Below are 54,642 nucleotides of genomic sequence, written 5' to 3'. Positions count from 1 at the left end.
GCCACCAATGAAGTCGGGGCCGCGCTTGGCATCGCCGACTTCAAGGACATTGCCACGCACAAGGATGCGCTGGGGGCTGAAATCTACGGCATCGAACCTGGCAACGACGGCAACCGCATCCTGCTGGAAATGATCGAAGGCGGACCCTTTGGTCTGGACGGCTTCGAGCTGGTCGAAAGCTCGGAACAGGGCATGCTGGCCCAGGTCGCCAAGAAGACCGACGCCGGTAAACCGATCATCTTCCTCGGCTGGGAACCCCACCCGATGAACGCCAACTTCAAGATGACCTACCTGACCGGCGGCGACGACTACTTCGGCCCGAACTTCGGCGGCGCCGTGGTCGACACCAACGTCCGCGCGGGCTATGTCGCGGAATGTCCAAACCAGGGCAAGCTCCTGCAGAACCTGACCTTCTCGCTGCCGATGGAGAACGAGATCATGGGCGCGATCCTGAACGAAGGCGAAGACCCGGAGGATGCTGCGAAGGCCTGGCTCGCGGCCAATCCCGACGCCTGGAAGCCCTGGCTCGATGGGGTGACCACCAAGGACGGCGGCGACGCCGTTGCGGCAGTCGAGGCCGCGCTCTCGTAACCACCAAGGCCCCGGGACCAAACCCGGGGCCATTTTTCTGGCCGGGGGGACAGAATGGACTGGCTGACGGATACCAAGATCCCGGTCGGCAAGGTGGCGAAGTCCATCTTCGACTGGATGAAGAACAACCTTTCACCGCTGTTTGACGCCATATCGGCGGTCATGGAGGCGATGATCGAGGGCATCCTCTGGGTGCTGCAGACCCCGCATCCGCTGGTGATCGTAGGCTTTTTCATCGCCCTGACCTGGTATCTGCAACGCAGCTGGAAGGTCTGCCTCGGCGTTCTGCTCGGCTTTCTCTTCATCCTGAACCAGGGCTACTGGGAAGAGACGACGGAAAGCCTGACTCTCATCCTCTCCGCCTGCGTCGTCTGCATGGGGATTGGCGTTCCGGTCGGCATCGCTGCGGCACATCGGCCCCGGCTTTACACGGCGATGGTCCCGATCCTTGACCTGATGCAGACGCTGCCGACCTTCGTCTACCTGATCCCGGCCATCGTATTCTTCGGTCTTGGCATGGTGCCCGGCCTGATCGCCACGGTGATCTTCGTCCTGCCCGCGCCGATCCGCCTGACGCATCTCGGCGTCTCCTCGACCCCCACGGCCCTTTTGGAGGCCGCAACCGCCTTTGGCGCCACCCCGCGCCAGCGGCTGTGGAAGGTGGAACTGCCCTGGGCCATGCCGCAGATCATGGCGGGGCTGAACCAGACCATCATGCTTTCGCTGTCGATGGTCGTGATCGCGGCGCTTGTCGGAGCGAACGGCTTGGGCGTTCCAGTGGTTCGCGCCCTGAACAGCGTGAACACCGCGCTTGGTTTTGAATCGGGCTTCATCATCGTCGTGGTGGCCATCCTACTGGACCGCATGCTGAGGGTGTCGAAATGACCAGGGCAGCCGTTGAATTCGACCAGGTGAGCATCGTCTTCGGCGACCATCCCCAGCGCGCCCTGCCCTTGATGGACGAAGGCAAGACCCGTCAAGAGGTGCAACAGGCCACCGGCCAGGTCCTTGGCGTGCATGATTGCTCGCTGACTGTGGCCGAAGGCGAAATCCTTGTTCTCATGGGGCTTTCCGGGTCCGGGAAGTCCACACTCCTGCGCGGGGTGAACGCGCTGAACCCGGTGGTCCGGGGCGAGGTCAGGGTGCTTGAGAACGACAGGATGGTCTCGGTCACCAAGGCTGACCCGAACACCCTTCGCCGCCTGCGCGCCACGCGGATCGCGATGGTTTTTCAGCAGTTCGGCCTTCTGCCCTGGCGCACGGTGCGCGAAAACGTCGGCCTGGGGCTGGAGCTTGCCGGGATGACACCGGACCAGCGCAAGCCCAAGGTCGACGCCCAGCTGGAGCTGGTGAACCTAAGCCAATGGGCCGAACGCAAGGTCGGCGACCTCTCCGGCGGGATGCAGCAGCGCGTGGGCCTGGCCCGCGCCTTCGTCACCGACGCCCCGATCCTTTTGATGGACGAACCCTTTTCGGCACTGGATCCGCTGATCCGGTCCAAGCTGCAGGACGAGCTTCTGGACCTGCAAGCCAAGCTCAAGCGCACCATCGTCTTCGTCAGCCACGACCTTGATGAGGCGTTCAAGATCGGCAACCGCATCGCGCTGATGGAGGGCGGGCGGATCGTCCAGTGCGGCACCGCGCGCGAGATCATCGCCAATCCGGTCTCGGAATATGTCGCCGATTTCGTGGCGCACATGAACCCGCTTGGCGTCCTGACCGCGCGCGATGTGATGGAGCCGGGCGAGGCTTCGGTCCATGCCCATGAGTTGCCCGCCGAGACCCCGGTCAAGCACATCATGGACCTGATGGCAAAGGGCGTGGCCGAGCTGGTGGTCACAGAGAACGGTCGCAACCTCGGCATGATCCGCACGGCGGGCCTGATGGCCAAACTGATCAACCCGCGGGGCTAGCAACACCTCCTCGAGCACTTCGTGCCCTCTTCGGGAAGCTTCGCGAGGAGTGCACGAAGTGCTCGACGAACCGCTGTTTCAGGCCGGTCCCAAAAGTTAAGACCAGGTAAACAGGAAAACCCAAGCCTTTGGATTCAAAAGGATTCCAGAAAGTGTCCACCGTGGACACTTACTCCGCCGCCGCAGCCTTCTTCTTCGCCGGGGCCTTCTTCGCCGCCGCCTTCTTCGGGGCCGCCTTCTTGGCAGCCGGGGCCTTCGCTGCCGCCGCCTTCTTCGGCGCGGCCTTCTTCTTGCCCCCCGACTTGCCCGCCTTCTCGGCGATCAGGACCAGAGCCTCCTCCAGTGTGACCGCCTCCGGCTCCACGCCCTTGGGCAGGGTCGCGTTGACCTTCTCCCACTTCACATAGGGCCCGTATTTGCCCGGCATGACCTGGACCTCGCCCCCGTCAGGATGCGCCCCGAGAACCTTCAACGGCCCGGCCTTCGCCGCCCCTCCGCGCCGCCCGGCCAGCTTCTGGGCCAGCACTTCGACAGCCCGGTTCATCCCGATGGTGAAGACCTCCTCCACGTCCGGAATGTTGGCATAGACAGACCCATGCTTCACATAGGGCCCGAACCGCCCGATCCCCGCCTCGACCAGCACGCCATCCTCGGGATGCTTGCCCACCTCGCGCGGCAGGGACAGAAGCTGCAAGGCCCGCTCCAGCGTCAGCCCGTCCGGCGTCCAGCCCTTCGGCAGGCTGGCCCGGTCTGGCTTCGGATGAGCCTCCGACGCCTCACCGCGCTGCACATACGGCCCGAACCGCCCGGCGCGCAGGCTGATCTCCACGCCATTCTCGTCCTGACCCAGGATCCGTCCATCCGAGGCGACCGACTCCGCATCCCCCGCCAAAGGACGTGTATAACGGCACTCAGGATAGTTGCCGCAGCCGATGAAGGCGCCTCCCGACCGCGCCGTCTTGAGATGCAGCCGCCCCGTCCCGCAGGTCGGGCAGACACGCGGGTCGCTGCCATCGGCCCGCGCGGGGTAGAGATGCGGGGCAAGGAACTCGTCCAGCTTCTCCAGGACCTCACCGATCCGCAGGTCCGCAGTTTCGGCCACGGCTGCCGAGAAATCGCGCCAGAAGCGGGCCAGAACATCCTTGTAATCGCGCTCGCCGGCCGAGACGTCATCAAGCTGCGCCTCCAGGTCCGCAGTGAAATCGTACTCGACATAGCGGTGGAAGAAGTTCGACAGGAAGGCCGTGACCAGCCGCCCCTTGTCCTCGGGGAAAAGGCGGTTCTTGTCCTTCCGCACGTATTCGCGATCAACGATCGTGGTCAGGATCGAGGCATAGGTCGAGGGCCGCCCGATCCCCAGCTCTTCCATCCGCTTGACCAGCGTCGCCTCGGTGTAGCGGGGCGGCGGCTGGGTAAAATGCTGCTCGGGCGTGACGCCGCCCTTGTCGAGCCTCTCGCCCTGCATGACCTGCGGCAGGCGGCCTTCCTCGTCATCCTCGTCATCGCGGCCCTGGTCGTAGACCTTGAGGTAGCCGTCGAACAGCACCACCTGCCCGTTCGCGCGGAACGCCACCTCACCATCCGGCGAGGCGACATCGACGGCCGTCCGCTCCAGCCGGGCGGCGGCCATCTGCGAAGAAATCGTCCGCTTCCAGATCAGGTCGTAAAGCTTGCGCTGGTCATCCTCGACCCGGATCTTTTCCGGCCCGAGCCCCATGTCCGTCGGCCGGATACATTCGTGGGCTTCCTGCGCGTTCTTTGCCTTGTTCTTGTACATGCGCGGGCTGTCGGGGACGTAATCCGCCCCGAAGCGCCGCTTGATCTCGTCTCGGGTGGCCATCACCGCTTCGGGGGCCATGTCGATGCCGTCGGTCCGCATGTAGGTAATGTACCCCGCCTCATACAGGCGTTGCGCGGCATTCATGCATTGCTTGGCACCCATGCCGTACTTGCGGGAGGCCTCCTGCTGAAGGGTGGAGGTCATGAAGGGCGGCCAGGGGTTGCGAGTGGCAGGCTTCGATTCGACCGCCATCACCTTGAAATCGCGGTGCTTTGCGGCCTGAACAGCCAGTTCGGCTGCCGTGGCGGTGGGGATGTCGAACTTGGTCAGCTTCTTGCCCCCAAGAGTGACCATCCCGGCCTCGAACTCCTGGCCGCGGGGGGTGCGGAAGATGGCCTTGACGGTCCAGTATTCCTGGGCCTTGAAGGCCTCGACTTCCATCTCGCGCTCGACGATCAGGCGGAGGCAGACGGATTGCACGCGACCGGCCGATTTGGCACCCGGAAGCTTGCGCCAGAGGACGGGAGAGAGGGTGAAGCCGACAAGGTAGTCCAGCGCGCGACGGGCAAGGTAAGCCTCGACAAGCGGTGTATCGATGTCGCGGGGTTCCTTCATTGCCTTGGTCACCGCGTCCTTGGTGATGGCGTTGAAGGTGACGCGGGCGACTTTTTTCCCTTTCTTCAGGCTGCTTTGCAGGGCTTCCTTCAGGTGCCAGCTGATTGCCTCCCCCTCGCGGTCGGGGTCGGTGGCGAGGATCAGGGTGTCGTCGGTCTTCAGTGCCTCGGTGATCGCACGGATGTGCTTTTTCGACTCGGGCGCGACTTCCCACAGCATCTCGAATCCCTGGTCGGGGTCGACTGAGCCGTCCTTCGCCGGCAGGTCCCGCACGTGGCCGTAGGAAGCAAGGACCACGAAGTCCGGGCCGAGATATTTGTTGATTGTCTTGGCCTTGGCGGGGGATTCGACGACGACGACTGGCATATTTCCTGAAACTCCCGCGCCCGGCAAATGGCGGGGCAACATGGGGGTGTCGGACCGGCGTTGTCAACCGGGGGGGTTGGGAAGGCTTGGAGCGGGAAGGTGGGCGGCGATGGTTTCGCAATGGTGAAGGCGGAACGGCGCAACACCGGGACGGGGAGAGGGGCGGGCGATGCAAATGCCTGGGAACGCAGGATTAAACCGGGCTTTCCTGAGAAAATCTCAGGTATGGCAGGCGTATGGTTTCCGTCTGTATTCCATACATACGCGCGTCTGGCACGGGCAGCGTTAACCAAAACTGCCGAATCGGCTTTTCGATCGGGCGGTGGGCGGATCGCCCACCCTACTCCACCCGCGCCAGAAGGCCCCCTGGTTGGCGCGCGATGCGGCCGTCAAGTTCCAGCGTCAGAAGTTCGGGCGCAAGTTGGGCCGGGGTAACATTCAGGTCGCGCATGAGCTGATCTTCGGCCAAGGGACTGGGGCCGAGGCGATCGAGGATCATCGAATGAAGAAGCGCCACCTCTTTCAGCGGACGCCGGGGCGCGGCGGGACCGGGAATCGGGGGCAGACGAATCTCGGGTTCGGGTGCGCCATCGCTGGGAGCGCCAAGGGCCTCCAGCACGTCCTGCGGGCTGCGGATCAGCAGCGCACCGTCCCGGATCAGGATATTGCAGCCCGAGGCACGGGCGTCGAAGGGATGGCCGGGGACGGACATGACCTCGCGCCCATAATCGAGCGCGGCGCGGGCGGTGATCAGACTGCCGGATTTCGCGGCGGCTTCGACGACCACGACGGCACGTGACAGGCCTGCGACGATCCTGTTGCGCATCGGGAAGTGGCGGGCCTGCGGTTCCAATCCGGGGGGGTGTTCACTGACCCGGCAGCCGGCAGCGTCAATGGCAGCCGCGAGGGCAGCATTTTCGGGCGGATAGATCACGTCGATCCCGCCAGCCATGACGGCGATGGTGCGACCCGGACCCTCCAATGCGGCTTCATGGGCTGCGGAATCGATGCCGCGGGCAAGACCGGAGACGACGGTAAAGCGCGCATCTGATAGCCCGGTTCCCAGACGGCGAGCCATGCGGACGCCGAGGGAAGAGGCGTTGCGGGCGCCGACCATTCCGATGGCGGGCCGGTTCAACAGGGAGATGTCGCCCAAGGCCCAAAGCACGGGGGGCGCATCGGGGATGTCCATGAGCGCGTGCGGATAATCGGGTTCGCCATGCACCAGAAGCGTCGCCCCAAGCGCCCGGCCCTGTTTCAGCTCGGCCTGGATGACGCCCATCGGGCAGATTTCATAGTCCTCGACACCGGCGGCCCTGGCGATGCCCGGCAGAGCCGCAAGCGCCGCGCGGGCATCCCCATATTCGGCCATGAGCCGATGAAAGGTCACGGCCCCCACGCGACGGGAGCGAACGAGGCGGAGCCGGTCCAGACGCTCATCCTTCGTTGGGGGTGTGGGGTGTGTGGGGTTCGAAAGCTGCCCGTCCGCCATCCGTTGCCTCGCCTCGTTCGCCTGGGCACTCTGCCACTGGACTGGTTAATGAAGTCTGAACGCGGTCTGACGTCGCTCAGCCTTGAAAGCGCGCCGGTTATTTGATCAAATGGCCACAACGTGACCCTGGGGCCAGACAAACGACTCGGGCGGGGTCCTTCAGGGAGCCGGAACCATGCTGAACGCCGAAGTAGCCAAGCGCCGCGACGATGCCATCTCGCGCGGGGTGGGGATGATGACGCAGATCTACGCGGATCGGGCGCTGAATTCCGAAGTCTGGGACATCGAGGGCAACCGCTACATCGACTTCGCCGCCGGGATCGCCGTGGTGAACACCGGGCATTGCCACCCGAAGGTGATGGCGGCGGTGGCGAACCAGATGACCAAGTTCACCCACACCTGCCACCAGGTCATGCCCTACGAGAACTACATCCGCCTTGCGGAACGGCTGAATGAGAAGGTGCCTGGCCCCTGGAAGAAGAAGACGATCTTCGTCACCACCGGCGCAGAAGCCTGCGAGAACGCGATCAAGATTGCCCGCATCGCCACGGGGCGCAACGCCGTCATCGCCTTCGGCGGCGGTTTCCACGGCCGGACCTTCATGGGGATGAGCCTGACCGGCAAGGTCGAGCCCTACAAGAAGGGCTTCGGCGCGATGATGCCTGATGTCTTCCACGTGCCCTTCCCGATGGACGTCCACGGGATTTCGACCAAGGACGCGATGGCGGGGATCGAAAAGCTGTTCAAGGCCGACCTCGACCCGGCCCGGGTGGCGGCGATCATCTTCGAACCCGTGCAGGGCGAAGGCGGGTTCTACCCGGCCCCGACAGACCTGGTGAAGGCGATCCGCAGCTTGTGCGACCAGCATGGTATCGTGATGATCGCCGACGAGGTGCAGACGGGCTTTGCGCGGACCGGGGCGCTGTTCGCGATGGAGGCACATGGCGTGGCAGCGGACCTGACGACGATGGCCAAGGGTCTTGCGGGGGGCCTGCCACTGGCCGCCGTCACCGGCCGCGCCGAGCTGATGGATGCCGCCAACCCGGGCGGGCTGGGCGGGACCTATGCCGGCAACCCACTGGGGATCGCGGCGGCGAACGCCGTGCTGGACGTGATCGAGGAGGAAGACCTCTGTGCCCGGGCAAACGAGCTTGGCTCCAGGCTGAAGCAAAGGCTGGAGGCGATCCGGGCGACGGCGCCGGAGATCGTCGACATCCGCGGGCCGGGCTTCATGGTGGCGGTGGAATTCGCAAATCCGGGCACCAAGGAACCGGATGCAGGCTTCACCGGCCGGGTCCGACTGGAGGCGCTGAAGCGTGGGCTTCTGCTGCTGACCTGCGGGGTATACGGCAACGTTGTTCGCTTTTTGGCGCCAATCACCATTCCTGACGCCCATTTTGCCGAAGCGATGGACATTCTGGAAGCTTCCGTCACCGCGGCACGGCAATAGAGGCCAAGGCGGAACCGTTTGGCCCGTCGCGGGTTGTAGGCACAGCAACGGATCGGTCGGTTTCCGCGCATTGCGCCAATTTCCTGGAGCAAGGCGGGGGTCAGACAGATACTGTCCGTCCGCAGACTCAGCTTTGGAGCAAAAGACCATGAAACGTTTCCTTCTGACCCTTCCCCTTCTGGCCCTGCCGATCGCGGCCTGCACGCCTGCCGAGCAGAATGCGGCGCTGGGTGCCGTGGGCGGCGCTGCCGTCGGCGCGGCGGTGTCGTCGGGTGACGACCGCGAAAAGGGCGCCATCGTCGGCGCCGTGGTCGGTGTGGCCGCCTCGCAGCTGCTTGGCCCCGTGCCGCAGCGCACCGGCAAGTGCTACTACCGCGACCAGTATGGCAATCGCTTCATCGCGGACTGCCGCTAAGACCTTCGCCCCGGCCCCCTTTTGTGGGCCGGGGCAGACCCCTTTCGGACAAGGGGTGAAGCGGCTAGAAGGCGGGTAATCCGCATCCAGGCCGCATATGTCCGACCTTTCCCCAGGCATCGAGCTTTCCTCTGTCCGCGTCACCCTTGGCGGTCGCCCGGTGCTGGACGGTCTGAGCCTGCGGCTGACGGAAGCCCGGATCGGGGTCCTTGGCCGGAACGGATCGGGCAAGACCACCCTTCTGCGCCTGATCGCCGGGCTGATCGCGCCGGATGCGGGGACTGTCCGGGTGAACGGCGCTGACCCATTCACCGACCGAAAGGCCGCATTGGCCTTGCTGGGCATCCTGTTCCAGAATCCCGATCACCAGATCCTGTTCCCCACTGTCGAGGAGGAACTTGCCTTCGGCCTGCGGCAGCAGGGCGCAAGTGCGCTCGAAGCTGACAAGCGAGTGGCCGCACTTCTGCGGACCGAGGGCCGCGCCCATTGGGCGAAGGCTCCGGTCACGAGCCTGAGCCAGGGGCAAAGGCATTACCTGTGTCTTCTGTCGGTGCTTCTGATGCAGCCCGAAACGGTCCTGCTTGACGAGCCGCTGGCGGGTCTGGACCTGCCAACGCAAGCCCGGCTGGCCCGCCGCTTTGCCGCGCTGCCGCAGCGGCTGATCACCATCACTCATGACCCGGCCAATCTGGTCGGGGCGGACCGGGTCATCTGGCTGGAAGCCGGGCGCATCGTGGCGGACGCTCCTCCGACCGAGGTTCTGCCTGCCTTCACGGCCGAAATGGCCCGTATCGGAGAGCGCGATGCTGACGCTGACCTCGCCGGTTGAGACCTGGGCGCACCGGCTGCCGGCTGGGGGAAAGCTGGCAGTTGTTGCCGTCGGGACAACGGCGCTTTTCCTGGTGGGATCACCCTGGCTGCTGGGCGGGGCCCTGGCGGGGACGGCCTTGCTTTATCTGACCGGCGGTGTTGCGTTTTCGGGATCCGCGTTACGTCAGCTTTGGCCGCTTTGGCCCTTTGTGCTGATCGTGGGCCTTTGGCATATCTGGACCGCGGAGGTCGCACAGGGTGCGGCGATCCTGTTGCGGATGGTGTCTGCGGTAGCCTTGGCGAATTTCGTCACGATGACCACCCGGCTGTCGGACATGCTGGGCGTGTTCGAGCGGATCGCGAAGCCACTGTCGCCGATCCTGCCACCACGGCGGCTGGCGCTGGCCTTCGCGCTGGTCATAAGGTTCATTCCCGTGATGCTGGACCGGATGGGCCTGATCCGGCAATCCTGGACCGCCCGTTCCCCACGCGCGCCGCGCTGGCGGATCATGGTTCCGGCAACGCTGGCCGCCTTGGACGATGCGGATCGGGTGGCGGAAGCCTTGCGGGCGCGTGGCGGAGCAGGTTAAAGGGCAGGACCTTCGGAGGACCATATGGAACGCACCCTGACGCACGTCGCCCTTTTCGCAGCCCTGATTGCAGTTCTGGGACTGGTGCCGAAGCTTGACCTTGCGGCGGGGGTCCCGATCACGGCGCAGTCTCTGGGCATCATGCTGTGCGGCACGGTGCTTGGCGCCAAGCGCGGTGCCCTGGCGGTGCTGCTGTTTCTGGCGCTGGTCGCGGCTGGCCTGCCCCTTCTGTCGGGCGGGCGCGGCGGGATCGGAGTCTTTGCCGGGCCGTCCGTCGGGTTCCTGGTCGGCTTTCCTGTCGCCGCCTTCGTCGCGGGCTGGGTGATGGAGCGGACGACGCTTTCCCCCGCCGTGGCGGCCACCGCAGCTTCGGTCATCGGCGGGATCGGGGTGCTTTATGTCTTCGGGATCACCGGCATGGCGATGATGCTGGACAAGACCCTGTCCGAAGCCGCCTTCCTGTCCTTTGCCTTCCTGCCGGGCGATGCGGTCAAGGCGGTGATCGCGGGACTGGTGACGCAAAGCCTGGCCCGGATGCGCCCCGCATCGCTTTTGTCACGCGCCTGAGGCGTCCACCAGAAGCGCCGTCCCGATCCCCCCCGCTGCCGCGATGGCGGCAAGGCCCCTGCCCTGCGTCAACCCGTGAAAGAGCCGGACCGCGAGGATCGCGCCCGACGCGCCGATGGGGTGGCCGCGCGCCAGACCGCCGCCGCCCGGGTTGACGATCTGCGGGTCGAGACCCGCCGCGTCGATCACGGCAAGGGCCTGAACGGCATAGGCTTCCATGATCTCGGCTTGCTGAAGCGCGCTTCCGTCCCAGATGCGGCGAATGGCGGCGACGGGGGCGAGACCGGGTTCCTCCGGGTTGCCGCCGACGGTCGCGCCGCCAAGAAGCGCAAGACCCCTGCCCTGCGCGATCCGGTCCGAAACGACAAGGCAGACGGCGGCGGCATCGGCGGCGACCGCGGCGGTCGCGGCGGTGATGCTGCCGGTCAGGATCGGGGCACGGGCAAGAAGCCCCGGGCCAAGCGCGCGCGGGAAGGCATCGCGGGCGACCCCGTTCAGGACCACGATTTCGGCGGCAAGATCAGCGACCAAGGCCTTGGCGTGGCTTTGCGCGGCCCACGCCTCTTGCCGATTGCGCGGGATCGACAGGCGGCGGGCAAGGGCTTCGGCGGCCTGGCCCATGTCGGGGTCGCGGTCGGGCCAGGGGGTAAAGGGGGCCTGGTCATAGGCGGCGGGCGGGCCGCCCCCCGGGTCGGTCGCAAGGCGAAGCGGACGACGGGAATAGCTTTCGACACCCCCCGCCAGGACAACGTCGGCGGCGCCGCAGTCGACAAGGGCTTTTGCCAGCAGGATCGCGTCCAGCCCCCCCGCGCATTGCCGGTCGATCGTCAGGCCCGCCACGGTTTCGGGCAATCCGGCGGCAAGCGCCACGCGCCGGGCGGGGTTGCCGCCTGCGCCCAGGGCGTTGGACAGGATGACCTCGTCAACCTGGGCCGCCCCGATGCCTGCATCGACGAGGCAGGATTGCAGAACCGGGGTGGCAAGGTCCTCGATCCGAAGACGCGAAAAGGCCCCGTTGCGCGGGACGACAGCGGTACGGCGGGCGGCGATCAGGCGCGCCACAGACTTGCCTCCAGCGCCTTGAGGTCTGTCTTGCCAGAGGGCAGCGTCGGCCAGTCCTGTCGCCAGACCAGCGCCTTGGGGCATTTCAGGGGACCAAGGTCGCGGCGCAGGCGGGTGAGGATGGTGGCCTCTTGCGCAGGGTCGCCTTGCAGGACCGCGACAAGGGCGTGTCCGCGTTTGACATCCGGGACGGGCAGAACGGCTGCACGCGCAACGCCGGGCAGGGTTTCGAGGAGCGTCTCGATCTCTTCGGGAAAGACGTTCTGGTCGGCCACGGTGACCATCCGTCCCGCGCGGCCTTTCAGAAACAGGAACCCGTCTTGCAGTTCGCCGATCTCTCCGACCGAGAGCCAGCCGTCGCGCCAGCGGGGTATGACGGGAGTTGAACGGAGCGCTGGCGCGCACGCCTGTGTCTCGCCCATTGCGCGCGAAGGGCGCGCAACAGGCTCGGTCATGCCTCCGGCGGGGATATTTGGGCAAAGATGAAAATCGCAGACGTCACGGAGGAAGAGGTAGGGGCTGCGGACCCAGACCTCTCCGCTGGGGTCCAGTTGGAGATCCACGCCGGGATAGGGGCGACCGACGGACGTGATCGGGGTCGCCTCGTCCGCCAGGGTGATGAAGCTGGTCTCGGCGGCCCCGTAGAACTCGCGGATCCGGGCGTTGGGGGCGAGGATGGCGAGGGCCGTGCGCAGGGCGGGGTCGAGCTTGGAGCCGCCGACAAGGATCAGGCGGAGATCGGGAAGCGGGCCGGGGCCAAGGATCAGGCGCAACTGGGCGGGGGTGGCGTAGAGATGGGTGATCTGGCGGTCGCGCAGGGCGACGCGCTGGCGGTCGGGGCGAAGGTCCGCGAGCAGGTGGACATCGGCGCCAAGGTGCAGACCCTCGATGGCACCGTAGAGCGAAAGGGAGTGGATCAGGCGACCCAGGACCGCAACGCGCGCGCCGGGGCCGATGCGCAGGTTGGCGTTGATGACGAAGCTTGCGATCCACGAGGCTTGGGTGCGGCGGATGCGGCGCGGCTGGTCGGTTGAGCCGGAGGTGAGGGTTTCGAGGATCGGCTGGTCATGGGCGTCTGGCGGCGGCTGATCGGGCGCGCCGATGCGGAAGGCGGCGCTGGTCATGGCCATGGCCAGCCCCGTTGGGCTGTCAGGCAGGATCGCCCCCGCCGCTGGTGCAGCGCGCGACCGCTCACCGTCCTGGGGATGCGATGGAGGAGGGGAGCCGGCCGTGGCAACCTCTGTCCCTGCACTGTCGTACAGCCGGGCCCCGGGGTGCCAGCGGAAGCGTTCGGTCATGCCTGCAGAAGCGTGGCGATCCGGCGAAGGGCCAGCAGGTAGCCCTCGGTCCCGCAGCCCGCGATCACCCCGTCGGCGCGGGCCGAGACGTAGGAATGGTGCCGGAACGCCTCGCGCTTGTGGATGTTGGAGATGTGAACCTCCAGCACCGGGCCGTCATAGGCGTTCAGCGCGTCCAGGATCGCGACCGAAGTGTGCGAATAGGCACCGGGGTTGATGATGATCGCGGCGGAGGCGCCGCGAGCCTCGTGGATCCAGTCGACAAGCTGGCCTTCGTGGTTCGATTGCCTGGCGCGGATCGTCAGGCCCAGTTCCTCGGCAAGGTCTGCGACCCGGGCGATCACATCGTCCAGCGTCTCGCGCCCGTAGATCTCGGGCTGGCGGAGGCCAAGGAGATTGAGGTTCGGGCCGTTCAACAGGGTGACAAGCTTGGGCATATCGGGGTCCGCCGGTAAGGTGGCGCGAGATTAGCCGATATGGCCGGAGCGGCAACGGGCAAAAAAGGTGGCGGCTTTCCGGGCGCTGCTGGGGACAGACCGGAAAGCCGCCCAGGGAGACGACGTTTGCCCTTGGGGGCTGATCTCAGGCCACTTTCTCCAGAACGACCTCGGGCAGGATGCCAAGGGCGCGGACGACTTCGCGGGTCAGGTGCGGGCGGTTCAGGGTGTAGAAATGCAGGTCCTCGACCCCGCCCTGGAGGAGCTTGTCGCAAAGCGCGGTGCATTGGGTCAGCGCCAGAAGCTCCTCGCGACCGTCGCGGGCGGCGGTGGCAAAGGCTTCGTCCAGCTTCTGCGGCACGCTGGTCCCGCAGCGGCGGGCGAATTTCTTGGCACCGTCCCACGAGGTGATCGGCAGGATGCCGGGGATGATCGGGGCGGTGATCCCGGCCTTGGCGCAGGCGTCGCGGAACCGAAAGAAGGTATCGGCGTCGAAGAAGAACTGGGTGATGGCACTGAAAGCCCCGGCGTCGATCTTGCGCTTCAGCCAGGTCACGTCGGCAGTGCTGTCGGCGGCATCCGGGTGCGGCTCGGGATAGGCCCCGACGCGGATCTTGAACTTGCCGGTGCGGGCCAGCTTTTCCACCAGTTCCACCGAGTTGGCGAAGCCCAACGGGTGCGGGACAAAGCGTTGCGCGCCTTTCGGGGCGTCCCCGCGCAGGGCCACGATCTCGGTCACTCCGGCGGCGGCGTAGGATTCGGCGATGGCCAGCGTCTCGGTCCGGGTCGCATCGACGCAGGTCAGATGCGCCGCGACCGGCAGGCCATAGTTGCGGTGGATGGTCGAGACCGCTTCATGCGTGAGAGTGCGGGTCGTGCCGCCCGCGCCGTAGGTGACCGACACGAAGGAGGGCTGCATCGGGGCCAGCGCCTGCACCGTTTCCCACAGGCGGAACGAGGCGTCCAGCGACTGCGGCGGGAAGAATTCAAAGCTGATGCGGGGCGTGGTCATGATGGTCTCCTTCAATGACCCTCTTGTCGCAGATCGCGGCATGTGAGACCAATTCATAATTCTCACCATCTTGATGAGGTTCATTCATGTACGTCGAGCTGCGCCACTTGCGGACGATACGCGCCATCCAGCAGGCCGGGGGCCTCGCGCGGGCTGCGGACATGCTGAACATGACGCAGTCCGCCCTGAGCCATCAGGTGAAGGGGCTGGAGGATCAGGCGGGGATGGAGCTGTTCGTGCGGCGGTCGAAACCGATGCGCCTGTCGGCGGCGGGGGTCAGGATGCTGCGAGCGGCGGAGCGTATCCTGCCCGAAATCGACGCGATGGAGGAGGAGTTCCGCGCGCTTCGGGCGGGCCGGACAGGCCGCCTGCACATCGCCATCGAATGTCACGCCTGCTTCGACTGGCTGTTTCCGGTGTTGGAAATGTTCCGCCACGCCTGGCCCGAGATCGACGTGGACATTAGGGCGGGCCTGGCCTTCGAGGCGCTGCCGGCGCTGAACCGCGAGGACGTGGATCTGGTGATCAGTTCCGACCGCGAACCGCCACCGGGGATCGTGTTCAACCCCCTTTTCGATTATCACCCGACCTTTGTCGGATCAGCCCAGAACCCCTTGGCGGCGAAGGAGTTCATCACGGCCGAGGATTTCCGCGACCAGGTGCTGATCACCTATCCGGTCAGCCGCGACAAGCTGGATGTGTTCGCCGAGGTGCTGACGCCCGCCAAGGTGGAACCCCGCGCGCAGCGGACGGCGGAACTGACGGCGGTGATCCTGATGCTGGTCGGGTCGAACCGGGGGGTGGCGGTGCTGCCGGACTGGGTGATGCGCGAGGTCAAGACCAACGCGGATTACATCACGCGGCCCCTTGGGCCGGAGGTGGTGACGAAGCGGATGTATGCGGCAACGCGGGAAGAGGATGCGGGAAAGCCCTACATGGCGCATTTCCTGCGGCTGGCGCGGAGCGAGCCGGTGAAGCTGCAGCGCGGGTAACGCTCGTCGATGACTTCGTCACTCCTCGCTGGGCGCTCTCCCGACGAGAAGCCGAAGGCGCACGAGGAGGTTTACGCGCGGATCGTGTCGGCCATCGCCTTGAAAAGCCCGTCGTTCGCCGCGATCAGTGCGCCATCCAGCGGGTCGGTGCCGGTCCGCAGGCCCTCGACCAGGCCACCGGCTTCCTTGACCAGCAGCACGCCGGCCGCAATGTCCCAGACCGACAACTCACGCTCCCAGTAGCCATCGAAGCGGCCCGCCGCGACGTAGGCGAGGTCCAGCGAGGCGGCCCCCCAGCGGCGCACACCGGCGCAAGCTGGCATCAGGCGGCCCAGGTCCTTCAGCATCGCGGGCAGGGTCGACTTGGCACCGAACGGCACGCCGGTCGCAAACACCGCCTCGTGCATCGCGCGGCGGCCCGACACCCGCAGACGGCGGTTGTCGTTCAGCCAGCAGCCGGCACCCTTTTCGGCCCAGAACATCTCGTCCTTGGCCGGGTCATAGACCACCGCCGAGACGATCTCGCCCTTGTGCTCCAGCGCGATGGACACCGCCCAGTGCGGCATGCCGTGCAGGAAGTTCGTGGTCCCGTCCAGGGGATCGACGATCCAGCGCCGGGTCGGGTCGGCCCCCGGCGTCACGCCGGTTTCCTCGCCGATCCAGCCATAGGTCGGGCGACCGCCAAGGAGTTCTTCCTTGATCAGCCGCTCGGCCTCACGATCCGCCTTCGAGACGAAATCCCCCGGCCCCTTGGTCGAGACCTGCAGATTCTCGACTTCGCGGAAGTCCTTTACCAGGCTGCGGCCCGCCTTGCGGGCAGCCTTGATCATCAGGTTGAGGTTGGCCGAGCCCTGCATTGTCCGCTCCCGCAGCATTTCAAGCCCGGCGCTATAGCGGGTCGGGGCGCGGAAAGGAAGGGGCCCGGTTTCGAGGCCCGAGCTACTGGACGATCACCACGCGCATGTTCTCCATCCCCTCGGCCTTGACCATGTTGAACAGGATCTTCGCGTTGTCGGGATGCAGGCGCACGCAACCGCGGCTGGCCGGCGCACCAAGATGCTTGATCTGGTCGGTGCCGTGGATCGCATAGTGCCCGTCATAGAAGATCGCAAAGGGCATCGGCGCGTTGTTGTAGCGGCGTGACCGATGGTTCTTTGACAGGAACTCGGGCGCGTAGGTGCCGGTCGGCGTGATCTTGCCCCGCTTCGCGGTCGAGACGGGCCAGGTAAAGAGCAGCCGACCCTCGTGGTAGACCTTCATGGTCTGCGATGCGATCGAGACATGGGCCACGACCCTTTCGGCCAGGGCGGGACCGGGCAGGAGCAGGGCCAGCAGAAGCGCGGCAAAATGGCGGCGCATGGTTACCTCCGAATTTATCGAACAATCCCGGGAAGAATTCCCGTGTGGTCTTATCAGTCAATGAAAAACTGGCGAAATTCGGGTCAGTATTTCCGCATCTGTGGCGGTTTGAAGGTCAGCCGCGGGACGGAGTGACCGAAATCTGGCCGATCATCGGTCCCTGAAGTTCGCGCAGAAGCTTGCGTCGCAGCGCGTCGGGATAGTCTGACTGGCGCGGCGCAAGTTCCACGAAGGCGCCCGGGCCACGGATCACTTCGGTCTGGTAGTATCGGACGATGTCAGCCTCGTGCTCTCCCACCGCCAGGCCATTGACGGTGATCCCGGTGAAATCCTCGCGCTCGTAGGTGCGGGCAACCGAAATGCCGTCGTTGTTGCGCCCGTCGCCCGCCACGTCGATCACCCGTCGGTCACATTCGGGCGCGTCGCCCATCAGGTCCAGCCCGTAGCTCAGCGCGTCGCCCAGTGCGGTGGCCAAGGGGGCCTTGGGGCGCGGGGTGCGGCGGACCTTCCAGATTGCTGCATCAAGGGCTTCGGGGCTGTCCAGGACGACCCAGGGCTGAACGAGATCCTGGAAGCCGCGCCCGGACCAGTAGTAGATCGCCAGCGCCACATCGCCCTCTGGCCGGAAGATCGCGGCGCGGACGTCCTTGTCCTGAAGCGCCAGGGCCAACCCCTCGGTCTGGATCGCGTAATCCTGCGAATCGATGGAGCGCGAGACATCGACCGCCAGCGCCAGGGCGAGACGGCAGTCGGCCTCGGCGGATGTGGTCAGACAGAGGCAGGCGCAGGCAAGGCGGAGCATCGGGAGACCCTCCCCGCCCGTGACCTTACGCCAGCCCGCGCGGGACGCAAAGTCTTCAGCGCTTGCGGCGGACCAGGGGAACGTTCGACCGCGCGGCGTCGAACTGCGTCTCGGGGTGCGGCGGGTGACCGGCGGTCTGCTGCCAGTAGGCCTGCGCCCCGCGCCGCAACCAGACGGGCACCGTCAGCACGAGACCCGCGCCGAAACCCCCGACATGCGCCCAATAGGCGACGCCACCCAGATCGCCGGGCGTAGAGACACCCGAGAAGATCTGGATCGCCAGCCAGATGCCCAGAACGATCCAGGCGGGAATGGCGAAGATGCGGAAGAAGATGATGAAGATGAACAGGACATCGACCTTTGCCCTGGGAAACAGAAGCAGGTAGCCCCCCATCACCCCCGCGATCGCCCCTGACGCCCCGACCATCGGCACTATGGACCCCGGATCGGGCAGCGCCTGCGCCAGACCCGCAGCCACCCCGGCGGCAAGGTAGAACAGAAGGAAGCCCATGTGCCCCATCTCTTCTTCCAGGTTGTCGCCGTAAATCCACAGGAACAGCATGTTCCCGGCCAGGTGGAACCAGCCGCCGTGCAGGAACATCGAGGTGAAGATGGTCTCCAGCCCCTCGCCCGACAGGAAGCGGGCCGGGATCAGCCCCCAGGTCCAGAAGAACTCGCCCAGTTGGTATTCGTTCATCGAGACGAAATAGCCAAGGAATACCAGTATGTTGATCGCAATCAGCGCGATGGTGACATAAGGGGTCTGGCCCGAGGGGTTGTGATCGCGGATCGGAAACATGGGCGCAGACTTTCCGATCCGCGAAGGGGCGTCAAGCGTCGGCCACGGCGGCCAGAAGCTGCGCGTTGCCGCCCGAGGCCGTGGTGTCGATGCAGAGATGCCGTTCCAGATGCGTGTGACCCATGTCCGGTGCGGCGATCAGCGGCAGGATCGGACCCGGGCGCGTTGCCAGTGCCTGAGCATAGGGACGGCCGGCCTCGGCCCCGCCCCACCAAAGCGCGCCGGAAAAGCCGGGCAGCTTTGCCAGAGCCTCGGGCGGCAGGCCCGGGGCCTCGACCGCGTGGCCGCCCAGCTTGCGGACAGCCTCGGCCTGAGCCAGCGCCGTCGCCCGTCCGGGGCCGAGGCAAAGGAGCGGCGCGCGCGGCGTCAGCGTCAGGCGGTTCGATTCGCCGGTCGGACCGGGCATGTCCTCGGCCTGTGGGGCGGATGCAGGCCAGGGGGCGGACAGGGCCTTGGCAACCTCGGCGGCTGCGGTGACGGCATCGTCGGGGGTGGCGCGCGGGGTCTCGGCCCTGGTGAACCGCGTCAGGTAGTGCGGGCCGCCCGCCTTGGGTCCGGTGCCCGAAAGCCCCTCGCCGCCGAAGGGCTGCGACCCCACAACCGCACCGATCTGGTTGCGGTTGACGTAGGTATTGCCGACCCGCATGCCGTCGACGATGTGCTGCACCCGGTCGTCGATGCGCGAGTGCAGGCCGAAGGTCAGGCCGTAGCCCGTGGCGTTGATGGCGGCGATGACCCGGTCGATCTCGGACGCCTTGAAGGTGGCGATGTGCAGGACCGGGCCGAAGATCTCGCGCGGCATGTCCTGGATGCCGTTCACCGACAGGACGGTGGGGGCGATGAAGGTGCCCTGCCCCGGCGCCATCAGTTCCTTCAGCACCCGCCCCTCGGTCCGGGCCGCATCGACATAGGCGCGGATGCCCGCCTGGGCCTCGGCGTCGATCACCGGGCCGACATCGGTGGCCAAGGCCCATGGATCGCCCAGCGCAAGGTCCTCCATCGCGCCGAACAGCATCTCGGTGACGGTTTCGGCCACGTCCTCCTGCACATAAAGGCAGCGGAGCGCCGAGCACCTTTGTCCAGCCGACTGGAAGGAAGACGCGATGATGTCGCGCACCGCCTGTTCGGGCAGCGCGGTGGAATCGACCAGCATGGCGTTGAGGCCGCCGGTTTCGGCGATGAGCGGCGCCGTGGGGTCAAGATGGTCGGCCATGCTGCGGCGGATTGCCTGCGCCGTCTCGGTCGAGCCGGTGAAGGCCACGCCGTTGACCCTTGGGTCACGGGTCAGAGCCGCACCGACAGAGCCGTCGCCGGGAAGAAGTTGCAGCGCCGTCGCGGGCACCCCGGCCGCCAGAAGGTGATCGACGGCGATGCAGGCGATCAGCGGGGTCTGTTCGGCGGGCTTGGCCAGGACCGCGTTCCCGGCGGCAAGCGCCGCGCCGATCTGGCCGCAGAAGATCGCCAGCGGAAAGTTCCACGGGCTGATGCAGGCAAAGACGCCCCGCGCGGGGTGGGACTGCTGCGCCTGGCTGCCGTAGTAGCGAAGGAAATCCACCGCCTCGCGCAGTTCGGCCACGGCGTCGGAAAGGGTCTTTCCCGCCTCGCGCGCAAGAACCGCGAAGATGCGCCCCATATCCGCCTCCATCCGGTCGGCGGCGCGGTTCAGGACCGTCGCGCGTTCCTGCGGTGCGGCGGACCAGGGTTCGGCCAGGCGAAGGGCCGTGTCCACGTCCGGCAGGCCCGCCGTGGTGACATGGCCGACCAGCGCGCCCGTGGCCGGGTTCAGGACCGCAAGCTGCGGGCCGCCGACCACGCGACCGGCAAGGCGCGGCGCGGCGTCGATGCGGGCGTCGGCAAAGGGCGCGCGGGCGGCTTCGATGGCCGCAAGGTCGGCGGCATCCGTCAGGTCCCAGCCCTGGGAGTTCTTCCGCGCGCCGAACAGCGCCGGGCCGGTCGCCAGCGCGGGGCTGGGAATGGCAGACAGCGCCTCGATCGCCGTCAGCGGGCAGGCCGCGACGGTTTCCGGGGGCACGTCCTCGTCGACGATCTGGTTGACGAAGCTGGAGTTCGCGCCGTTTTCCAGCAGGCGACGGACGAGATAGGCCAGAAGATCGCGGTGCGCGCCGACCGGGGCGTAGATGCGGCAGCGGGTGGCGTTGTCCGTGAGGACGATGTCGTGCAGCCGCTCGCCCATGCCGTGCAGGCGCTGGAATTCGTAGTCCATCGGCGTCAGCCCCTGCTGACCTGCAATATGCAGGATCGCGGCGACGGTATGGGCGTTGTGGGTGGCGAATTGCGGATAGATGCGGTCGGTCAGAGACAAAAGCTTGCGGGCATTGGCGACGTAGCTGACGTCGGTCGATTGCTTGCGGGTGAAGACCGGGAAGCTTTCCAGCCCCAGGACCTGCGCGCGCTTCACCTCGGCGTCCCAATAGGCGCCTTTGACCAGCCGCACCATGATCTTGCGGTCCAGCCGGACGGCCAGCGCGTGCAGCCAGTCGATCACCGCGCCGGCGCGGCGACCGTAGGCCTGCACCACCACCCCGAACCCGTCCCAGCCCTTCAGCGCCGGATCGGACAGCGTGGCCTCGATCACCTCCAGCGACAGGGCCAGGCGGTCGGCTTCCTCGGCGTCGATGTTGAAGCCAAGGCCCGCCGCCTTTGCCAGCGACGCCAAAGCGCGGACGCGGGGGACCAGCTCCTCCATCACCCTTTCGCGCTTGGCGACCTCATAGCGCGGATGCAGCGCCGAAAGCTTGACCGAAATTCCGGGATTGGTGCGGATTTCATTGCCCTTGGCGGCGCGGGCGATGGCGGTGATCGCGCGGGAATAGGACAGGTGATAGCGCCGCGCGTCGGCTTCGGTCCGCGCCGCCTCGCCCAGCATGTCGTAGCTGTAGGTATAGCCCTTGGCCTCCAGCTCCTCGGCCCGGTCCATCGCCTTGTCGATGGTTTCACCCAGGACGAAGTTGCGCCCCATTTCCTTCATCGCGCGGGAGACGGCGGTGCGGATCACCGGCTCGCCAAGCCTGCGGACCGCGCCACGCAGCGCCCCGGCGATGCCACCCTCGCGGTCATCCAGCACCTTGCCGGTCAGCATCAAGGCCCAGGTGGATGCATTGACGAGAGAGGACGCAGATTTGCCAAGATGGCGGCCCCAGTCCGAGGGTGCGATCTTGTCCTCGATCAGCGCATCCATCGTCTCGGCGTCCGGAACCCGCAAAAGCGCCTCGGCCAGGCACATCAGCGCGATGCCTTCGTCGGTGGAGAGACCGTATTCGGCCAGGAACACCTCCATCAGCCCCGGCTTGGCACTTGCCCGGATGCGGCGCACAAGGTCGGCCCCTTGCGCCACGATGGCGGCACGGGCGGGTGCCTCCAGCGCGGCCTCGGCCACCAGGCGCTGCACCAGCGCGGTTTCGTCGGTGAGGGTGCCGGTGGTGATGACAGACCAGGCAGGGGCGGAATCAGCGGGCATGGGGGCACCTTTCTTTCCGCCCAGCATATCGCGAAATCGGCAGGCTGTTTTCCTGAAAACGATATGATAGGCAGGCCAGAGTCTGAGAACTCAGGAATTACGCCATGCCAAATGACCGCGCCGATCTGGATCGTTTCGACCTGGCGATCCTGCGGGTCCTGCAGACCGAGGGCCGCATCGCTGCGGTCGAGCTTGCCCGGCGGATCGGTCTGTCCAAGTCTCCGACCCAGGCCCGGATGAAGCGGCTGGAGGAGACGGGGATCATCACCGGCTACCGCGCGATCCTGGACCCGATCAAGATGGGTCAGGCCCATGTCGCCTTTGTCGAGGTCCGCCTGTCGGACACGCGCGAGGCGGCGCTGACCGCGTTCAACCGGGCGGTCCTTCTGGTGCCCGAGGTCGAGCAGTGCCACATGATGGCATCCAGCTTTGACTACCTGCTGAAGGTGCGCACGTCGGACATCCAGTCCTATCGCCGGGTTCTGGGCGAGGTGATCAGCGCCCTGCCCCATGTCGCCAGCACCTCGACCTATGTGGCGATGGAGGCGGTGAAGGAGGTCTTCTAAGGTAAGGTGGGCGATCCGCCCACCCTACTTGGCGCAAGACCGCGGCAAGGCCGGTGCAACTTCCCGTCCCGCCCTGCGTAGCTGCAGGAAACGGAGGCGAAGATGGACCTTGTCGGACGTATCCTGTTGGCCGCGCTTTTCCTGACAGGAGCGATCCAGAAGGCACTGGCACCACAGGTCGCGGCGGGGCTCTTGACCGGGGTCGGCGCGCCGGGGTGGCTGGTCTGGCCCGCCTTGGCACTGAACCTAGCCCTGGCCCTCGGCCTACTGGTGCCGCGCACCGTCTGGCCCGCCGCTCTGGCAGCCGCCCTCTACTGCGCCGTCACCAGCCTCTTTCACTTTCAGCCGCAGGACGGCTGGCAGATGTCGATCTTCGTCAAGAACTGGGCGATTGCGGGCGGCCTCGTGGCGATGGCCGCCGCCCACAAGCCCGCCTAGTCCTTCGGTTTGCCCGGCGATATCGTGACCTTCGCACTGGACGAGGCCACCGAGACCGGAGCCTTCGCCGCCTCTTTCTTCGGCTTCTTCACTTCCTTGCGCTTGTTCATGCCCTTGGCCATCGTCGTATCTCCTGCCGACAGTGTCTGTCTTGCCCGAACGTAAGCCTGCGGATCAGCGATTGCACGGGGCAAATGCGCCCGGACTTGCCAGCCCGCGACCCGCGCCGCAAACTGGCCGGAACGGGAAACCGGGAGTGACCGATGAGCCTTGACCGCGCCGAGATCGCAGCCGCCACCCAACCCCTGAACCGCGCGCGATCCATGCCGGCCGGGTTCTACACCGACCCCGCGATCTTCAAGGCGGAACGCGACCAGGTGTTCCTGAAGCACTGGTTCTTCCTGACCCGCGCCGAAGAGCTGCCGACCCCCGGCGACTACCGCGCCTTCGACAGCCCCGGCGGGCCGATCGTGCTGATCCGCGGCAATGACGGTCAGCTGCGCTGTTTTGCCAATTATTGCCGCCATCGCGGGTCCATCCTCTTGGAAGGGTCGGGCAACGTCGGCGGCCGTATCACCTGCCCCTACCACGCCTGGAGCTATCTGAACGACGGCCGCCTCTATGGCTGCCCGGACATGAAGGACGCCGAGGGATTCGACAAGGTCGAGAACGGGATGGTAGGTCTGGACCTGGACCAGTGGGAGGGCTTCGTCTTCGCCCGCTTCACCAAGGACGGGCCATCGCTCCGCGAACACCTCGGCGATTTCCCCGACCGGATGGCCAGCCACAAGCTGGGGGACATGCGCTGCACCTGGCGCGTCACGCTGGACGTCGCCTGCAACTGGAAACTGATCCTGGAAAACGCGGTCGAGACCTATCACACCGGCATCGTCCACCGCGACACGGTGGGGGCGCAGCAGTCGCGGTCCCCGGCGACCAAGGGCAACTGGATCACGATCCAGGTGATCTCGGGCCGCTCCATCGCCACGCTTGGCAGCGACCAGCCGCCGTTCCCGCCGATCGACGGCTTGGATGAGGATGCAAAGCTGGGCACCTATTTCACCGTGGTTTTCCCCACCGTCCAGTTCGCCGTGGCGCAGGATTGCCTGTGGTGGCTGAACACCCGGCCCGTCAATGAGACCCGCACAGTGCTGGAGGTCGGCGGCTGCTTCCCGAAGGATCGGCTGTCGCTGCCCGACTTCCAGGCCCGGGCCGAGCCCTATTACGACCGCTGGGAGCGGGTGGCGAAGGAAGATGTGGGCATCCTGGAAAAACAGCAGCGCGCCCTGGGATCGGCGCTGTACAAGCCCGGCCCGCTCTCGTGGCGCGACGACATGGTGCAGGCGATGGGCGTCTGGGTGGTGGACAGGCTGGGTCTGTAGGGCTGCTCGTCGTTCGCCTCCGGCTTCTCCTCGCGGGGGTCGACCGACGAGAGACCGAAGGGATCGAGGAGGCTATCCCTGCGGCGTCATCGCCTTGCGTTGGCGGGCGCGTTCGAGGCCCAGCTTGTGTTCGCGCCAGATGATCAGGATACCCGCCGTCACGATCAGTGCGGCCCCCCCAAGCATGGTCCAGGTCGGCACTTCGGAGAATATGAAGTAGCCGATCGCCAGAGCGAAGATCATCGAGGCATAGTCGAAAGGCGCCACGAGCGAGGCATCCGCCTCGCGGTAACTGGAGGTCAGAAGGATCTGCCCGACCCCGCCCAGCAGCCCAGCAAGAACCAGCAGGCTGGCTTCCAGCGGCGTGGGCCAGACCCAGCCGAAGGGCAACGTGACCAGTGACAGGGTCGTCGCCGTGACCGAGAAGTAGAAGACGATGGCCGCAGTGCCTTCAGTGTTCACCAGTTTTCGCACGAAGACCTGGGCCAGGGCCGCAAAGACCGCGCTGCCCAGCACCAGCGTCGCACCAAACGCCTCGGCCACGCTGGCAGTGCCCGGTGCCAGCGACAGGCGCGGTGTCAGCACGATCAGCACGCCGATCATACCCAGGATGACGCAGGTAATGCGGAAGAGCCGGACTTCCTCGCCCAGGAACATCGCGGCGAAGATCACGGTCAGAAGCGGGGCGGCGTAGCCTATGGCAGTGACCTCGGGCAGCGGCAGGTAGCCAAGACCAGCAAAGCCAAGGCCCATCGACACGGTCCCGACCACGCCCCGCCAGAGATGCCCCATCGGGTTCGCGGTGCGCAGGCCGGTGCCCAGTTCGCGGCGCCAGGCAAGCCACAGCATGATCACCGGGATCGCGAAGGCCGAGCGGAAGAACACCGCCTGTCCCGCCGGCACATGCGCTGAGGTCGCCTTGATGAGCGAGGCCATGACAATGAACACCATGACCGAGCACAGCTTGAAGGTGATCCCGCGCAGGGGGCGCGTCGGGCGAGGCGCGGCAGGTTCCATCGAAAGGTTCCGCAAGGTCGGTAAGGCTGGACGCCGGAGACGGTTTCAGGTTCCCTTATCGGAAAGGAGAACGCCATGCCGAAAGCGCCGTTGACCGACAGAATTGATCAGGGCCGGGGTCTGGTGGCTGCCGACCTGGTGCTGAAAGGGGGCCGGGTCTTCGACCTGATCACCGGCGATCTGGTGGAATCCGACGTGGCGATCTGCGGCGATACCATCGTGGGAGTGTTCGCGAGTTACTCGGGCAAACGGGAGATCGACGTCTCGGGCCGCGTGCTGGTTCCAGGGTTCATCGACACGCACCTGCATGTGGAAAGCTCGCTTGTCACCCCGCACGAGTTTGATCGATGCGTGACGCCGCGGGGCGTGACGACCGCGATCTGTGACCCGCACGAGATCGCGAATGTCTGCGGGATCAAGGGTATCCGGTATTTTCTTGAATCCGCGTCTCAACTGGTGATGGACCTGCGGGTGCAGCTGTCGTCCTGCGTGCCCTCGACCCACATGGAGACGACAGGCGCACGGCTGTCGGCCTTGGACCTGATCCCCTTCATGGACCACCCCAAGGTCATCGGCCTGGCCGAGTTCATGAATTACCCCGGCGTGCTGATGAAGGACCCGGGCTGTCTGGAGAAGCTTCAGGCCTTCCAGGGCCGCCACATCGACGGGCACGCGCCGCTGCTGCGGGGGACCGACCTGAACGGCTATATCAGCGCTGGCATCCGAACCGAGCACGAGGCGACCAGCTACGACGAGGGGCTGGAAAAGCTGCGCAAGGGGATGCGGGTGCTGATCCGCGAGGGCTCTGTCTCGAAGGACCTGCACGCGCTGGCGGGGCTGCTGACGGAGAGATTTGCGCCCTACCTTGCCTTCTGCACCGACGACCGGAACCCGCTGGATATCGGTGAACATGGGCATCTGGACTACATGATCCGCACTGCCATCGAACTGGGGGCCCCCGCGCTGGCGGTCTACCGGGCGGCCTCGCTGTCGGCGGCAGAGACATTCGGGCTGAAGGACCGCGGGCTGATTGCACCGGGAAAGCGGGCGGATATCGTGGTGATCGACAGTCTGGAGGGCTGCAATGCCAGCCTGGTGCTGGCGGGGGGCGTGGTGGCAGACGACGCGGCCTTTGCCGGCCGCGCGACGACCGAGCCCGTCGCGCGCCATTCGGTGAGGTCGGCGAAGATCGAGGCGACGCACTTCCGTACCGGCGGCAACCGGGTCCAGACGTCGGTGATCGGTATCCTGCCGGGCAAGATCATCACCGAACATCTGACCTTCGACATCGCCCCGCAGGATGGGGACAAACGGCCGGATCTGACCCGTGACCTGGTGAAGATCGCGGTGATCGAGCGGCATGGGGTGAACGGAAACCGGGCGACGGGGTTTGTGAAGGGATTCGGGTTGGGGAAGGGCGCAATCGGCTCGACGGTCTGTCACGATCACCACAACATCGCGGTGGTGGGGGCGGACTATGCGGACATGGCCCTGGCCGCGAACCGGCTGGTCGAGATCGAGGGCGGCTTCGTGGTCGTCGAGGGCGGCCGGGTGCTGGCCGAGCTGCCTCTGCCCGTCGCCGGGCTGATGAGCCTGCAGAGCTTTGAGGCGGTCCGGGAGGATCTGGTGAAGCTGCGGGCGGCGGCGAAGTCGCTGGGCGTGGTGCTGGAGGAACCTTTCCTGCAGCTCGCCTTCCTGGCGCTGCCGGTGATCCCGCATCTGAAGATCACGGACCTGGGGATGGTCGACGTGGACCGTTTCGAGGTCATGCCCTGAGTCTGTCCACGGTGGACATTCCTGGTATTTCTATTTATATCAGATACTTGCTTTCGATCGTTAGAGATTTGTTAGTCATTGGCCAATGGCGTCCAATGCGGGAAGGCAGTGGGAGCCTCGGGGGGCGGGCCATGTGCCATCCGGGGGCGCCGGGTGATTGCGGACGGTTTTCTCAAGGAGCGCTGACGCGCAAGCCCGTGTCTCGCCAGATGCGCGCGAAGGGCGCGCACATGGCTCGGACATTGGGGGTTTTTCACCCCCAAACCCCCGAAGGATACTTGGGCAAATGTGAAAGACTGGCGGCGGGAACGCGGGCGGACTCAAGAGCGCGGAGGCACCAGCATGCTTTGCGAAGCGGGTGGCGACAGGCCGGAACGGCTTGAGTTGCGGCAGAACCTCTCGACCGGATTGCCCCGCCGAGAATTGCCCCGCCGAGAGGGGGCGACCGGGACTTTCTGTCGTGTACACCTGCGGCTTTGGTCGGAACTTGCGCCTTCTGCTGCGCGCATTGGGCGTCCATTCGACGGCCCGCCCGCGCGACCGCCCGATCGGCGACCAGAATCCGGGCAGGCGGCGCAGTCCGCCGCGCGGGTGTTGTCGTCTTGTCCGACGCCGGCCCCTGGGTGCAGGCGAACCGCGGGCCGGTCCTGATCACCCCCCTAGAGCCAGCGCAGTTCGGCCAGGAGGGGAAGGTGGTCGCTGGCCTGCGGGCCTGTGGTGCGCGGGTGGGACAGCGGGACCAGCTCGAGGTCCAGCGAGTGGACGATCCGGTCGAGCGGCAGGAAGGGACGCCGCGAGGGGAAGGTAGGCGCGGTGGGCAGGATCACGAAGGAGCCCGCAATCCGTCCAAGGCCGACGCGCTGCGAGCGTTCGTTGAAATCGCCAAGGATCACCGTCGGTCGCAGCGAGTGGCGTTGCAGGGCGCTGCGGATCGCGTCGAGCTGGCGGCGGCGAGCCGCCCGCAGAAGGCCGAGGTGGACCGCGACCACGCGCAGCGGTGCAGGCGTATCGAGATCGACGATCACCGCGCCGCGCGGCTCGTGGCCCGGCAGGTCGAGGTGTTCCAGCCCGCAGACGTGGATGCCAGGCCGGGCCAGAAGCGCGTTGCCGTGCCAGCCAAGGCTGACGGCATTGCGGCCGATCGGCAGCGGCTCCAGCCCCGTGGCGGCACCGATGCGGTCGCGCGGCAGGGCCGAGGGCCGGTCGCCAAGACGGAAGTCGGCCTCCTGCAGGGCCACGATGTCCGCCTGCAGCGCCGCGATCCCCGCCAGCACCCGGTCGGCGTCGCGGCGCAGGTCGGTGCCAAGGCCCTTGCGGATGTTCCACGAGGCCACACGCAGGCTGGGCTTTGAATCGGCGCTCATCCCCCCAATATAGGAGACAGGACCCGCAGCGGGAGAGGGGAAGTGCCAGCGCCATCGGCCATCGTCCTGAACGGCATCCGCCTGTTGCTGGCAGTCGAGGCGCTGGTGGCGACCGCGCGCGGGGTCTGGCCCGCCGTCTTTGTGACGCTGGCAGCCCTGGTGCTGACCCTGCTGCCAGGACTGGTGGCCAGTCGCGTGGGCCTGCGTTTCCCGCCAAGCTTCCTGGCCGCTATCGCGCTGTTCGTTCTGGCGACGCTGTACCTGGGCGAGGTCTACGACTTCTACAACCGCTTCTGGTGGTGGGACCTGGTGCTGCATTTCGGATCCGCAATGGGCTTCGGCATCCTGGGATTCCTTCTGGTCTTCATGCTGTTCCAGGGCGACCGCTATGCCGCCCCGCCCTGGGCGCTGGGGGCCTTGTCCTTCTGCCTGGCGATGACTGTGGGCGTGCTGTGGGAGCTGTTCGAATATGCGATGGATTCGCTTTTCGGCTTCAACATGATGAAGTCGGGGCTGCCGGACACGATGGGGGATTTCATCGTCAACATGCTGGGGGCGGCGCTGGCCGCAGTGGCGGGAGTGATCTACCTGCTGGACCGGGCGGGGCGGCTGGGCGCGCCCTTCGATCTGTTCATCCAGACCAACCGGGCGCGATTCCGCAAGGTCTTTGCCCGCAAGAAGCGGTGGTGAGGGGCTTCGCGCCCCCCTGCCCGTTCAAAGTGCCGCAGTGATGGTTTCGGCGATAGGCGTTGTCGGGCGGCCGATCAGGCGGCTGAGGCTGCGGCTGTTGTCGGCTAGCGCCCCCTCTCCGGCCCGGGCGTCGCTGTCGGCGAGGACATGGGCGAAGCCTTCGGGCAGGCCGAAACCGATCAGGGCCTGGGCGTAGTCCTTCTGGGTCATCGGCACGTAGGCCACGGGCTTCCCGGCGGCCCTGGCGACGGCAGCGGCGAAGTCGGCCCCGGAATGTGCGATGTCGCCTGCCAGTTCGTAGGTCCGTCCCGTGTGGGCATCGTCCAGAGCGGTGACCGTGATGGCCTCGGCATAGTCCTTGCGGGCGGCGGAGTTCACCTTCCCCTCGCCCGCCGCGCCGATGATCGCCCCGTGCTGGAGGGCGGCGCCAAGCGCGCCGGTGTAGTTCTCGGTATACCAGCCGTTGCGCAGCAGGGTGGCGGGGATGCCGGCGTCGCGGATCGCTGTTTCGGTGGCGACATGGTCCTGGGCCAGGAGCATCGGGCTGGCGTCGCCCTTCAGGATCGAGGTGTAGACCAGCCGCTTGACGCCCGCGGCCCTGGCGGCGGCGATCACGTTGCGGTGCTGACCGGCGCGGTCGTTGAAGTCGTTGGACGAGATGAGGACAAGGGTATCGATCCCTTGCAGCGCGGCGGGATCGGCGCTGGTGTAGTCGAAGGCGCGAGTCTCGACGTTCAGGTCGGCGGCCTTGGCAGGATCGCGGGCCAAGGCGATGGGCAGCGCCCCGCGCGCCTTCAGGGCGGCAATGGCAAGGCGACCGAGGTGGCCGGTGGCTCCGGTAATGGCGATGGTCATTGGTCTCTCCTTTTGGGTGACAAGGGGAGAGATACGGCTTTACTTACGAAAGAGAAGTACGCACAAATTTGTTAGTATACCGAAGGGGCGCACAGGATGACGGGCGGAGTTGCACAGGAACTGCTGGACGGGTGGCAGTCGGGGAACGTGCTGGCGGCGGATTGTCCGTCACGCGGGATCCTGAGCCATCTGACGAACCGATGGGGGACGCTGGTGATGGTGGCGCTGGCAACGGGGCCGCACCGGTTTGCCGAGTTGCGGCGGAAGGTGGGGGGCGTGAGCGAGCGGATGTTGTCGCAGACGCTGAAGGATCTGGAAGCGGATGGGTTCGTGCTGCGCACAGCGCATCAGGTGGTGCCGCCGCATGTGGACTATGAGCTGACGGCGTTGGGCCAGGAGGCGGCGGCGCATGTGGTGGCGCTGGTCGGCTGGATCGAGGGCGCGCTTGCCCGGATCGTGGCCGGGAGAGCTGCTTTGGCGGCAGAGTAGGGTGGGCGATACCGCCCACCCTACGCTTGCGCGCTGCGGTCAGGGGCTTTCCGTAGGGGGGCCGAAACGATCCAGCATCCGGGTCCGTATCTGGTCCCGCGCCTGGCGATAGGCCGCAAGCTTCGCTTCACGCGTCTCGCCCAGGCCGGTCGGATCGAGGATCGGCCAGTATTCGATGTCGAGATGGTGGAAGCGGGTCAGTTCCAACGCCATGCGCTGGCTGGCGGGGCTGAGCGCGATGATCAGGTCGAACTGGCTGAGATCGTCGCCCCAGTTCTGCATCTCGTCGAAGGACCGCGAGCGGTGGCGGGAAAGTTCGATCCCAAGCTCCTGGCAGACCGCGACGGAAAAGCCGTCGATTTCCATGTCGTTCTTCACGCCGGCGGACTGCACATAGGCGCGCTGGCCATACATCTGCTTCATCAGCCCTTCTGCCATCGGGGAGCGCACGGCATTGTGGTCGCAGCAGAATAGCACCGACTGAGGGAAATCGCTCAATGCGTCAGCCCCAGTGCAGGACGCAGAGCAAGGTGAAAAGTCGCCGCGCGGTGTCGGTGTCGACTTCGGCCTTGCCCCCCAGCCTTTCGCGCAGGATCGAGGCGCCCTCGTTGTGGATGCCGCGCCGGGCCATGTCGATCGCCTCGATCTGGGAGGGCGGCAGGCGCTTCACGGCGTCGAAGTAGCTTTCGCAGATCTGGAAGTAGTCCTTGACCACCTGGCGGAAGGGACCGAGCGAGAGGTGAAACTCGGCGGCCTTCTCGCCGGTTTCGGTGGCGATGTCGAAAACGAGCCGCCCGTCGCGGATCGCCAGCAGCACGCGGTAGGGGCCTTCCGGCATTTCACGGTCGGGGCGGCGGGCGGGGATGAAGGAATTTTCTTCGAGAAGGTCGAAGATGGCGACGCGGCGTTCCTGTTCGATCTCGGGCGTGGGCCGGGCCAGGCCCTTTTCGTCGATGTCGATCTGGCAGATGCGGTTCATTTGAGGTCCCCGGACGTTCCGCCCGTGATGCAATGGCGATGCGGCCTGGGTCAAGCGGGGATCGGGGGCAGTTCCGGCGCGTCGAGGCCGGCAAACGGGTCCGACCAGGCGGGGATGGCTTCAAGGCGGGCATACCAGGCGGCGACGGCGGGGTAGTCGTGAAGCGGCAGGCGCATGACGAGGTTGAAGGGCAGAAAGCTTGCCATGCGGAAGTCGGCGTGGCTGGGCGTGGCTCCGGTCAGCCAGTCACGGGTTTCCAGATGCCGGTCCAGGATCGCTGCAGAGACATGAAAGAGCGCCGTGCCGACTGCAACAGCGGCTGCGTCGCAGGGGCCGATCCCGTAACGCCGCTTGGTCCCCAGCTCGAACTGGACCATGTCGCAGGCCCGAACGAAATTCTCCTTTCCCCAGCTTAACCAGCGGATCATGTCGGGCTGCGCGCTGCCCTGCCGCCAGAAGTCCGACCCGACCATTTGCGACAGATGGCAGGCGATGGCGTCGGCTTCCCAAAGAGGGTTGCCGTCCGCCTCGACCAGGATCGGGATGCGCTGGGTCGGATTCAGCTTCAGGAAGCGCTCGGCCTGGTCGGGCGCGAAAGGGGCGGCCCATTTCAGCGTCACGGGCGCATTGAGGTAGCGCGCCACGGCAACCGCCAGCCGGGGATTCGGATTGCGGGAATAGTAGAGCGTGGGCATGCGGCCTCCTACCGTTCGCCCCACCCTGCCCCACAGACCCACGGCCCGGCAAGCCGTGGGGTACGCCAATGCGCACCGATACGCAGATCACCCATTCAGCCGGTCAAGCCGCGCGCGGACGCTTAACCCGTGCGCTTGCAGGCTTTCCGACTGCGCCAGCCGTTCGGCGGCCGGGCCGATGGCCTTCAGCGCCTCGGGGGTCATCTTCGCCAGCGTCGTGCGCTTCATGAAGTCGAGAACCGAGAGACCCGAAGAGAATCGGGCCGACCGCGCCGTGGGCAGCACATGGTTCGGGCCGCCGATATAGTCGCCGATGGCCTCGGGCGTGTATTGGCCCAGGAAGATCGCGCCGGCGTGGGTGATGTCCCGGGCCAAACCGTCAGGGTCGGCAACGCAAAGCTCCAGGTGTTCGGGGGCGATGCGGTTCGAGAGATCAGCGGCTTCAGAGAGGTCACGGGCGACGATCACCGCACCGTTCTGCGCCCAGGAGATCCCGGCGATGCCGCGGCGGTCCAGCGTTTTCAGGCGTTCGGCCACGGCTGCCGCAACGGCCTGGCCGAAGGCGGCGCTGGTCGTGATCAGGATCGACTGGGCACTTTCGTCGTGTTCGGCCTGAGAAAGCAGGTCGAGGGCGATCCAGTCCGGGTCGTTGTCGGCATCGGCAATGACAAGGATCTCGGACGGCCCGGCGATCATGTCGATGCCGACGCGGCCAAAGACCCGGCGCTTGGCGGCGGCAACGAAGGCGTTGCCGGGGCCCGTGATCTTGTCGACCGGGTCGATGGTCTGGGTGCCATAGGCCAGCGCCGCAATCGCCTGCGCCCCACCGATCCGGTAGACCTGGTCCACGCCCGCAATCCGGGCGGCAAGAAGGACAAGCGGGTTCACCACGCCGCCGGGCGTCGGGCAGACGATGACCAGCCGCTCGACGCCCGCGACCTTGGCGGGGATGGCGTTCATCAACACGCTGGACGGATAGGACGCCAGCCCGCCCGGCACATAAAGCCCGGCCGCCGACACCGGCGTCCAGCGCCAGCCGAGCGTCGCGCCGATGGCGTCGGTCCAGCTTTCGTCCTGCGGCTTCTGTCGTTCGTGGTAGGCGCGGATGCGGGTGGCGGCCAACTCCAGCGCGGCGCGGTCTTCGCGGCCGACCTTGGCAATTTCGGCGGCGATCTCGGCCGGAGTGAAGGCAAGCGTCCGCGGCGTCAGCGTCAGCCGGTCGAAGCGGGCGGTCAGGTCGATGACCGCAGCATCGCCCCGGGCGCGGACATCGGCGATGATCTGCGCGACGGCCAGATCGACGTCTTCGGCTTCCTCGCGCTTCTGGCCAAGGAGGGCCTGGAAGGCGGCGTCGAAGTCCGGGTCTGCGGTGTTGAGGAAGACGGGCATCGGGGCCTCCGGCTGGTCGGGGAGCAGATAGCGCGGGCCGAGGCCGGGCTCAAGGCTGGAGGCGCGGGTCAAATGCCTTCGAAGACTTCTGCAAATTCCTTCGAAGGAATTTGGCCCCGAGTCACTCGTGTCGCGGAACCTTGCCCGAGGGCGCCCGGTAGGGCCTGGTCACGTCGTCCAGCCGGACCTCCAGCGCCTCGACGTCAAGCGCGATGGCCCCGTCGCCGGCCAGCACCAGCGTCAGGCGGCCAGTGCCATCCTCGCCCGGTTCGAATGACATGGATAAAAGCGACAAAACAAGGTCCTTGTTGGCGCGATCAAAGCCAGAGGATTGCACTTTTCGCACATCCCCGACCACCATGACCGAGCGGACCCTTTCATAGGCGCGGCCCACCCGCTCGGCCTCGACCCGGTCTTCCCACCGAAAACGGTTAAGGAGAATCGCGAAGCGGCGCCGTTTGGCGTCGTATTTCAGTTCAGTCACCGGCAGGACGGCGTCCTGCACCAGCGTCGAGATGACGTTCAAGTCATCCGCATCCTGGGCCACCAGCCGCAACGGCTCTTCGCCGCCGTCCTGAAACCGGGCGTCGGTCATGCGCTGATCCGTTCGATATGGGCCCCGCAGGCGCGAAGCTTTTCTTCCACCCGCTCATAGCCGCGATCCAGATGATAGACGCGCGAGACGACGGTTTCACCTTCCGCCGCAAGACCGGCAAGGATCAGCGATACGCTGGCGCGAAGGTCGGTTGCCATGACCGGTGCGCCCTTCAGCCTTTCGACGCCGGTCACGGTGGCCGTCCCGCCGTGGACGTCGATCTTCGCGCCCATTCGGATCAGTTCGGGCGCATGCATGAAGCGGTTCTCGAAGATCTTCTCCTCCAGGACGGATGTCCCCTCGGCGGTGCACAGAAGCGCCATCATCTGCGCCTGCAGGTCGGTGGGGAAGCCGGGGAAGGGTTCGGTCATCACATCCACGGCCCTCACCCGACCATTCTTGCGGGCAACCTTCAGGCCCCGATTGGTCTGCGTGACCGAGACCCCTGCAGCATCCAGCTTTTCGGCAAAACTTGCGACCAGGTCCAGCGTGCCGCCGATACATTCCACCTCGCCGCCGCAGATTGCGGGAACCAGCATGTAGGTGCCCAGTTCAATCCGGTCGGTGACGACCTGATGCGTGGCCCCGCCCAGCCTGTCGGTGCCTTCAATGGTGATGGTCGAGGTGCCCTCGCCTTCGATCTTCGCGCCCATCTTCTTAAGGCAGCGGGCCAGATCGACGATCTCGGGCTCGCGCGCGGCGTTGCGCAGTTCGGTGGTGCCCCGGGCCAGCGTGGCGGCCATCAGCGCGTTTTCCGTGGCCCCGACCGAGACGAAGGGGAATTCGACTACGGCACCCTTCAGCCGGCCCCCAGGGGCCTTGGCGTGGACGTAGCCGTCGCGCAGGTCGAGGTCCGCGCCCATCGCCTCCAGCGCCTTGAGGTGCAGGTCCACCGGCCGCGCACCTATGGCACAGCCGCCCGGCAGCGACACGACGGCATGGCCATAGCGGGCCAGCATCGGGCCCAGAACCAGGATCGAGGCGCGCATCTTGCGGACGATGTCGTAGTCGGCCTTGAAATTGGTGATCGAGTGGCTGGACAGCGCCAGCACCAGCCCGTCCTGCAGGCTGGCGACCTCCGCCCCGAGTGACTGCAGCAGCTGCGTCATCGTGCGGATGTCGGAGAGGCGGGGAGCGTTGGTCAGCGTCAGCGGCTCGTCGCTGAGAAGCGTCGCGGGCATGAGCGTGAGGCAGGCGTTCTTCGCCCCCGCGATCGGGATCGCCCCCGACAAGGCCCCGTTGCCGCGCACCAGAATCGAATCCATCCGCCCTACTCCTCGTTCTCGGTTTTCCCGGCCGCGTCTTCGGCGGTCCGAGCCCTTGCCTGTGCCTTCCGCCGCGCCATGTTGGCCTTGAGCGCCGCCTTCAGCCGGTCTTCCCGGGACAAGGCGCGTTCAGGTTTCCGGGCCTTTTCGTTAACGGGCGGGTCCGAGGGGCTGCGCATGGGGATGGCTTCTACCCCAAGGGCGCGGATGGGTCCAGAGACGGTCGGAATTCCCGCCCTTACCCCCTTGCGCGCCGTTTCGATTGCGTCTAATCACCCGCCCATCAACGGCGCTGCAGTAGCTCAGTGGTAGAGCACTCCCTTGGTAAGGGAGAGGTCGAGAGTTCAATCCTCTCTTGCAGCACCATTTCACTCTTCAGACCCGAAAATCCCCCTAAGAACTTGAAGGGGAACGAGAATTCTCGAGTTCCATACACTCCATTTTGGCTGTACCTCAGAGGCTCTGCGAAAGCCAATCTGAGCACTGTTTGGCGCATCGCATGATCTCCATTTTGGTATAGATTCCAAGGGTTTGCTAAGAACCCAAGCGCGAGTTCAATACAATCCTCTAGGCGTCCCTTCGGAGGGATGGTTTTGTCGAGACGCTCTTGAAGAACGATCTTTTGGCGTTCGAGCTTGTCGATCCTTGCTTCATAGGCATGCACGACCGAGGAGTTGCTCGCTTCAACGATCCTGTCGAGAAGGCCTTCGATCTGACCCGCAACGTCATGTAGCTGCTTCTGAAGTGCTTCCTTCTCTTGATGCGCGAACGAGAGGCGCATGCTCCAAGCATCGCGCAGCATCGCTTTCGCCAACTCGAAGAGTCCTTTGGCCGGTTGCAGGCCTTGCAGAATTTCCGCCAGGCCAGCTTCCATCTTTGCGCGCGGCACCGACTTGCTCTTTGCCTCGCAGCCGCGTGTCTCACACCTGTAGTAAGCGTAGTGCCGGTACTTTCCTTTCGACCAGGCAGCCGTCATAGCGTTGCCGCAGCAATCGCATGCGACAAACCCACGGAGAGGAAAGTCTTCATTGAAATCGGCGCGGGCCGCAGGACGACGCTTACGGCCTTCGAGGCGGTCTTGAATCTGTTGGTGCGTCTCAAAGCTGATCAGGCCTTCGTGGTGACCCTTCCGAACGCTGACACCCCATCCGTCGGCTTCAACGTATCCTGCATAGACCGGCTTCTTTAGCAGCCGAGTAACTGTCATCGGACGCAGCGTCCCGTCCTTCTTATCCTTCGGGAAGTGCGGATTCCGTTCGAGGAAGCGCTGCACTTCAGCCTGCGATGCAAAATGCCCCGTCGCATACCCTTCAAGTGCGGCCTGCACGATCGGGCCGAGAACCACATCGGGAACAAGAACCTTGCCGCCCCCACTTGGTGCAGACACGTAGCGATAACCAACAGGTGCGCGGAAAACCCAAAACCCGCTCTCAACACGCGCCTTCATCTTCTGGACAACCTGACGCCGGTTCTGTTCGCGCTCAAGTTCTCCTTGAGCAGCGATCACCGTCTCAATGAACTTGCCTTCGGGTGTATCCTCGATGCGGAAGTTCAGACACTCAATGGTAGCGCCGCACTTCACGAACTCGCGGCGCAGCTTCAGGTGAAACTCTGTGTCACGCGCGAAGCGTTTCAGATCGTCGAATATGACGACGTAAGGCTTGCCCCTCTGTGCATCGAGATAGCTGAGCAGCGCGACCATGCCAGGACGTTGCATGAAGTCACCGCCGCCGCTCACATCATCAGGGAACACCGCTTCAACCGTGTACCCTTTTTCGATGGCATAAGCACGGCAGCGTTGTTCCTGACTTTCAAGACCGCTACCTTCGATACGCTGCTTAGTCGAAGATACACGGCAGTAAATTACTGCCACCGTCGTCATTGAATTCCTATTGTACTCATCCTTCATTGTATCTCCAGTCCGCAATTATGGGCGCGGCTCCTGATCTCTTTCATCTTTATGGGATTCCGTGAAGCTTACTTTATCAAGCTCTCTGGTGGAAGACCCATTGCCAATCGATGAGGCTTTTCCACAGACGTGTTGGATAGGGTGAACTTCAAAACCCATCTCAACGAAGCTCATCATAACCAACCACATCGCTTGCAGGAAATCTTTCCTCTGCTGATCAGTCATGCCCGTGTCATCGAGGTAAGACTGATACCGCTCAACATCCACCTTGATGATGCGTCTGGCAGCAGCTTCGAACGTCACTCGCAGGTCCTCTTGACCTGCCGAAATCTTTAACCCGTCATCCATGCGCCCCTCCCTTCGGAGCGAGGTGTCTCCACCTCCTTAAATCTTACCACAGATTGCCAAAAACACCAAGCATTCTGCGGGTTTCAGCGTGATACACAGTCCACCGATGTTCTGCTGACGATGCATCAATCCGATCGGACCATGCTCTGAGAGCGTGCGTTCTTCCGCTCAACTCTTGCTTCTTCCGCCTTCGGTTTGTGGTGTTGCTCTTCGAGGGCCTTGCCGATCTCGTAGAGCTCCCGACCTTCAATCGCTCTGTAGCTTTCCACCATTATTTTCTTCGCGCCACTTTCGGTGATATTCAGCGCTTGTGCGAGTTTGTTGCTTTCACGGTCATAGGACTTGAAGAACGGCTCCGTTTCACCCTGGGCAATCGAATCCAAGGTTTGCCTTGCGGATTGCATTGCACTCTCACGGGCACTTTCGGAGAGGTTCTTTTCGTTATTCAGTAGGGTTTCTCGCAGGGCATTCATCGTTTGACCATACTGTGCAGAAAAGACGTCCCGGATAATGACTTCGCCCTTTGCCGCATCGAACTTTTCAGATCGCGAGAATGCGTGAGCATAATCAGTCAGCGCTTCGCGGAACGAGCCGGTCTTTTGGATTTGACGATTGATAATACTCGCCACATCTGCAGCGATATCCCATTGGGATTTAGTGAGCGTCTTGGCAATGTAGCTGTTACGCGCGTTCGCGTCGGGCTTTTGCGTTGCTTGGACTTGATGTTCACTCATTCTTTCTTCACTCCAGCTAGGTGGTGGTCATCAAGTGAGAGATCGATTTCTCTCGCTTAAAGGGATTGGATGCGTTGCCTTTCGCCCCCCGATGCTCTCCTGAAGGCGTCTCGCAAGACGCTTGGCGTCCGGTTGCGATTGAGAGCCTGTTGGAGGAGGTCATCCATCTCTTGCCGTGCAGTGGTGCGTACCGAGGCAACATCAGCCGCATGCATCCGCTGAACTATGCGCCTTGCATCGGCGACCGTCTGCGCTGCAGGCTTTGCAGCAACCCCTCGTGGGGCAGGATGTTCGAGGTGATGCTGAGCGGCTTTCTTGGCGAGCTCTTGCATCACTGTTGCCAACCGTTCTGAGTGATCGCGTTCATACGCGTCTTGCAGCGACTGTATCTTTTCGGTTGAGCGCCGCTCAATCTCTCTCGCCGCCGCCCAGTCGTCTGCATTTCCTCCAGCGCGGGATAGATATTGCATCGTGGCTGCCTCGAAGGTCCGGCTGAGCTCGCTTGCGATGCCTTCGCTATCGGTCATCGTGGTGTCCTTGCTTGCAGATTTGCTTTCGGAGGCCCCGATCTGGCACGATCGGAAGATGATGATTTTTCAGGACATTCAGGACCTAGAAGACTGGTTACGGCCCTTGGACTATGTGCAGTTCTGGCATGCTGTTGAGCCTTACCGGTTCAGCATGCAGGAACGTGACCATTGCGATGAGCTGATAGCGGGCGGAAAAGTTGACCCCGCACTGATCCTTAGCGGCCTGAAGTTCATGGCCGTCTTGGAGTTGAGCGCGTCCCTCAATTTGAAGAACCGGATACGTGAACCGGTCACAGCGCAGTACCTTACAAACATTCACTGATTGCCCGTCATCTTGAAGAAGCGGACCCAAGGACATTGTCCCGCCACGGCAGGTACCATGACCACTCCCGTCCAACCGACGAAAGTGCAGGAGGTGTACCAACGGGGCGCAACGGGATTGTAGGGATCACCGTTGTCGCGAAACTCGTACTCCCAGATCGCATGCGGCGTTCCCCACGCTTCATAGGCAAACCAAACACCCACTGGCACGGCAAGCCAAAGGAATAGGGCTGCGTATCTCATGCTGTCCTCCCTTTTGGAGTGGTCAGTGCGAGAATGGGATCAGGCGTTAGCCGCCCGCCCTCGATTGGGTTCTCCGCCACTAGGTGACAGTAGGGCGCAACTTGCTGCTGACCGATCTTGCGCGCGACGATGAAGCCCAGGCCCTTAACATGGATCAGCTGTTGATCTGCTGGCATCGCCATCAGTTCGGCAGGCGACATCCAGCGCATTCACTCGTGAATCTCCGCGCGAAATCTCTTGGTCGAGATCACTTCGGAATGACTTCGAGCGGCAACGACGAATCGACTTTGACGAAGGTCAGATCGTCACTGCAACCTACCGACCGCTATACAGGCAATGGCTCTACTTCGGCCGTCGACTGAACAATGTCATCGGGCAGATTCCGCTTATGTTCCCAGACCAGTCCTGGCAGAATCGGGTGATCTGCATTCCCGGTCGTGGGGGAGACAAAGGGTTCTCAGCGCTCTTGCTGGATTCGATACCCGATCTTAATCTCGCACCAGCGATGGGTGGCTACCAGTGCTTCCCGTTGTCCGTCTATGACCGCGTCGATACCGACGCAGGCGAGGACCTCTTCTCGGTGGTCGACGACGACAAGCCCACCTACCGCACCCGCCACGGTATCACCGACGCGGGCCTCGCCCACTTCCAGGCGGCCTATCCGGGCGAGACGATCACCAAGGACGACATCTTCTACTACACCTACGGCCTCCTGCACTCCGAGGACTACCGCCGCCGCTTCGCCGACAACCTGACCAAGGAGCTGCCCCGCATCCCCTGCGTTAAGCAGGCCGCCGACTTCTGGGCCTTCGTCCGGGCCGGCCGCGCCCTGGGTGATCTCCACGTCGGCTACGAGACCGTTGAGCCCTACCCGGTGACCCTGAAGCAGGGCGATCTGTCCCTTGCTTCCATCGACGACCCGGAGAAATTCTTCAGGGTGGAGAAGATGGCCTTCGGCAAGGGCAAGGACCGCTCGGTCATCCACTACAACCCGAACATCACCCTAATCGACGTGCCGCTGGACGCCTACGACTACGTCGTGAACGGCAAGCCCGCGATCGACTGGGTGATGGAGCGCCAGGCGGTGAAGGAGGACAAGGACAGCGGCATCGTGAACGACGCAAACGACTACGCAAACGAAACCGTCGGCGACCCACGCTACCCTTTCGACCTCCTACGCCGGGTGATCACCGTAAGCCTGGAGACGATGAAGATCGTCAGGGAGCTGCCGCCGCTGGACATCTAGAGACGGCCCGAACCCCAGCCGACTCTTCAGGACAACGAGAGCCTACGCTTCAGGTAGAATTTCTACGCAGCCTTCAGGATGACGCCAATGACCAAGTCGGTCCAGATCCGTTCCAACAAATATTACCTCGATCGCCTTCGCAAAGAGCACCCGACGGTATTCGCCGACTACAAGGCTGGAAAATACAGGAACCCTTCCGAGGCTTTCGTGGCTGCTGGGGTGCGCAAGAAGCGCTCACCACTGGACGCACTAAGGTCAGCTTGGGACAAGACGACGCCAGCACAGAGGGCTGCGTTCAAAGCGGAGATCGGGTGCACCTCGGTGGTCGGCCCTAGCCCACCAACGGTCGTCCAAAGGGTCAGGATCGGATCAGCCGCCAAGAGACTTCCACCCGTTTCAGGCACGTCAGCTATTCACGTGAAAGGCTACCTGACTCCAGATGCGATTGAGCGCATCAAGGATGTTATAGCACGACGGAAAATCCGGACAGGTGCAGTTATGAGGGAGATCGGGCAGAAACCACTCAACCCGAGCTTGGGCAGGGCGATGAACCAGGGGCACCGGATAAACGACCCGGCGATCTTGGAGCAGCTCGCAACGTGGTTGGATGAAAACTCCGACGGGAAGTAGAATTTCTACACCCGCTGGATTGGTCCTGCACGGGGGGCGAAAACCGCCCAATAGCGTGATGTGGGGAAATCGCAGCACTCTCAGACTCGGTGCGCGTTTCGCGGATGTGGCCGCTATAATGGAGCGTTCGCAATCGAGAGCCCCAACCATGCACTCTGTCCCGCTGCGTTATTCCAATACATCCACCGTCACCGGCCACCTCCACTTCCGTGAAGAGCCCGGCGCCGGGTCACAAGCACGGCACCAGAACCGTTTCATGCTTATCCCCGATGTCGATCTCAAGCGTCGCAGATGTCATTTCCTGAGCAGTTTCGCGCGTCCGGACGTCCGGCTTTCGCTTTCCCGGCAGCCGTCGCACCAACACAGTTGACTCGTGGCATCGCTACATGCTGATCTTGTAAAGCGGTTTAGTAAACCGATTCACTTGGCAGGATCGACCCATGTCAGTGGCAAGCCTTAGGGATGTAGCGCAGGCGGCGGGGGTGTCGGTGACAACCGTCTCGCGATTCCTGAACGGAACGCTTGATCTGCCCGAACGCACGCGGACAGCGGTCGAAGCCGCAATCCTTCAGTTGAACTACCAGCCCAACCCTCATGCGCGCAGACTTAGCCGCGGCAGGTCGGATACGATTGGACTGGTCATTCCCGACATCGCGACCCCGTTCTTCGGCACCCTTGTCGCGGCAGTCGAGGCCGAGGCGGACCGGCGCGGTCTGGGCTTGACCCTGCATGCGACCCTGAACCGGAGAGAGCGAGAACTGTCCTACCTTCAAGCGGTGCGCCGCAATCAGGTGGACGGCTTGATCTTCGTTACCAACCACCCGGATGACGGCTCTCTTGCCTCGGCGATCAACGCCAGCAGCCAGGTGGTTGTCCTTGACGAAGACGTGGCGGGAACTGCGGTGCCAAAACTGTTCTGCGACAATGAACAGGGCGGCTATCTGGCAGGGCGGCACCTCGCCGAGGCTGGACACCGCCAGGTGCTGTTTATCGGCGGCGTCGACGCCATGCTCAGCGGCGCGCGGCGCTTCAACGGCTTCCGGCGCGCCATGGCGGAAATCTGGGGGACCGATGCCCGGATCGAGCGCTACGAAGGCGAGTATTCGATAGAGTTCGGACGGTCGGCGGCGAAGCGCATGCTGGCGGCAGGGCTGGACGTCAGTGCTGTCTTTGCGACTTCGGACGAAATCACCACCGGAGTCCTGGAGGTGCTGAACGCCGCAGGCATTCAAGTGCCCCGGGATATGTCTCTTGTCGGGTTCGACGATGTCGGCCCGCTGCACCTTTTCGCACCGGCTGTGACAGCGGTGCGCCAGCCGGTCCGGGACCTAGGCATTCGGGCCATTTCCTTGCTTCTGGATACCGACTGGACCGACCCGACCAAGCTCCCGCCAGAGGAGATCATGCCTGTCACCCTGATCACGCGGAACTCCGTTGCGCCGGTGATGAGGTCATGAATTGCAACGTCCAACATAGGAACACGAAAATGAACGCTACAAGAATGACTACCCTTTCGCGTCGGGGACTTGGGGTGCTCCTTGGCACGGCCGTCATGTTGGCGGCGGTGCCGGGTGTGGCTCAGGACAAGAAGAAGTTCGCCCTGGTGCAGATCAACCAGCAGGCGCTGTTCTTCAACCAAATGAACGAAGGCGCACAGAAGGCGGCCGATGCGGCTGGGGTCGAACTGGTGATCTTCAACGCCAACAATGATCCGGCTGCGCAGAACAGCGCCATCGAGACCTATATCCAGGAAGGTGTGGACGGCATCGCCATCGTCGCAATTGACGTGAACGGGATCATGCCAGCGGTCGATCAGGCGGCGGCGGCGGGTATCCCCGTCGTAGCCATCGACGCGATCCTGCCCGAGGACGGCAAGCAATCGGCGGTGATCGGCGTCGACAACGGCAAGGCCGGCGCGGACCTGGGTGCCTATTTCGTAGAATATGCCAAGGGAGCGGGCGGGGCCAAGCTGGGGATCGTGGGAGCGCTGAACTCATTCATCCAGAACCTGCGGATGGACGGCTTCACCGGCGTTCTGACGGGCGTTGATGGGATCACCATTGCCGGCACCGTTGACGGCCAGAACGTGCAGGATACCGCGCTGGCGGCTGCCGAAAACCTGATGACGGCAAACCCTGACATGACGGCGATCTATGCCACCGGCGAACCCGCGCTTCTGGGGGCAGTGGCGGCAGTGGAAAGCCAGGGCCGGCAGGCTGACGTCAAAGTGTTTGGCTGGGACCTGACCGCCTCGGCCGTTGCGGGCATTGATGCGGGCTATGTCGAGGCTGTCATCCAGCAAGACCCCGCGGGCATGGGTGCCGCTGCGGTTGATGCGCTGAAGACGCTCAGCGAAGGCGGCACGGTCGAGCGCAATATCTCGGTCCCCATCACGATCGTCACCAAGGCGAACGTCGACGACTTCCGGTCCATGTTCGAATGACCGAGCTGGCGCTTCATCCCGAAGCGTCCGATGCGGAAGGGGGTCACCCCCTTCCGCAAATCGTGCCGCTGGTGTCGTTGCGGGGGATCTCGCTGACCTTCGGGTCGCATCAGGCGCTGCGGGGCGTCGATCTGGACGTCCTGCCGGGCGAGTGTCTGGGCCTGATCGGCGACAATGCCGCGGGAAAATCAACCCTGTCGAAGGTGATTTCGGGCACCTACATCCCTGATGCAGGGACGATAAGCGTCGAAGGCGAGCCTGTCCGGTTCACCGGCCCCTCCGACGCGCGCGCCCGGCATATCGAGATGGTGTTCCAAGACCTCAGCCTCTGTGACCATGTCGACGTCGTGGGCAACCTTTTTCTCGGGCGCGAACTGACCCGCGGCCCGTTCCTCGACCAGAAGCGGATGCTGACCGAGGGTCGGCAGATGCTGGATGCGCTGGAAATCCGCATACCGCGCCTGACGGCCAAGGTGGAAAAGCTGTCAGGTGGGCAGCGTCAGGCCATCGCCATCGCCCGTGCGGCGAGTTTTCAGCCCAAGGTGTTGATCATGGACGAGCCGACCTCGGCGCTGGCCGTGGCCGAGGTCGAGGCGGTGCTGGCTCTGATCAACCGGGTCAAGGCCAAGGGAGTGGGCGTGGTCCTAATCACCCACCGTCTGCAAGACCTCTTCCGCGTCTGCGACCGGATTGCCGTGATGTATGAAGGCACAAAAGTTGCCGAACGGATGATCGGCGAGACCAACCTGCAGGAACTAGTCGATCTGATCGTCGGGAAGGGGTCGCACTGATGTCTGCTTATTCCGAACGCGCAAAGGGCTCACCGGTGGCGGATTTCGTGGCCGAGAACGCTCAGGTCTTGTCGATTGCAGTGTTCTTTCTGGCCTGTATGCTGCTGTTCAGTCTGCTCACGCCCACGTTCCTGACAGCGGGTAACCTGTTGAACATCGTGCGCCAGGCGGCGCCGGTCCTTATCGTGGCGGTGGCGATGACGCTGGTGATCACAACGGCGGGGATCGACCTTTCGGTCGGCTCAACGGTGGCCCTTGTGAACGCCGTAGCTGCCATAGCACTGGCGGCGGGACTGGACTGGATCACCGTGGTTATGCTGATGTTGGTGCTGGGCGGGGTGATCGGGGCTGTGCAAGGCTGGTTCATCGCCTATCAGGGCATTCCCGCCTTTATCGTGACGCTTGCCGGGCTATCGATCCTGCGCGGCTATGCGCTGTATCTGACCGAGGGCTATTCGATCCCGATCAAGGACGTGCCCGACTTCTTCTGGCTGGGGCGCGGAACGCTTGCGGGCTTTCCGGTGCCGGCGCTGATCTCGATCCTGGTGGCGGTCCTTGGGTTCGTCGTGATGCTGCGAACGCGCTACGGGCGGCAGGTCGTCGCCGTCGGATCGAACATGGAAGCGGCGCGACGTGTGGGGATGCCTGCACGCTGGACGGTGGCGTCGGTCTATGTGGTGTCGGGCGTGGCCTGTGCGATGGCGGGTCTGCTGATCGCAGCACGGTTGGGCTCTGGCTCGTCCAACGCGGCGGTCGGATTCGAGCTGCAGGTGATCGCCGCCGTGGTCCTTGGCGGCACCTCGCTGATGGGGGGCAAAGCCAGCATGCTGGGCACAGTCCTCGGCACCATGACCATCGCCGTCATCGGCAACGGGCTGATCCTGGTCCATATCTCTCCTTTCTTTACGCAGATCGTCACGGGGACGATCATCCTGCTGGCGATCTGGATGAACACGAAGCTCTTCAGCGGTGGCTTACGGCTTGGAAGGAAATCGAAATGACGGACGAGCGGTCGGTGGCCCACATCGGGTCGGGTCTGGTGATGACCGTGAATGGCCCGATCATGAGCGCCGATCTGGGCGTGACCTTGATGCACGAGCATCTGCAGAACGACTGTTCCTGCTGGTGGAACCCGCCGCAGGACCCTTCCCGGCAGCATCTGGCCGAAGGCCCGGTGCGGATCGAGATCCTGTCGGAACTGCGGCAGGATCCCTTCGTCAACAAGCACAACATCGCGCTGGACGAGCTGGACCTGTGCATCGAGGAGGTCGGAGCCTTTGCGAAGGCCGGCGGTCGCACGGTGGTTGACCCGACCTGCCGCGGGATCGGGCGCGATCCAGCCAAGCTCCGGCGGATCGCAGCAGAAAGCGGTCTGAACATCGTGATGGGGGCGGGATACTACCTCGCGTCCTCGATGCCCGACGAGGTGGCGCAGTTGTCGGTGGACGATATCGCCGACCAGATCGTGACCGAGGCGCTGCATGGCACCGACGGCACCGATGCAAAGATCGGGCTGATCGGCGAGATCGGTGTGTCGTCCGATTTCACCCCCGACGAAGAGAAATCCCTGCGCGGAGCGGCCCGTGCGCAAGTGCGGACCGGACTGCCCCTGATGGTGCATCTGCCGGGATGGTTCCGCCTTGGTCACCGCGTGCTGGACATCGTGGAGGCGGAGGGTGGCGATCTTTCTCACACGGTCCTTTGCCACATGAACCCCTCGCACGACGACTGGGACTACCAGCGCACCATCGCCGAACGCGGTGCTTTCGTCGAGTTCGACATGATCGGCATGGATTACTTCTACGCCGACCAGCAGGTGCAATGTCCCAGCGACGACGAGGTTGCGCGGGCCATCCTCCGGCTTGCCGATGCCGGGCATCTGGACCGGGTTCTTCTGTCGCAGGACGTGTTCATCAAGATGATGCTTACGCGCTATGGGGGGAACGGCTACGCCTTTGTGCAACGGCACTTCCTGCCGCGGCTTGCGCGCCACGGGATGGACGCACCCTCGCGTGACGTGCTGATGACAACCAATCCACGGCGCGTTTTTGACGCGTCCATCTGATGAGGGCTCTATGACAACCAAGGTGCTTCTGGTCGGCGAAAGCTGGGTCTCGTCGGCCACCCATTACAAGGGTTTCGATCAATTCGGCAGCGTCACGTTCCATCTGGGGGCCGAGCCGCTGGTGGATGCCCTGAAAGGCTCTGACTTCGAGCTGACCTACATGACGGCGCATGACGCGGTAGAGAAGTTTCCTTTCGAGATGGAGGGGCTGTACGCCTACGACGTGATCATTCTGTCAGACATCGGCGCCAACTCGTTTCTGCTGCCGCCCGCCGTTTGGCTGCGGTCGCAGACCGTGCCGAACAGGCTGCGGCTCATAAAGGCGTGGGTGGAACGCGGCGGCGGGCTTCTGATGGTGGGCGGATACTTCAGCTTTCAGGGCATCGACGGCAAGGCGCGCTGGCGCAAGACCCCGGTCGAAGATGTGTTGCCGGTCACCTGCCACCCGTGGGACGACCGGGTCGAGATGCCCGAAGGAGCGGTTGCCGAGGTGATGCAACCCGACCATCCGGTCATGGCGGGGCTGGACGGTGCCTGGCCCTTCGTCCTTGGCGTCAACGAGGTCGAGGTTCGGCAGGACGCCCAGGTTCTGGCGCGCATTCCGGACGCTCAGGGTGGCCATCCGCTGCTGGTTCTCGGTGGGTTTGGCAAGGGCCGCACGGCAGCCTGGACATCGGACATCGGGCCACACTGGCTGTCACCCGCGTTCTGCAGTTGGGACGGCTATGGCCGTCTATGGAAGAACCTTTTGGGTTGGCTTGCGCATGACCGGGACTAAGGGGCGTCCTTATGGCTGCTGCAGAATTTCCGCCAGTTCGACCTTGGTCGGGAACGCGGCTCCTGTGCCGGGACGCGACACGGTGATCGCCGCCGCCGCCGCCGCATGGCGCAGGGCGCGCGGATCCAGCGCCACACGCCGAAGGGCCGCCGAGGCCAGCGCGTTCGCCATGAAGCAATCGCCTGCCCCTGTCGTGTCCACGACCTCACAGAGCTGCGCCGGGACGAAGGCGTCCCCCGTCATCGTAACAAGGCGCGCACCTTTCGATCCCAGCGTCAGCACGACTTGCGGCACGCCCGCAGCCAATAGCGCGGCAGTGCCACCCAGCGCGGCAGCCTCGCTTTCGTTCAGAAAGGCGATGTCCACCAGCGGCCAGAGATCACCGAAGAATGGGCGCAGCGGAGACGGATTGAGTGCCGTCTGCATCCCCGTCCGCCGGGCTTGCCGAAGCGCGGCTGCTGTGGTTTCTGCTGTTAGATTGCCCTGCAAAACCAGCAGATCCCCGGGCTTTGCTCCGGCAAGCGTCGCGCAAGCGGCTTCGGGAGTCAGCCCTGACGCTGCCGCATTGGTAGTGATGATCGCATTGTCACCCGACGGGGTCCGCAGGATGATCGAGAAATCACTGGCGACCCCTGCGATGCGGACAAGGTCCGTCTCAAGTGGTTCCGTGGCCAGCCGCGTCCGGATGTCATCGGCCCTGCTGTCTTCTCCAACGGCGGCACAGAACCGGCAGGGCAGTCCGGACCGGCCCAGCATGATCGCCTGGTTTGCGCCCTTTCCGCCCAGATCGATCTGTCCGGCGTGGCCGTGGATAGATGCGCCGAAAGCGGGCAGGTCCGCGACCGTAACGGCCTCATCCAACGCCACGTTGCCAATCACGAAGGCGCGCATGTCGTCGCCACTTTCCATTTAAGGGTCTTCCGATGCAAACCATATCCAACCGCAGCTCAGGCGCGATAGGCGAAATCTTCGGGCGAGACAAAGTCTTGATCGGAATGATCCATTGCCCGCCCTTTCCGGGCTCCCCCCGCTATCGGGGCGCGACGATGGACGGCCTTTATGACGCCTGCCTCCGCGATGCCGAGGCGTTGATCGCAGGCGGAATGCATGGGCTGATCGTGGAGAACCACGGCGACATTCCGTTTTCCAAACCCGAGGATATCGGGCCCGAGACGCCGGCCTTCCTGTCGGTCGTCACCGACCGGGTGCGGCGTGCCACGGGCGCCCCTGTCGGCATCAACGTGCTCGCAAACGCTCCGCTGCCGGCAATTGCCACGGCGGTTGCGGGCGGGGCCGACTTTGTCCGGGTCAACCAATGGGCCAACGCCTATGTCGCCAACGAAGGGTTCATGGAAGGCCGGGCCGGCGAGGCGCTGCGGTATCGCTCGCTGCTCCGGGCCGAAAACGTGCGCATCTTTGCCGATGCCCACGTGAAGCATGGCAGCCACGCCATCGTGGCGGACCGATCTGTCACGGAGTTGACCCGTGACCTTGCGTTCTTCGACGCCGATTGCGTGATCGCAACCGGCCAGCGCACGGGCCACGCGGCAAGCCCCGAAGAGATCGCAGAAATCGCAGCTGCGACGCATCTTCCGGTTCTGGTGGGATCGGGTGTCACGGAAGACAACATCGCGACCATCCTGTCGCGCACCAATGGCGTCATCGTCGCATCATCCTTGAAAGTCGGCGGGGTGTGGTGGAACCCAGTGGAGCCGGAACGCGTAAAGCGGTTCGTCGAACGTTCGGCAGCAGGACTCTGACGGTATCATGCTGGCGGGGCGACGCAGCCTCAACGATCGAGGACATGGTTGTTGAGCCTAGACGACTTCCAGGTCGGCTTGCTCGAAGACGCCGGAGCATCTCTTGCCGATCGGCGCGTTCGCCTTGCAGCTGGTCCCACCTGTCCCACTGGGACGACGGGACCACAGACAGAGGGATACAGAGCAAAATTGCACGGACCCTCACATCGCGGCCAAGTAGGGCGAGCGCACGGTGTTGGGATTGGCAACATCTCATAAGTTCCATCCGACGATGATCCATCAATGGAAGAAGGCGTTGCTGGACGGAGCTGGGAACATCTCCGAGCGAGGCGGCAAGAAGGCCCGCGAGGTCGATGAGGACACAGTGCGGTCACTGTATGCCAAGACCGGGGAACTACCAACCGGTTTAAGCGCATCGGCACCCGGATCTCGATGGATGGCTAGGGACGCTGCCTCGACAACGTCTTCATGGAGCGACTGGCGGTGCCTGAAGGATGACGTGTCCATCTGCCCGCCTGGGCGTCCGGGTCGCAGGCAAGGACCGGCATCGGGCGCGGGATCACCTTCTGCACCATCAGAAGCCCAACGCCGCCATAGCGGCGACTGCCCGCCGTGGCCCACTTCAACCCAATTGAAACCTATCATCAGGTGCAAGCAGTAGCTTAAATCACCCGGAAAACTGTCCAAAGATTCTGGGAGTAGCTCAGAATAGAGGCACTGAAAGACTGCTCTTCAGCCAACTTGTAAAGGCGGTTGCCGCAACGCGGCTTTCTGTATCGCGGGCAACCACAAGGCAGTAGGAGTTCTCAGTCTCCAACGCGTGACTTCCAAGTCGGACCAGCCGCCCCTCGCGAAGATGATTTGCAAGCAGCATGGACCACCCGAGCGCCACCCCTTCGCCGTTCAGCGCCGCTTCTATCGTATCGGTGTAGTGGTTGAACCGTAGGGAGCTGCGGTCCGATGCTCTGCCGATGCTTGAGCCCAGCCCAACGGCCTGCGCCCAGGTGCCCCAAGTCAACCATGATGGTGCCACGATGTCCGACGCTATCAGAGGCAGCGCCGCAAGGTCAGCGCGTTCGGGGTCGATGTGCAGTCGGGCGATCAGCTGCGAGCTGCAGACCGGAAACACCGTGTCTGGGCGGCTGGCGATGCAGTGCCCATCTAAAAAAGGCGGTCGTCCAAAGCGCACAACTGCATCAAGGCGGTCGCGCCGAAGGTCAGTCGGCCCATCATCCGAAAGGAGCTTGAGTGTAATCTCCGGATGTGCGGCACGAAATTCTGATAGACGCGGCAATATCCAGAAGTGGCTGAAAGCGAGGGTAGCGCCCAGGGTTACGGTGTTTTGCTGTTGTGGTCGGCGGATCGTATCGATCATTTCTGCCATACTGGAGAAGGCTGTCCCCACCGATCCGGATAGTGCGGTGCCAGCTTGAGTCAGTGAAACCCTGCGATGTGCGCGAACAAAGAGCGCCAGATTTAGATCGTCCTCTAGAAGCTTGATCTGACGGCTGACGGCGGCCTGAGTCACCCCCAGTTCGGCGGCGGCAAGTGTGAAGCTACCCAGCCGGGCTGCCGCCTCAAATGTTGCAAGTGCGCTCATCGATGGAACGCTGCGGCGAAGGCTGGGCATGCGGCACCTCGGGGTTGATCTTTCATAACTTCAAGTAATGCAATTGTCGAGGATTTGTGCCGTTGAGCATAATCCCGAACCTGTCAAATCTGCAGGCTTGAACCGCCTGCGCACTAGGACCTCCAGATGACCGATCAGCCCCGGATTGCCGCCCTTTTGGCCGCTCAGCCGAAGAACCACTCCTTGGCTCAACCGTTCTACACGGATCATGGTTTGTATCAGGCAGACCTTGATCGCATCTGGTATCGCGACTGGATTTTCGCCGCCTCGACAGCAGAGCTGCCGAAGCCGGGGGCCTATGTGACCCTACAGCTGGGCGCCTATCCTGTCGTCGTAGTGCGTGGGGCGGATGGCGAAGTGCGGGCGTTCCACAACGTCTGTCGGCACCGGGGGCAGCGGCTTTGCTCGAAGCCATCTGGTCAGGCGGCGAAGCTGGTTTGTCCCTATCACCAGTGGACCTATGAAACCGACGGCCGGTTGCTGTGGGCGCGCGACATGGGGCCGGATTTTGATACTTCGAATCACGGGTTGAAACCGCTGCATTGCGCCACGACGGCCGGAATGGTGTTCATATGCCTTGCCGACGTTGCGCCAGACTTTGCGCCGGTGCGGACGGCCGCCGACCGCTACACCGCACCGCACCGGCCCGAAGACCTGAAGATCGCGCACCAGTCGCGCATCGTGGAAAACGGCAACTGGAAGCTGGTGCTGGAAAATAACCGGGAATGCTATCACTGCGCTGGGGCCCACCCTGCGCTGTGCCGGACGTTCAACGACGATCCCGACCTTGTCGGGTCGGATGACAGTCTGTCGTCGCCCGTGGGAGCCGCCCACGTGAACCGATGTGAGGACGCGGGCTTGCCGTCGCGGTATGTCATCTCACCGGACGAGAACTGGCGGCTGGTGCGGATTCCCTTCGTCGGCGATGCGGTCAGCTACACGATGGACGGAAAAGCTGCCGCCCCGCTGCTGCCGGGGATGCCTTTCGCCAACGCCGGGTCGCTCCTGTTCTTCCATTACCCGAACACATGGAATCACTTCCTGTCAGACCATGTCCTGACCTTCCGCGTCTTGCCGATCAGTCCGACCGAGACCGAGGTCGTCACCACCTGGCTGGTCCACAAAGACGCGGTCGAAGGGCGCGACTACGACCTGAACCGTCTGACCGAGGTCTGGCTTGCGACCAACGACGAAGACCGCCGCGTGGTCGAGGAAAACCAGGCAGGCATCAACTCTCCGGCCTATGAGCCCGGCCCCTATTCGGCTAAGCAGGAAAGCGGCGTGATCCAGTTCATCGACTGGTATCTGGCGGCTCTTGCCCGGGAAACCGCCGGTCCGGCCAGGATCGCGGCGGAGTAGGGCAATGGGACAGATCCGGCAGAACTGGACTGCGGAACCCTGGAAGGACGGCGAGCTTCTGGAATGCGCGATGGTCATCCCGGAAAGCGACGGCTGTGCAACCTTCGCCTTCCGCGCGCCCTCGGGGGCCTGGTTTGATTATCAGCCCGGCCAATTCCTGACGCTGGAACTTCCGGTGCCCGGCGGCCCGCTGGCGCGGACCTACACCATCTCCTCCAGCCCGTCGCGGCCGCTGTCGATCTCGGTCACGGTCAAGGCGCAGGTCGGCAGCCTTGGCACGCGCTGGATGTTGGATCACCTGAAACCCGGAATGCGGATCAAGGCCTACGGACCGACAGGCGCCTTCAGCTTTCACCGCCATCCTGCGCCGAAGTATCTGTTCATCTCGGCCGGCTCTGGCATCACCCCGATGATGTCGATGACCACCTGGGCGTGGGATTCAGGGGAGATGCCTGACATCACCTTCGTCCACGCCGCCCGCCGCCCCACGGACATCGTCTTCCGCCAGCGCCTTGAAGGCTTCGCCGCCCGTGTTCCTGGCCTGCAGCTGCGCTTCACGGTCGAAGAGGTCGAACCCTTTACCGTCTGGCCCGGCTTCAAGGGCCGCCTCAACCAGATCATGCTGGGTCTGATGGCTCCAGATTATCTGGAGCGCGAGGTCTTCTGCTGTGGTCCTGCCCCCTTCATGCAGGGCGTGCGCGAGATGTTGCAGAGCCTTGGCTACGACATGGCTCGGTATCACGAGGAAAGCTTCGCCACCCCACAAGCTGAAGAAATTCCTGTCGATCTGGTCGCTCCTCCTGCTGCAGCCGAGATCACCTTCTCTGCCTCCGGCAAGACGGTCGCGACGGATGGGACGGAAACGGTGCTGGCCGTGGCGAAACGCGCGGGGCTGAACATCCCGTCCAGCTGCAACTTCGGACTCTGCGGAACCTGCAAGGTGCAAAAGCTGTCTGGTGAAGTGGCTATGGTCCACAACGGCGGCATCTCGGACGAAGAGGTTGCTTCAGGGATGATCCTGGCTTGTTGCGCCCGTCCGCAAGGCCAGGTGGAGATCGGGCTTTGATGTCGCAAAATCATCCGTCCGCTTCGCAGCCGCTACTGTGACCCACCCCGATTCCGCGCCTGAAGGCGCATCGGCAGCTTCAGGAGGGAAAGCCATGAACGAAGTCCTCATCAAGGCCAGCCGTGCTGGTGGACGGGGCGCCCGCCGCGCGTTGCGGTCGGCGCCGGACTTCCAGATGCTTCCGTCCCTCAAGCGCGGAATCCCCGAGTGCGAGGTCATGGACCCGTCTCGGGTGGAACAGATCGACAATGCCTCGATGTCGATCCTGGAAGAAGTCGGCGTGATCTTTCGCGACGAGATAGCCCTGGCTGACTGGAAACGTGCCGGGGCCAAGGTGGTGGGCGACCGAGTCTATCTGGACCGCGGTCTGGTGCGTGAATTGATCTCGACCATCCCTTCCCAATGGACCTACCGTGCCCGGAACCCTGAGAAGAGCCTGCCCTTCGGCGGCAAGCATTCGATCTTTGTGCCGATGACCGGCGCGCCGTTCATCCGCGACCTTGACGACGTGCGCCGCTGGCCGACGATCGCTGACCTGAACACCTTCCACAAGCTATCCCACATGTCGCCCGCGCTGCACTCCACTGCGCACCACATCGTGGAACCGATGGACATGAAGGTCAGCCACCGGCACCTGCACATCACCTATTCGTCGATGAAGTATTCCGACAAGACCTTCATGGGCATGACCACGTCCGGCAAGAACGCCGAAGACGTCATGGCGATGTGCGAGATCCTGTTCGGCAAGGACGTGATGGAGGAAACCCCTGTCACCACTGGCAACTGCAACGGTAACTCTCCGCTGGTCTGGGACGAGACGATGCTGTCGGCCATGCGCGCCTTCGTGAAGCGCAACCAGCCGGTCCTCTGCTCGCCCTTCGTGCTGGGCGGGGCGAACACCCCCGCGTCCGTCGCCCCAGCGGTCGCGCAGCTGAACGCCGAGGCGCTGAGCGCGCTGGCCTACACTCAAGTGATCCGCAAAGGCGCGCCGGCGATCTATGGGCACTACCTGTCGACCGTCAGCATGAAGTCCGGCGCGCCGATGGCTGGAACGCCAGAGATCAGCCTGATGAACTTCATGATCGGCCAGATGGCGCGCTACTACAACGTGCCGTGGCGGACCTCGAACCTGCTGGGCGGGGCCAAGACCTTCGACGCGCAGGCGGGCTACGAAAGCGCGATGACGATGAACGCGGTCCTCCATGCCGGGGCCAACTACATCTGGCACTCCGCCGGCTGGAACGAGGCCGGGATGCACTGCTCCATCGCAAAGTTCGTGGTCGACGCCGAGATGTGCCAGATGGGCTACCGCATGGCGGAATGAGCTAGTCCCCGAAAATCGGGCAGTGACGGAAGCTACGATCTGACGTCTGCTGGTCTCCAAGAACGAGGAGATCAGGATATGAAGAAACGCAGGAACCATGACGCTGGTTTCAAGGCCCGTGTGGCGCTGGAGGCCGT

The 54,642-nt window shown here is 64.4% G+C and carries 57 protein-coding genes, 1 tRNA gene and 2 pseudogenes (1 of these 60 only partly in view); 30 read left to right on the top strand and 30 right to left on the bottom strand.

Translation table 11 applies throughout. The annotated features are described in order from the left end of the window. The 3 genes in view from choX to choV are tightly spaced (at most 54 nt apart) and all read left to right on the top strand, a layout consistent with a single transcriptional unit that may run on beyond the window. A protein-coding gene (gene choX / locus Q8M85_RS21295; RefSeq protein WP_305548471.1) for a choline ABC transporter substrate-binding protein crosses the window boundary here: on the top strand, window positions 1-591 show its 3' portion. The gene continues 339 nt to the left of window position 1, outside the view; 591 of the gene's 930 nt are visible here — the last part of the coding sequence; the start codon falls outside the window, past its left edge; its stop codon occupies window positions 589-591. Window positions 592-645: 54 nt separating this feature from the next. Beyond that, window positions 646-1,476, top strand: coding sequence for a choline ABC transporter permease subunit (choW, locus tag Q8M85_RS21290; protein WP_305548470.1), 831 nt, complete (start codon window positions 646-648; stop codon window positions 1,474-1,476). Continuing rightward, on the top strand, window positions 1,473-2,504 hold the full coding sequence (choV, locus tag Q8M85_RS21285; protein ID WP_305548468.1) for a choline ABC transporter ATP-binding protein: 1,032 nt from the start codon (window positions 1,473-1,475) through the stop codon (window positions 2,502-2,504). Before choW ends, choV begins: the two co-directional genes overlap by 4 nt. Before the next feature lie 169 nt (window positions 2,505-2,673). On the opposite strand, the gene topA is transcribed toward choV, so the two are convergent. Together topA and dprA are read right to left on the bottom strand one after the other, a co-directional pair. Next, window positions 2,674-5,265, bottom strand: coding sequence for a type I DNA topoisomerase (topA, locus tag Q8M85_RS21280; RefSeq protein WP_305548466.1), 2,592 nt, complete (start codon window positions 5,263-5,265; stop codon window positions 2,674-2,676). A gap of 340 nt (window positions 5,266-5,605) precedes the next feature. Beyond that, complete coding sequence (gene dprA, locus Q8M85_RS21275) at window positions 5,606-6,757, bottom strand: DNA-processing protein DprA (RefSeq protein WP_305548464.1); 1,152 nt, start codon at window positions 6,755-6,757, stop codon at window positions 5,606-5,608. 175 nt (window positions 6,758-6,932) lie between these two features. Here dprA and Q8M85_RS21270 point away from each other — a divergent pair, with 175 nt between their 5' ends. From Q8M85_RS21270 to Q8M85_RS21250, 5 genes are all read left to right on the top strand, one after another. Continuing rightward, on the top strand, window positions 6,933-8,207 hold the full coding sequence (locus Q8M85_RS21270) for a 4-aminobutyrate--2-oxoglutarate transaminase (protein ID WP_305548462.1): 1,275 nt from the start codon (window positions 6,933-6,935) through the stop codon (window positions 8,205-8,207). A 148-nt stretch (window positions 8,208-8,355) separates the two neighbouring features. Next, complete coding sequence (locus tag Q8M85_RS21265; RefSeq protein WP_295074677.1) at window positions 8,356-8,622, top strand: YMGG-like glycine zipper-containing protein; 267 nt, start codon at window positions 8,356-8,358, stop codon at window positions 8,620-8,622. Between the two features lie 97 nt (window positions 8,623-8,719). Beyond that, window positions 8,720-9,451: an energy-coupling factor ABC transporter ATP-binding protein gene (locus Q8M85_RS21260; protein ID WP_305548458.1), complete on the top strand. Its 732-nt coding sequence runs from the start codon at window positions 8,720-8,722 to the stop codon at window positions 9,449-9,451. Further along, the gene (locus Q8M85_RS21255) at window positions 9,426-10,022 is read left to right on the top strand and encodes an energy-coupling factor transporter transmembrane protein EcfT (protein ID WP_305548456.1); all 597 of its coding nucleotides are present in this window, start codon (window positions 9,426-9,428) and stop codon (window positions 10,020-10,022) included. The genes Q8M85_RS21260 and Q8M85_RS21255 overlap by 26 nt, the downstream gene beginning before the upstream one ends. Window positions 10,023-10,046: 24 nt before the next feature. Continuing rightward, complete coding sequence (locus Q8M85_RS21250) at window positions 10,047-10,589, top strand: biotin transporter BioY (RefSeq protein ID WP_305548453.1); 543 nt, start codon at window positions 10,047-10,049, stop codon at window positions 10,587-10,589. On the opposite strand, the gene Q8M85_RS21245 is transcribed toward Q8M85_RS21250, so the two are convergent. The 4 genes from Q8M85_RS21245 to metF all read right to left on the bottom strand — a co-directional run bounded on the left by Q8M85_RS21245 (window position 10,578) and on the right by metF (window position 14,398). Continuing rightward, window positions 10,578-11,651 (bottom strand): thiolase family protein, encoded by a 1,074-nt coding sequence (locus tag Q8M85_RS21245; RefSeq protein ID WP_305548451.1) that lies wholly within the window; start codon window positions 11,649-11,651, stop codon window positions 10,578-10,580. The genes Q8M85_RS21250 and Q8M85_RS21245 overlap by 12 nt on opposite strands. Continuing rightward, window positions 11,639-12,781, bottom strand: a complete 1,143-nt coding sequence (locus Q8M85_RS21240; RefSeq protein ID WP_305548449.1) for an AMP-binding protein — start codon at window positions 12,779-12,781, stop codon at window positions 11,639-11,641. The genes Q8M85_RS21245 and Q8M85_RS21240 overlap by 13 nt, the downstream gene beginning before the upstream one ends. Before the next feature lie 164 nt (window positions 12,782-12,945). Next, the gene (aroQ, locus tag Q8M85_RS21235) at window positions 12,946-13,386 is read right to left on the bottom strand and encodes a type II 3-dehydroquinate dehydratase (protein WP_305548447.1); all 441 of its coding nucleotides are present in this window, start codon (window positions 13,384-13,386) and stop codon (window positions 12,946-12,948) included. 145 nt (window positions 13,387-13,531) lie between these two features. After that, the gene (gene metF, locus Q8M85_RS21230; protein WP_305548445.1) at window positions 13,532-14,398 is read right to left on the bottom strand and encodes a methylenetetrahydrofolate reductase [NAD(P)H]; all 867 of its coding nucleotides are present in this window, start codon (window positions 14,396-14,398) and stop codon (window positions 13,532-13,534) included. An 86-nt stretch (window positions 14,399-14,484) separates the two neighbouring features. On the opposite strand from metF, the gene Q8M85_RS21225 reads away from it, so the two are divergent. Next, window positions 14,485-15,390, top strand: a complete 906-nt coding sequence (locus tag Q8M85_RS21225; protein ID WP_305548443.1) for a LysR family transcriptional regulator — start codon at window positions 14,485-14,487, stop codon at window positions 15,388-15,390. A gap of 71 nt (window positions 15,391-15,461) precedes the next feature. On the opposite strand, the gene Q8M85_RS21220 is transcribed toward Q8M85_RS21225, so the two are convergent. The 5 genes from Q8M85_RS21220 to putA all read right to left on the bottom strand — a co-directional run bounded on the left by Q8M85_RS21220 (window position 15,462) and on the right by putA (window position 21,828). Further along, a complete protein-coding gene (locus tag Q8M85_RS21220) occupies window positions 15,462-16,247 on the bottom strand; it encodes an inositol monophosphatase family protein (RefSeq protein ID WP_305548441.1) in 786 nt (261 codons plus the stop codon). Between the two features lie 82 nt (window positions 16,248-16,329). Beyond that, window positions 16,330-16,749: a L,D-transpeptidase gene (locus Q8M85_RS21215; protein WP_305548439.1), complete on the bottom strand. Its 420-nt coding sequence runs from the start codon at window positions 16,747-16,749 to the stop codon at window positions 16,330-16,332. A 115-nt stretch (window positions 16,750-16,864) separates the two neighbouring features. Beyond that, window positions 16,865-17,551: a DUF1194 domain-containing protein gene (locus tag Q8M85_RS21210; RefSeq protein WP_305548437.1), complete on the bottom strand. Its 687-nt coding sequence runs from the start codon at window positions 17,549-17,551 to the stop codon at window positions 16,865-16,867. 55 nt (window positions 17,552-17,606) lie between these two features. Then, window positions 17,607-18,350 carry a rhomboid family intramembrane serine protease gene (locus tag Q8M85_RS21205; protein WP_305548435.1) on the bottom strand — a complete coding sequence of 248 codons (744 nt, stop codon included), beginning with the start codon at window positions 18,348-18,350 and terminating at the stop codon, window positions 17,607-17,609. Window positions 18,351-18,381: 31 nt separating this feature from the next. Then, window positions 18,382-21,828 (bottom strand): bifunctional proline dehydrogenase/L-glutamate gamma-semialdehyde dehydrogenase PutA, encoded by a 3,447-nt coding sequence (gene putA / locus Q8M85_RS21200; protein WP_305548433.1) that lies wholly within the window; start codon window positions 21,826-21,828, stop codon window positions 18,382-18,384. A 104-nt stretch (window positions 21,829-21,932) separates the two neighbouring features. Here putA and Q8M85_RS21195 point away from each other — a divergent pair, with 104 nt between their 5' ends. Next, window positions 21,933-22,394: an Lrp/AsnC ligand binding domain-containing protein gene (locus tag Q8M85_RS21195; RefSeq protein WP_305548431.1), complete on the top strand. Its 462-nt coding sequence runs from the start codon at window positions 21,933-21,935 to the stop codon at window positions 22,392-22,394. Window positions 22,395-22,496: 102 nt separating this feature from the next. Then, complete coding sequence (locus Q8M85_RS21190; RefSeq protein ID WP_305548429.1) at window positions 22,497-22,832, top strand: DoxX family membrane protein; 336 nt, start codon at window positions 22,497-22,499, stop codon at window positions 22,830-22,832. On the opposite strand, the gene Q8M85_RS21185 is transcribed toward Q8M85_RS21190, so the two are convergent. Then, window positions 22,829-22,954, bottom strand: a complete 126-nt coding sequence (locus Q8M85_RS21185) for a hypothetical protein (protein WP_305548427.1) — start codon at window positions 22,952-22,954, stop codon at window positions 22,829-22,831. The genes Q8M85_RS21190 and Q8M85_RS21185 overlap by 4 nt on opposite strands. Before the next feature lie 141 nt (window positions 22,955-23,095). Between Q8M85_RS21185 and Q8M85_RS21180 the strand changes: the two genes are divergently transcribed. Next, window positions 23,096-24,214, top strand: coding sequence for an SRPBCC family protein (locus Q8M85_RS21180; protein WP_305548425.1), 1,119 nt, complete (start codon window positions 23,096-23,098; stop codon window positions 24,212-24,214). Window positions 24,215-24,286: 72 nt separating this feature from the next. On the opposite strand, the gene Q8M85_RS21175 is transcribed toward Q8M85_RS21180, so the two are convergent. Beyond that, complete coding sequence (locus Q8M85_RS21175) at window positions 24,287-25,231, bottom strand: DMT family transporter (RefSeq protein WP_305548423.1); 945 nt, start codon at window positions 25,229-25,231, stop codon at window positions 24,287-24,289. A gap of 75 nt (window positions 25,232-25,306) precedes the next feature. Between Q8M85_RS21175 and ade the strand changes: the two genes are divergently transcribed. Further along, the gene (gene ade, locus Q8M85_RS21170) at window positions 25,307-27,007 is read left to right on the top strand and encodes an adenine deaminase (protein WP_305548422.1); all 1,701 of its coding nucleotides are present in this window, start codon (window positions 25,307-25,309) and stop codon (window positions 27,005-27,007) included. Between the two features lie 659 nt (window positions 27,008-27,666). Here ade and Q8M85_RS21165 read toward each other — a convergent pair. Continuing rightward, window positions 27,667-28,371, bottom strand: coding sequence for an endonuclease/exonuclease/phosphatase family protein (locus tag Q8M85_RS21165; protein WP_305548420.1), 705 nt, complete (start codon window positions 28,369-28,371; stop codon window positions 27,667-27,669). Window positions 28,372-28,413: 42 nt separating this feature from the next. Here Q8M85_RS21165 and Q8M85_RS21160 point away from each other — a divergent pair, with 42 nt between their 5' ends. Continuing rightward, entirely contained in the window at window positions 28,414-29,061 is a 648-nt protein-coding gene (locus Q8M85_RS21160; RefSeq protein WP_305548418.1) for a hypothetical protein, read from the top strand. A 24-nt stretch (window positions 29,062-29,085) separates the two neighbouring features. On the opposite strand, the gene Q8M85_RS21155 is transcribed toward Q8M85_RS21160, so the two are convergent. Continuing rightward, window positions 29,086-29,916, bottom strand: coding sequence for an SDR family oxidoreductase (locus Q8M85_RS21155; RefSeq protein ID WP_305548416.1), 831 nt, complete (start codon window positions 29,914-29,916; stop codon window positions 29,086-29,088). A gap of 96 nt (window positions 29,917-30,012) precedes the next feature. Between Q8M85_RS21155 and Q8M85_RS21150 the strand changes: the two genes are divergently transcribed. Further along, window positions 30,013-30,405, top strand: a complete 393-nt coding sequence (locus Q8M85_RS21150; RefSeq protein WP_305548414.1) for a helix-turn-helix domain-containing protein — start codon at window positions 30,013-30,015, stop codon at window positions 30,403-30,405. 39 nt (window positions 30,406-30,444) lie between these two features. Here Q8M85_RS21150 and Q8M85_RS21145 read toward each other — a convergent pair whose 3' ends face one another. From Q8M85_RS21145 to Q8M85_RS21115, 7 genes are all read right to left on the bottom strand, one after another. Next, window positions 30,445-30,903, bottom strand: coding sequence for a low molecular weight phosphatase family protein (locus tag Q8M85_RS21145; RefSeq protein ID WP_305548412.1), 459 nt, complete (start codon window positions 30,901-30,903; stop codon window positions 30,445-30,447). 4 nt (window positions 30,904-30,907) lie between these two features. Beyond that, window positions 30,908-31,384: a UPF0262 family protein gene (locus Q8M85_RS21140; RefSeq protein ID WP_305548409.1), complete on the bottom strand. Its 477-nt coding sequence runs from the start codon at window positions 31,382-31,384 to the stop codon at window positions 30,908-30,910. Between the two features lie 50 nt (window positions 31,385-31,434). Next, window positions 31,435-32,079: a glutathione S-transferase family protein gene (locus tag Q8M85_RS21135; RefSeq protein WP_305548407.1), complete on the bottom strand. Its 645-nt coding sequence runs from the start codon at window positions 32,077-32,079 to the stop codon at window positions 31,435-31,437. A gap of 87 nt (window positions 32,080-32,166) precedes the next feature. Further along, window positions 32,167-33,468, bottom strand: coding sequence for a histidinol dehydrogenase (gene hisD / locus Q8M85_RS21130; protein ID WP_305548405.1), 1,302 nt, complete (start codon window positions 33,466-33,468; stop codon window positions 32,167-32,169). A gap of 121 nt (window positions 33,469-33,589) precedes the next feature. Next, window positions 33,590-34,063 (bottom strand): DUF2948 family protein, encoded by a 474-nt coding sequence (locus Q8M85_RS21125; protein WP_305548403.1) that lies wholly within the window; start codon window positions 34,061-34,063, stop codon window positions 33,590-33,592. After that, the gene (murA, locus tag Q8M85_RS21120; protein ID WP_305548401.1) at window positions 34,060-35,328 is read right to left on the bottom strand and encodes a UDP-N-acetylglucosamine 1-carboxyvinyltransferase; all 1,269 of its coding nucleotides are present in this window, start codon (window positions 35,326-35,328) and stop codon (window positions 34,060-34,062) included. The genes Q8M85_RS21125 and murA overlap by 4 nt, the downstream gene beginning before the upstream one ends. A 5-nt stretch (window positions 35,329-35,333) precedes the next feature. Then, window positions 35,334-35,507: a hypothetical protein gene (locus Q8M85_RS21115; RefSeq protein ID WP_305548399.1), complete on the bottom strand. Its 174-nt coding sequence runs from the start codon at window positions 35,505-35,507 to the stop codon at window positions 35,334-35,336. A gap of 112 nt (window positions 35,508-35,619) precedes the next feature. Here Q8M85_RS21115 and Q8M85_RS21110 point away from each other — a divergent pair. Then, window positions 35,620-35,694 (top strand) — tRNA-Thr (locus tag Q8M85_RS21110). Between the two features lie 241 nt (window positions 35,695-35,935). After that, window positions 35,936-36,061 (top strand): hypothetical protein, encoded by a 126-nt coding sequence (locus Q8M85_RS21105; RefSeq protein WP_305548397.1) that lies wholly within the window; start codon window positions 35,936-35,938, stop codon window positions 36,059-36,061. Window positions 36,062-36,253: 192 nt separating this feature from the next. Here the strand turns inward: Q8M85_RS21105 and Q8M85_RS21100 are convergent. From Q8M85_RS21100 to Q8M85_RS21085, 4 genes and pseudogenes are all read right to left on the bottom strand, one after another. Beyond that, window positions 36,254-37,210: pseudogene (locus tag Q8M85_RS21100) on the bottom strand (recombinase family protein); the annotation flags it as partial. Window positions 37,211-37,255: 45 nt separating this feature from the next. After that, the gene (locus Q8M85_RS21095) at window positions 37,256-37,585 is read right to left on the bottom strand and encodes a hypothetical protein (protein ID WP_305548395.1); all 330 of its coding nucleotides are present in this window, start codon (window positions 37,583-37,585) and stop codon (window positions 37,256-37,258) included. A 125-nt stretch (window positions 37,586-37,710) separates the two neighbouring features. Then, window positions 37,711-38,319, bottom strand: a complete 609-nt coding sequence (locus Q8M85_RS21090) for a hypothetical protein (RefSeq protein ID WP_305548393.1) — start codon at window positions 38,317-38,319, stop codon at window positions 37,711-37,713. A 56-nt stretch (window positions 38,320-38,375) separates the two neighbouring features. After that, window positions 38,376-38,846, bottom strand: coding sequence for a hypothetical protein (locus Q8M85_RS21085; RefSeq protein ID WP_305548391.1), 471 nt, complete (start codon window positions 38,844-38,846; stop codon window positions 38,376-38,378). A gap of 58 nt (window positions 38,847-38,904) precedes the next feature. Between Q8M85_RS21085 and Q8M85_RS21080 the strand changes: the two genes are divergently transcribed. Continuing rightward, a complete protein-coding gene (locus Q8M85_RS21080; protein ID WP_305548389.1) occupies window positions 38,905-39,171 on the top strand; it encodes a hypothetical protein in 267 nt (88 codons plus the stop codon). On the opposite strand, the gene Q8M85_RS21075 is transcribed toward Q8M85_RS21080, so the two are convergent. Together Q8M85_RS21075 and Q8M85_RS21070 are read right to left on the bottom strand one after the other, a co-directional pair. Continuing rightward, window positions 39,165-39,413, bottom strand: coding sequence for a hypothetical protein (locus Q8M85_RS21075; RefSeq protein ID WP_305548386.1), 249 nt, complete (start codon window positions 39,411-39,413; stop codon window positions 39,165-39,167). The genes Q8M85_RS21080 and Q8M85_RS21075 overlap by 7 nt on opposite strands. Further along, window positions 39,410-39,622, bottom strand: a complete 213-nt coding sequence (locus Q8M85_RS21070) for a hypothetical protein (RefSeq protein ID WP_305548384.1) — start codon at window positions 39,620-39,622, stop codon at window positions 39,410-39,412. The genes Q8M85_RS21075 and Q8M85_RS21070 overlap by 4 nt, the downstream gene beginning before the upstream one ends. Between Q8M85_RS21070 and Q8M85_RS21065 the strand changes: the two genes are divergently transcribed. From Q8M85_RS21065 to Q8M85_RS21030, 8 genes are all read left to right on the top strand, one after another. After that, the gene (locus Q8M85_RS21065) at window positions 39,580-40,659 is read left to right on the top strand and encodes a type ISP restriction/modification enzyme (protein WP_371135342.1); all 1,080 of its coding nucleotides are present in this window, start codon (window positions 39,580-39,582) and stop codon (window positions 40,657-40,659) included. The two genes, Q8M85_RS21070 and Q8M85_RS21065, sit on opposite strands and share 43 nt — an antisense overlap. Before the next feature lie 87 nt (window positions 40,660-40,746). After that, window positions 40,747-41,289: a hypothetical protein gene (locus Q8M85_RS21060; RefSeq protein ID WP_305548383.1), complete on the top strand. Its 543-nt coding sequence runs from the start codon at window positions 40,747-40,749 to the stop codon at window positions 41,287-41,289. A gap of 440 nt (window positions 41,290-41,729) precedes the next feature. After that, the gene (locus Q8M85_RS21055) at window positions 41,730-42,746 is read left to right on the top strand and encodes a LacI family DNA-binding transcriptional regulator (RefSeq protein ID WP_305548382.1); all 1,017 of its coding nucleotides are present in this window, start codon (window positions 41,730-41,732) and stop codon (window positions 42,744-42,746) included. Between the two features lie 29 nt (window positions 42,747-42,775). Beyond that, entirely contained in the window at window positions 42,776-43,732 is a 957-nt protein-coding gene (locus Q8M85_RS21050) for a substrate-binding domain-containing protein (protein ID WP_305548380.1), read from the top strand. Continuing rightward, on the top strand, window positions 43,729-44,523 hold the full coding sequence (locus tag Q8M85_RS21045; RefSeq protein ID WP_305548378.1) for an ATP-binding cassette domain-containing protein: 795 nt from the start codon (window positions 43,729-43,731) through the stop codon (window positions 44,521-44,523). Before Q8M85_RS21050 ends, Q8M85_RS21045 begins: the two co-directional genes overlap by 4 nt. Further along, a complete protein-coding gene (locus tag Q8M85_RS21040) occupies window positions 44,523-45,524 on the top strand; it encodes an ABC transporter permease (protein ID WP_305548376.1) in 1,002 nt (333 codons plus the stop codon). Before Q8M85_RS21045 ends, Q8M85_RS21040 begins: the two co-directional genes overlap by 1 nt. Further along, window positions 45,521-46,588 (top strand): phosphotriesterase, encoded by a 1,068-nt coding sequence (locus Q8M85_RS21035; protein WP_305548374.1) that lies wholly within the window; start codon window positions 45,521-45,523, stop codon window positions 46,586-46,588. Before Q8M85_RS21040 ends, Q8M85_RS21035 begins: the two co-directional genes overlap by 4 nt. Window positions 46,589-46,598: 10 nt before the next feature. Further along, window positions 46,599-47,366: a glutamine amidotransferase gene (locus Q8M85_RS21030; protein ID WP_305548372.1), complete on the top strand. Its 768-nt coding sequence runs from the start codon at window positions 46,599-46,601 to the stop codon at window positions 47,364-47,366. 9 nt (window positions 47,367-47,375) lie between these two features. Here the strand turns inward: Q8M85_RS21030 and Q8M85_RS21025 are convergent, their stop codons facing one another. Beyond that, window positions 47,376-48,275 (bottom strand): PfkB family carbohydrate kinase, encoded by a 900-nt coding sequence (locus Q8M85_RS21025; protein WP_305548370.1) that lies wholly within the window; start codon window positions 48,273-48,275, stop codon window positions 47,376-47,378. A gap of 77 nt (window positions 48,276-48,352) precedes the next feature. Between Q8M85_RS21025 and Q8M85_RS21020 the strand changes: the two genes are divergently transcribed. Continuing rightward, a complete protein-coding gene (locus Q8M85_RS21020) occupies window positions 48,353-49,126 on the top strand; it encodes a BtpA/SgcQ family protein (RefSeq protein WP_305548368.1) in 774 nt (257 codons plus the stop codon). A 703-nt stretch (window positions 49,127-49,829) separates the two neighbouring features. Here Q8M85_RS21020 and Q8M85_RS21015 read toward each other — a convergent pair. Further along, window positions 49,830-50,756, bottom strand: a complete 927-nt coding sequence (locus Q8M85_RS21015; protein WP_305548366.1) for a LysR substrate-binding domain-containing protein — start codon at window positions 50,754-50,756, stop codon at window positions 49,830-49,832. A gap of 126 nt (window positions 50,757-50,882) precedes the next feature. Here Q8M85_RS21015 and Q8M85_RS21010 point away from each other — a divergent pair, with 126 nt between their 5' ends. The 3 genes and pseudogenes from Q8M85_RS21010 to Q8M85_RS21000 form a co-directional block, all read left to right on the top strand. After that, on the top strand, window positions 50,883-52,115 hold the full coding sequence (locus Q8M85_RS21010) for an aromatic ring-hydroxylating dioxygenase subunit alpha (protein ID WP_305548364.1): 1,233 nt from the start codon (window positions 50,883-50,885) through the stop codon (window positions 52,113-52,115). Window positions 52,116-52,119: 4 nt separating this feature from the next. Continuing rightward, window positions 52,120-53,181 carry a hybrid-cluster NAD(P)-dependent oxidoreductase gene (locus Q8M85_RS21005; protein ID WP_305548362.1) on the top strand — a complete coding sequence of 354 codons (1,062 nt, stop codon included), beginning with the start codon at window positions 52,120-52,122 and terminating at the stop codon, window positions 53,179-53,181. Window positions 53,182-53,275: 94 nt separating this feature from the next. Continuing rightward, window positions 53,276-54,502, top strand: a pseudogene (locus Q8M85_RS21000) (trimethylamine methyltransferase family protein); the annotation flags it as partial. Window positions 54,503-54,642: the final 140 nt, after the last annotated feature.

The organism is Tabrizicola sp., assembly GCF_030694085.1.
In the GTDB taxonomy this organism is placed as follows: Bacteria; Pseudomonadota; Alphaproteobacteria; order Rhodobacterales; family Rhodobacteraceae; genus Tabrizicola.
This window is presented reverse-complemented; position numbering and strand designations above follow the sequence as displayed.

Coding starts and splice junctions, on each gene's coding strand:
- choW (WP_305548470.1), top strand. CDS start 646: ATGGACTGGCTGACGGATACCAAGATCCCGGTCGGCAAGGTGGCGAAG.
- choV (WP_305548468.1), top strand. CDS start 1,473: ATGACCAGGGCAGCCGTTGAATTCGACCAGGTGAGCATCGTCTTCGGC.
- topA (WP_305548466.1), bottom strand. CDS start 5,265: ATGCCAGTCGTCGTCGTCGAATCCCCCGCCAAGGCCAAGACAATCAAC.
- dprA (WP_305548464.1), bottom strand. CDS start 6,757: ATGGCGGACGGGCAGCTTTCGAACCCCACACACCCCACACCCCCAACG.
- Q8M85_RS21270 (WP_305548462.1), top strand. CDS start 6,933: ATGCTGAACGCCGAAGTAGCCAAGCGCCGCGACGATGCCATCTCGCGC.
- Q8M85_RS21265 (WP_295074677.1), top strand. CDS start 8,356: ATGAAACGTTTCCTTCTGACCCTTCCCCTTCTGGCCCTGCCGATCGCG.
- Q8M85_RS21260 (WP_305548458.1), top strand. CDS start 8,720: ATGTCCGACCTTTCCCCAGGCATCGAGCTTTCCTCTGTCCGCGTCACC.
- Q8M85_RS21255 (WP_305548456.1), top strand. CDS start 9,426: ATGCTGACGCTGACCTCGCCGGTTGAGACCTGGGCGCACCGGCTGCCG.
- Q8M85_RS21250 (WP_305548453.1), top strand. CDS start 10,047: ATGGAACGCACCCTGACGCACGTCGCCCTTTTCGCAGCCCTGATTGCA.
- Q8M85_RS21240 (WP_305548449.1), bottom strand. CDS start 12,781: ATGGCCATGACCAGCGCCGCCTTCCGCATCGGCGCGCCCGATCAGCCG.
- aroQ (WP_305548447.1), bottom strand. CDS start 13,386: ATGCCCAAGCTTGTCACCCTGTTGAACGGCCCGAACCTCAATCTCCTT.
- metF (WP_305548445.1), bottom strand. CDS start 14,398: ATGACCACGCCCCGCATCAGCTTTGAATTCTTCCCGCCGCAGTCGCTG.
- Q8M85_RS21225 (WP_305548443.1), top strand. CDS start 14,485: ATGTACGTCGAGCTGCGCCACTTGCGGACGATACGCGCCATCCAGCAG.
- Q8M85_RS21220 (WP_305548441.1), bottom strand. CDS start 16,247: ATGCAGGGCTCGGCCAACCTCAACCTGATGATCAAGGCTGCCCGCAAG.
- Q8M85_RS21215 (WP_305548439.1), bottom strand. CDS start 16,749: ATGCGCCGCCATTTTGCCGCGCTTCTGCTGGCCCTGCTCCTGCCCGGT.
- Q8M85_RS21210 (WP_305548437.1), bottom strand. CDS start 17,551: ATGCTCCGCCTTGCCTGCGCCTGCCTCTGTCTGACCACATCCGCCGAG.
- Q8M85_RS21205 (WP_305548435.1), bottom strand. CDS start 18,350: ATGTTTCCGATCCGCGATCACAACCCCTCGGGCCAGACCCCTTATGTC.
- putA (WP_305548433.1), bottom strand. CDS start 21,828: ATGCCCGCTGATTCCGCCCCTGCCTGGTCTGTCATCACCACCGGCACC.
- Q8M85_RS21195 (WP_305548431.1), top strand. CDS start 21,933: ATGCCAAATGACCGCGCCGATCTGGATCGTTTCGACCTGGCGATCCTG.
- Q8M85_RS21190 (WP_305548429.1), top strand. CDS start 22,497: ATGGACCTTGTCGGACGTATCCTGTTGGCCGCGCTTTTCCTGACAGGA.
- Q8M85_RS21185 (WP_305548427.1), bottom strand. CDS start 22,954: ATGGCCAAGGGCATGAACAAGCGCAAGGAAGTGAAGAAGCCGAAGAAA.
- Q8M85_RS21180 (WP_305548425.1), top strand. CDS start 23,096: ATGAGCCTTGACCGCGCCGAGATCGCAGCCGCCACCCAACCCCTGAAC.
- Q8M85_RS21175 (WP_305548423.1), bottom strand. CDS start 25,231: ATGGAACCTGCCGCGCCTCGCCCGACGCGCCCCCTGCGCGGGATCACC.
- ade (WP_305548422.1), top strand. CDS start 25,307: ATGCCGAAAGCGCCGTTGACCGACAGAATTGATCAGGGCCGGGGTCTG.
- Q8M85_RS21165 (WP_305548420.1), bottom strand. CDS start 28,371: ATGAGCGCCGATTCAAAGCCCAGCCTGCGTGTGGCCTCGTGGAACATC.
- Q8M85_RS21155 (WP_305548416.1), bottom strand. CDS start 29,916: ATGACCATCGCCATTACCGGAGCCACCGGCCACCTCGGTCGCCTTGCC.
- Q8M85_RS21150 (WP_305548414.1), top strand. CDS start 30,013: ATGACGGGCGGAGTTGCACAGGAACTGCTGGACGGGTGGCAGTCGGGG.
- Q8M85_RS21140 (WP_305548409.1), bottom strand. CDS start 31,384: ATGAACCGCATCTGCCAGATCGACATCGACGAAAAGGGCCTGGCCCGG.
- Q8M85_RS21135 (WP_305548407.1), bottom strand. CDS start 32,079: ATGCCCACGCTCTACTATTCCCGCAATCCGAATCCCCGGCTGGCGGTT.
- hisD (WP_305548405.1), bottom strand. CDS start 33,468: ATGCCCGTCTTCCTCAACACCGCAGACCCGGACTTCGACGCCGCCTTC.
- Q8M85_RS21125 (WP_305548403.1), bottom strand. CDS start 34,063: ATGACCGACGCCCGGTTTCAGGACGGCGGCGAAGAGCCGTTGCGGCTG.
- murA (WP_305548401.1), bottom strand. CDS start 35,328: ATGGATTCGATTCTGGTGCGCGGCAACGGGGCCTTGTCGGGGGCGATC.
- Q8M85_RS21115 (WP_305548399.1), bottom strand. CDS start 35,507: ATGCGCAGCCCCTCGGACCCGCCCGTTAACGAAAAGGCCCGGAAACCT.
- Q8M85_RS21095 (WP_305548395.1), bottom strand. CDS start 37,585: ATGGATGACGGGTTAAAGATTTCGGCAGGTCAAGAGGACCTGCGAGTG.
- Q8M85_RS21090 (WP_305548393.1), bottom strand. CDS start 38,319: ATGAGTGAACATCAAGTCCAAGCAACGCAAAAGCCCGACGCGAACGCG.
- Q8M85_RS21085 (WP_305548391.1), bottom strand. CDS start 38,846: ATGACCGATAGCGAAGGCATCGCAAGCGAGCTCAGCCGGACCTTCGAG.
- Q8M85_RS21080 (WP_305548389.1), top strand. CDS start 38,905: ATGATGATTTTTCAGGACATTCAGGACCTAGAAGACTGGTTACGGCCC.
- Q8M85_RS21075 (WP_305548386.1), bottom strand. CDS start 39,413: ATGAGATACGCAGCCCTATTCCTTTGGCTTGCCGTGCCAGTGGGTGTT.
- Q8M85_RS21070 (WP_305548384.1), bottom strand. CDS start 39,622: ATGCGCTGGATGTCGCCTGCCGAACTGATGGCGATGCCAGCAGATCAA.
- Q8M85_RS21060 (WP_305548383.1), top strand. CDS start 40,747: ATGACCAAGTCGGTCCAGATCCGTTCCAACAAATATTACCTCGATCGC.
- Q8M85_RS21055 (WP_305548382.1), top strand. CDS start 41,730: ATGTCAGTGGCAAGCCTTAGGGATGTAGCGCAGGCGGCGGGGGTGTCG.
- Q8M85_RS21050 (WP_305548380.1), top strand. CDS start 42,776: ATGAACGCTACAAGAATGACTACCCTTTCGCGTCGGGGACTTGGGGTG.
- Q8M85_RS21045 (WP_305548378.1), top strand. CDS start 43,729: ATGACCGAGCTGGCGCTTCATCCCGAAGCGTCCGATGCGGAAGGGGGT.
- Q8M85_RS21040 (WP_305548376.1), top strand. CDS start 44,523: ATGTCTGCTTATTCCGAACGCGCAAAGGGCTCACCGGTGGCGGATTTC.
- Q8M85_RS21035 (WP_305548374.1), top strand. CDS start 45,521: ATGACGGACGAGCGGTCGGTGGCCCACATCGGGTCGGGTCTGGTGATG.
- Q8M85_RS21030 (WP_305548372.1), top strand. CDS start 46,599: ATGACAACCAAGGTGCTTCTGGTCGGCGAAAGCTGGGTCTCGTCGGCC.
- Q8M85_RS21025 (WP_305548370.1), bottom strand. CDS start 48,275: ATGGAAAGTGGCGACGACATGCGCGCCTTCGTGATTGGCAACGTGGCG.
- Q8M85_RS21015 (WP_305548366.1), bottom strand. CDS start 50,756: ATGCCCAGCCTTCGCCGCAGCGTTCCATCGATGAGCGCACTTGCAACA.
- Q8M85_RS21010 (WP_305548364.1), top strand. CDS start 50,883: ATGACCGATCAGCCCCGGATTGCCGCCCTTTTGGCCGCTCAGCCGAAG.
- Q8M85_RS21005 (WP_305548362.1), top strand. CDS start 52,120: ATGGGACAGATCCGGCAGAACTGGACTGCGGAACCCTGGAAGGACGGC.